This is a genomic window from Mucilaginibacter sp. OK268, from assembly GCF_900103125.1.
Lineage (GTDB): Bacteria > Bacteroidota > Bacteroidia > Sphingobacteriales > Sphingobacteriaceae > Mucilaginibacter.
This window is the reverse complement of the sequence record NZ_FNJV01000005.1, coordinates 1-57,671: the sequence shown is the minus strand read 5'-3', so window position 1 is coordinate 57,671 and position 57,671 is coordinate 1. Positions and strand designations below refer to the sequence as shown.

Below are 57,671 nucleotides of genomic sequence, written 5' to 3'. Positions count from 1 at the left end.
CGTAATATTTTTACCGAGGGATGAAATCCTGAGCTATAAAAACTTTCTGTATCACAACTATCCACGCAATAAACCTGAATATGCCCGTTTTCAATTTTATGACGCAGTGATTCAATCACACGCCAGTTCTCGTAATCATAAAATCGCCCCATTCTTGCCGGAAAAAACAGAACAGAGGCTCCGCTATGGCCAAATATTAGCATCTCCATATTTTTCTGAAGAACCGGGCTATACCATCGCGTGTATTCTCTGTTCATACTATATGCAAGATGCCTCTATGGTGTGATATTTATATTAATTCTGCATGAAAATTCTCTGAAAGCCGGGCATAAATAGTTTGTTTCCACAAAGTATATCCCTTTTTACTTAAATGGAGACCATCTGGTTGAAAATATTCTTTATCGGGATATCCATCTTTATTCAACATCTTGTTATATATATTGATGAATCTCCAATTATCATCCCGCTTAATGATCTCATTTTCAATAATATTATTGGTATACCGGAGTGAGTTTATGAGATCCCAGCGTGCTATACTGGGTTTAATGGACACATAATAGCAAGGAATAGAGCCAAACCTTTGCGATATTTGATTGGCAAGCTGTTCAAAAAAGATAAAGATTTCTTCCGGGTGCCTTCCATCACCCAGATCATTATCACCTGCGTATACAACGATAGATTTAGCATCATAAGGAGCAACAACACGATCAAAAAACCAGGAACAGGCCGCAAGTGTTGAACCACCAAAACCCAAATTAATTGGCTTAAAGGGTTTAAAGTCGTCAAATAGCGCATCCCACAGCCTTATCGATGAACTTCCGTAGAACAGCGTTGACGGTTCATATGTTAGTTTTAATCTTTCTTTCTCAAGTCCTTTAACTTCTTCTTCGTACCAATACATACACTTAGCTATAATAGGGATAAAAGTATAAAATTACAGCTAAATGCCAATATATACCGAAGTATTGCGGCTCAATTATTATTCAACTCCTGGAAAAACCGCCATTGTAAGCCCGTTTTATTTGCCTGTACCATTATTTTGCCGGGTATTATTAAACGTGGGGTTTAACCTAAAATATTTATTTCCCTCTTCAAAGTTTACCACGTAATCCGATTTAAAATGAGTGCTCTTCAAATAATAATCAGTAGTTATGATCTGTGCTCCTGAATTACAGGCGGCTATAAAATCACTTTTATCATTTGCACGGGCCTGCTCGGTATCTGAATCGGCACGGGTACGGATGATATATCCTTTTTTAACCAATTCCTTTATTTCCGGATCTTTAGGGTTATTTCTGATCATCATAGCAGCCTCTGGATTGCCCGGATCGGTGTTAGTAAACAAAACCCTGCCTTTCAAGGATGGATGATCTTTAATGTACAGATCCCGGCAATCCTTAGTATTATCCATTATAAATATAAACTTGCCACGGGCTGCTTTTAATGTTGGCCAATTGCCATGTAATACAGCGCTTTCCAATGTCGCGTATTTACCCCTGATCATGTCGGGAGTTATCAGGCTATTGCCTAAACCATCTCTGATATCCTTGTCCAACTCGTCAAGTGTTTGTTCAGTGAACTTTTCTGGAGCAGTACGGTTTGGATCTTTTGGTTTCTCATCCTTAGGCTCCAGGGTAATAAAAATGGGATTATGATCCGGATGCGCATCAGACCATGTTTTTAACTGTTTTAAACCATCTTTAAAAGTTAAACAATGACTGCGAAAATCAAGATCAATGATATGAAATACCTTAAAGCCCGGTTGCTTCATTTCACCTTCGGGATCAAACGGGGGTTGATCTTTCACCCAATCCAAGCCCTTAGGATGCGCATACTTCCCGCCTTTCGAATCGGCATAAACATCAATCTCTAAATTTAACAATCCCATATTCAACTGATCTGATAAACCAATATGCTCGTAATCGATCTTTTCTGCAGCTTCGGGGTTTTGTTGCTGAAAAGCCTTAAATAAGGTGGGATATATAGCTTCTTTATAACTATTGTGTGATCCTATCACCTGTATTTTATTCATAGGTATATTGTCATCACCATCACTCCACTGGCGCAGAGGTAAAATCAGTATCAAAAGTATACTTAAAAGGGTTTTCATGTTGATTATGGAGTTGTTATTAATTTAGCAAATTACGATGATATACTTTTTATTAAGGTGTTACAACCAAAGTTAAAAATTGTGTCAAAATTGCTTCTCAGATATTTCATTTAGATTAACTGTTCGTTAACAATGATAATAGCTAAAGGTTACGGAATAAAAATCAAACAATAATGTTGATCTCAGTCAATACCACAAAAACCCCTATTAGTTTTATTTGTTTAATTTTATATCAACCCAATAACAAACCACTTGGAAAGAATTTCAGCAACCGATCTTATTTTAAATGACGATGGCAGCATTTATCATTTAAACCTACTTCCTGAAGATATAAGCGACACTATTATTTTGGTTGGCGACCCGGACAGGGTGCCCAGGGTCAGTCGTTTTTTTGACCATATAGAATTAAAAAAAGGCAAACGTGAATTTATTACACATACAGGTAGCATTGGTAGTAAACGGATTTCGGTTATTTCAACAGGTATAGGCACTGATAATATAGACATTGTGCTAAATGAACTGGATGCTCTTGTAAATATCGATTTTAATGCGCGTTCAGTCCACCCCCAACTTCGCAGCATCGACATTATTCGCATTGGCACTTCCGGCGCAGTACAACCCGATATCCCCATTGATAGCCTGCTGATATCATCAGGTGCCTTTGGCTTAGACGCGCTTATGCATTTTTATGAACATCAGCTAAGTGATAACGACGAACAATTTTTACAAGAATTTCATAAAGCCATTACCACCCACTTCGATCTTAAACCCTATTATGCCCCCGCAGGAGAGATACTGCTCAAACAATTAGGAAACATAGCTTCGCACGGTATAACAGTTACTGCTCCAGGGTTTTATTCGCCCCAGGGTCGGCAGGTACGCGCAAAATCATCTACACCTAACCTTCTATCTATACTTTCATCATTTAAGGGTTCTGATGGCTCGCAAATTACCAACCTGGAAATGGAAACCGCTGGAATATATGGCCTTGCCGCCTGTTTGGGTCACCAAGCACTTTCATTTAATGTGATCCTTGCTAACCGTTCAACAAATAAATTCAGTACTGATCCGCTTAACGTAATGGATCATTTTATAGAGTTGATACTAAATACGATCAGCATGTAAAACTAAATTACTGATTATGAGACTAATTAAAACAATTTAAAAGAAGTAACAGCGACACGAAATATTGGGTCATTAATTACATTCATTTTTCTGGATAAGTCACTGAGGATTTAGTAATTAATTACATTGTTTATTATTAGTTAATAAAAAACAAAAAACTGGGTTTACATGTAAACCCAGTTTTTTTACAATATATCACCATAACTATCTTATTTACAATTTATTATAACAATGTAAACCATAAATTATGTAAACCATGTAAACCCACTTTTGGGGATGTACAAATAAACTGGCTTATGAAAACAAGCTCTATGTATCAAAAATTATAACAACTATAATTTCTCTCTTTTAAAAAATTGTTGCAAAGTATCTGGGGCTGTCATTAAAAAAGTTTGTATACCCAATTTTTGAGCAGCCGCCAAATGTTGAGGGCTATCATCAATAAATAGAGTTTCGGAAGGGTTTAGATCGTTTTCGCTTAATACCAACTCAAAAATTTCTGATTCGGGTTTGCGTTTACCTGTTAAATGGGAGTAGTAAGTTTTTTCAAAAATGTGATCATTACTATCAAACCCGAAATCAGTTTTCAGATAGTTCATAATGTATTCGTAATGGATCTCGTTGATATTACTCAACAAAAACGTACGGTACTTATCCTTTAAATGTAGTAATAATTCATGGTTGCCATCCTCGATTCCGAGCAGCATACTATTCCAGGCCGCATTAATTTGATCATTGGTAAGTTCAGGATTGCCTGTTTTTTGCCTGATATAGTCGCGGAATTGATCGGCAGTAACTTCTCCCCTATCAAATTTGTCAAAAATTTCATCCTGTTGTTTATGCCCAAAAAAATCAGCTGCATTATTGATACCCAACTCTTTCCAAGCTGCCTGACCCTTTAAAAAGTCCAGACTAAATATAACGTTACCGTAATCGAAGATGATATTTTTAATATTTTCCATAAAAGCGTTTTGTAATTTGACGGCAAATATGTAAAATTGCACCCGCAAACAAAAACAAAATAACCGCGCCTATAGCTCAGTCGGTTAGAGTAGAAGACTCATAATCTTTTGGTCCCTGGTTCGAGCCCAGGTGGGCGCACAAAGTGGAGGCTTTCCACAACCGAAAACCCCTTAAATCGCTGATTTAAGGGGTTTTTCATTAATTATACCTTGACTAACCCTTCCTAAAGCCAAAGTTCTCGTTACCTATCCGACTACCTGTTTTTAATTTTTAACTAAGGTAACACAAACCCATTCAATTAATTGAATAACAGTTTGTTATAATGTTAAAAGTTGTATTTTTCAAGCAGCTTGTAAATCAACGCAACCTCGGCCACGCTGATCACATAAAATAAACTTTTTACGGCAACATAATAAATCCGGGCGTTTGGCTGCAGGGTTAGCAGCAAACAACCGGAAGACATCGGTAAGGTAATAACACCAGAATACCATATTAATTATAAACAGGGGTATCGCTATGCTCAGGGCGGCAAAGACTAATACCGAATACACCTTTTTACCTGCTTCTTGTAATTCTGTTTTTAACAAGGCTGTGCTTAACAAAAGTAAAACGCCGCCTGCCACCAGGATGGTTTAGCGTGTTTGCTGTTCGGCAGCGGTGTTAACCCAACTGAGAACTCCGGATACTATTTTTGCTTTTCATATGGGTGTTTCACCCGAAGTTTTAAGCGTGCTACAGGAGGAATATATTTCTTAAACCAGCTTAAGTTTTCTGGAGATAGCTATAGCCATCTTTGTGTTGTACAGCTAACTAAAAAACACAGCGATGAAGATCGTAGTTGCACTGAGTAAGCCGGTTAAATCACTGGTATTTAAAATTCTTCCACTGCTATCTCTGAAAGCGATATTAAACGGATCGGCAAGGTGGTGCCGGTTCTTAGATCTCAATTGTTGATTAAAAAAAGCAAAACGAAATGAAAAACTTTTTATTTGGGTCTGTTTTAGACCCCAAAACGCTAGATAACGGCCAGGACGGTAAAGAAACGACAAAAGATTTTGATCCTAATGAGGAAAGCTTAACCGAGGGTGGCGAATATATGGACGATGCCTTGAGAATGGTAGAGCAGCCCTTTCAATCAAATATTTGATATTGTTGAAAAAAATCTAACTATGGTAGCTTATAATATGGAAATCAAAAATGCGGGTCCGATATTAAGAGACCTGTTAACTGCAATTGACAACTTTAATATTAAAGAGCATGTTTATGTAAGTAGCAGGATATCCAAAGGACAATCAGCACTACCCGGATCCGGGGCATCGTTAAGTGAATTTGGCATCACAGAATTACCCCTCCCTGGTATTTTTAACATTTTGGGAATACGCAGCCTTACTTTAAATTCAAGTCAAGGTCTGCAAGCACTTTCCCGGCTGAATGTTATTACGTCCACAGTGGAAATGGAAAAACATACACTGCAACTTTTTAAGGACAGCGAAGTGATCAAAGAACTTCAATTCCTGTTTCGCAATTGCCGTGTAATCGCTTTTGACGACTGGGCCACGCTAAGTGAAGCTTCTGTTGCGTGGGATGGGCTGCTAATCGATGTCATTAAGCCGCTTGGCAAAACCGATCAGGAATATATTTTTTACCTGGGCGATGCTATGCGAAAGCTTTCTTTTGAAGTGGATGAAGCGCTTGATTTAATCAGCGCCTTTTCGCTGCACGGAAAAGTGATGGTTGCACTGGATGAAAATGAAGCTATCAAATTATGGATGATATTAAATGGTGTACAACCGGGTACAGCAATTGCAGAGCAGTCTTTTTCAGATCTGAAAAAGAAGTATTTTTCGATTTTCAGAACTATGAACATCGCCAATCTCCTGATTTATTCAGCAAACGACGCCATATTATATTCCGATGACGAACAATTTGTTCTTTCGCGGAGGAAAGTAGATCACAACATAGAGATTGCTTCAGACGCCCGGCAAAATTTTATTGCCGGCTACAGCCTGGGCTTGCTTATGCGGTTGGACATTGGTCATTGTATTGCACTCGGCCTTATTGTGTTTGGTTCCAGGGGTGAATTACAATCGGGTCCGGAACGAAAGAACCTGTGCGCTTACATTCAAAGCTGGATTCAGGACCTGCAAAGCCCCGAAGGCGTACAGCTCTACCAGGACAATTAATAAGACACGCATCGTTTGTAGTCTTGAAACTGCTGAAGCAAGCCATCCTCCAAGGGAGGCTTTTCGGGCTTCACTTTGGTGCGCGCCGAACCCTTAAAACCTCGGTGGAGCGATTTGCAAAACACATACCTGGTGTCGGCGCCTCAAGGACTATGGAGCGGCACAAGCTATGTAATGAAGAATTTCATTTATTCCGCAATTTTGCGGAGGGAGAATAAAGTACTTATACTCCGCATTTATATAATTTACAAGTCTATTTAAATTAAATCTATTTTCAAGTAACTTACGCCCATGACTACTTTAGCGGAATTTAAAGCATCATTAAATTTAGATGAGCCGGTTAGAACGCTCTCTGTTCAATTGAAAAGTCTTTGGTATGATGCTAAAGGAAATTGGCATAAGGCACATGAACAGGTTGATCAGCTTAAAGATCAGCAATCGGCTTGGGTACACGCTTATCTTCATCGTAAAGAAGGTGATATTTGGAATGCTGACTACTGGTATAGTAAAGCAGCACTTATCCGTCCTAACCTATCTTTGGGAGAGGAATGGGAACAATTAGTACTCCATTTTCTACGATAGCTCAATGTCCGCCGGTCGGATTTTTCCCTGCCGTTTGGTGGTATGGAGAATAAAATAAAATGCGGTACGACCAAGGCCTATATCTCCAAAGTTGAGAACAACCTAAGATGTACGGATTTCGACACTTCAGAATATTGTTGAAAAGGACCTGAATGGCCATTTACAGCTATCATTTCGATTGTAATAGTGAACTGATTTTTGAGTATAGATAAGAAAGGAGTTATAATGTCCATCAAAAAAACAGTCCGTGAATGGCTAATTAGTTAGAAACACCGATGCGAAATTTGGCTACACAAATGGCGATCTTATATTTGCATCTTATCATCATCTAAATGAGCATAGCAGAACGAAAATTGGAAGAGAAGCAGGAAATGCACAAACGCATCCTTGACGGTGCACGTAAGATATTTTTAGAAAAGGGCTATGAAAAAACCACCATGCGCAATATCGCGGCAGAGATCAATTATAGCCAGGGTTCACTTTATTTCTATTTCAAAGATAAGAGCGAGATCTTTCACGAGCTGCACAAGGAAGGGTTCCGGCTCCTGCTTAACCGGTTAAAAATACTGGACAAGGTCAGCGATCCATTTGAGCGATTAAAGGCCGCCGGACGCATTTTTATTCAGTTTGCGCAGGAAAATAAAGACTATTACAACCTGATGTTTATCGTTGAAGAACCCGTCAAAAATTCTCCGTCGGGCGGATTTCAAATCGCCCAGGAAGTGATCAGTTATATGCATAGGATTATCAAAGAATGCCAGCAGAAAGGTAGGTTTAAAGGTATGGATGCAGATTATTTTACTTTCATGATCATTTCTGTAGTTCATGGCATTTGTGCCCTGTTCTGCAGGGACCGTACAACCAGCTTTGAAAACAAGACAAACGAAGAACTGATGGAGCATGGCTATGAGTGCTTTGTTTCACTGCTCGAAACGAGTTAGTTTTTTTGACGCATAATTGAACTTAATTAAATTAATAGCAGCGACTAAAATATATTAAAAATTCGAACCATTTACCGTGTTGCTCTGACTGTGATCTGTAGCATTGCGCGGCATTAAGATCGAAAACTCACAAGCTGATTTCTACTAATACACACTCCAAATATGCTTTTGAGGTATTCAAACCCGAAGGGAAAGCTTATTTATTAAAACGCTTTATGTTTGGCATGGTTACGGCAACCATCAACCGCTTATTCCAAAACGAGCCAGCAATAAGCCGTCAGAAGTAAACCGAGAGCTGATGATACCTGTTTAGTGACCTATTCCCCTTATGATAAAAGTTGAGTGATACAATTACATTTTAATGTAATGTTTTGGAAAATAAAAATTAATATTTGTTTTATTGAACATTGTTCAATAAAATTGCAGCGTTTTATTATCAGAATCAATAGACATGAGACAGGTATCTATCACAGGAAGCGGCCCCGGGCTGGAAACAGCCCGGCGACCGGCAGGTCAGAACAACAGGGCAACGCTGGTCGCCCAAAGTAAAGGTCGTGTTAATAAGGCCCTAACAAGCTTGCCAGGTGGTGTTCACATGTTCTTTGTCGCTGATTGGTGTTGGACAGGTGAACGTCCATCTTGTATTTGTACATTAATTATTAAAATGAGTATAACAGAAAGAAAACAGGAAGAGAAGCAGGAAATGCATAAACGCATCCTTGATGGTGCACGTAAGATATTTCTTGAAAAAGGATATGATTATACCAGTATGCGCAATATTGCCGAAGAGATCAGTTATAGTCCAGGGTCACTGTATAATTATTTCAAAGATAAAAGCGAAATCTTTCATAAGTTACATAGAGAAGGCTTTCTCCTGCTAATTAACCAGTTAAAAGTATTGAATAAGGTAAGTGATCCCTTTGAGCGCCTAAAGGCCTCCGGCCGCGTATTTATCCAGTTCGCACAGGAGAACAAGGACTATTATAACCTCATGTTCATTGTTGACGAACCGGTTAAAAATTCCCCATCTGAGAGATTTCAGATCGCCGAAGAAGCGATCAGTCACATGCAAGGTATTGTAAAGGAATGCCAGCAGAAAGGGAGGTTCAAGGATATGGATACAGAATACTTTACTTTCCTGATCATTTCCGTGGTTCATGGCATTTGTGCGCTTTGCTCCAAACACCGCACCACGAGTTTCGTTGGCAAGAGCGATGAAGAACTAATGTCACATGGATACGAGTGTATTGTAGCGCTGCTTGAGAAAAGCTAACTTTTTTTAAGTTATTATTGAACAACGTTTAAATTTATAACAATGATTAAATATATGTCAAAAATCCCAAACATGTACCGCATGATTCTGGCTATGGTCTGTATCGCACAAATCCATGCCGCCAATGCTCAGGGCAAACTGGATGAGTATATCCGGGAAGGCCTAGCCTCTAATGAGAGTATCAAGCAACAAAACTTTGTACTCGAAAAAAATATCTACGCGCTAAAGGAAGCCAAAAGCATGTTTTTGCCCGAGGTTACCTTTTCAACCACCTACACGAAAGCTGATGGCGGGCGTACGATAGATTTCCCGACCGGCGATCTGTTTAACGGAGTTTACGCCACACTAAACCGGTTGACAGGCAGCAACGCCTTTCCGCAGTTGCAAAACCAAAAGATCCTGCTCAACCCGGACAATTTCTACGATGCTAAATTCCGCACGACACTTCCCATTCTGAATGCGGAACTGATCTATAATAAGCGGATCAAAAAGCAGCAGGTAGATCTGCAAAAAGCCGAGGTATTGCTTTATAAGCGCGAACTGGTCAAAGAGATCAAAACTGCTTATTACAATTACCAGAAAGCCGTGTACGCGACCGGTATTTACGAATCTTCACTCCGGCTGGTTGATGAAGGGCAAAGGATCAATACGAAGTTGTATGAAAACAGCAAAGTAAACCGGACGGTGGTGCTCAGAAGCCAAAACGAAGTGTCGCGGATCAACGCCTCGCTCATCAGTGCCAAAAAAACAGCCGAATCAGCACGTTACTATTTTAACTTCCTGCTTAACCGCCCGCTTACAGACAGTATTGGTTCAGATAATATTACGGCGCTCCCTGTCCGGGAACAATTACTGGGAAACAGCGTTAGCGGCAGGGAAGAATTGTCCAAGCTAAGAATAGCTAAAGATATCAACGGCAACCTGACCGGGCTGGCCAAATCTTACATCGTTCCCAAGTTAGGAACCTTTATCGATCTGGGTTCGCAGGCTTTTGACTGGAAGTTTAACAGTAACAGCCGTTATTACCTGTTCGGGGTTTCCCTGGAATGGAACCTGTTCTCTTCCGGTAAAAACAATTACCGTGTGAAACAGGCGATTGCCGACCGTGAGGCACTGGCCTCACAGACCGATTACGTACAGCAGCAATTGCTTACCGAACTTAAAGTTCGCCAGGCCGATATGCAAAGCGCCATTGCGCAATACGAGGCCGCACAATCCCAATTAAAAACCAGTCAAACCTATTATGGTGATATGCTGAAGTTATACAAACAGGGAATGGCCATTTACATTGAATTACTGGATGCCCAGAACCAGTGGATCGATGCCCAACTTCACGCCAATATTGCCCTTTACGACACCTGGATCGCAGATGCAGCCATTGAACGCGCCAACGCCAGTTTCACCATTCAATAAAAATAAGATCATGAAAAACCCCGAAGGGCTCTTGAATACCTTAAAAAACAAACAATCATGAAAAAAATACAATTATTCAGCATTACCATAGCGGCCTTAGCCTTAATGGCTTCCTGTAAAGAAAAACACCAGGAAGGTAATCCAATAGGAGAACCGGATATCATCCCGGTTAAAATCGCCCCGGTGTCTACCTTAGGCGTACCCGATCAGATCACCGCCACAGGCCTGGTCAGTACGGAGGATGAAGCCAAATATGCCTTTAAGATAGGCGGCGTGATTAGCCGGATCCTGGTACAGGAAGGCCAATTCTTTAAACAGGGCCAATTGCTGGCCACACTCAATTCTACTGAAATTTCAGCAGGCCTGGCGCAATCCACTTTGGGGGTAGAAAAGGCACAGCGTGACTACAGCCGTGCAGTAAATCTTTACAAAGACAGTGTTTACACCTTAGAGCAATTGCAGAATACCAAAACAGCTTTGGATGTTGCCAAAAAAGCCCGTGAAGCAACGGCCTTTAACGAGCGCTACTCTAAAATATATGCAGCATCTGACGGTTTTGTAAGCAAGAAAATAGCAAACGAAGGCGAGGTTATTGCCGAAGGGATGCCGGTACTGCTGACCAACTCTACCGAACAGCGAAACAGTTATTCACTTAAAGTTGGCGTGACCGACCGTGAATGGGCCATCATCAAGCCCGGACAAACAGCCAAAGTAACGCTCGACGGTTATGCCGGTCAGGCCTTTGATGCCACCGTGTTCCGCAAGTCGCAGGCGGCTGATCGTGAATTGGGTTCGTTTCAGATAGAACTGAAACTGCAATTAAACGGCATAAAACCCGCGGTTGGCATGTTTGGTAAAGCGGAGATAGCCACTCATCAGGATAAAAGCGCGATGACCATCCCATACGCCTCTCTCGTGGAAGCTGACGGCAATAAAGGCTTCGTGTTTACTACTATCGGCACAACCAGGGTAAAAAGAGTACCGGTTACCATCCTGAAGTTTGATAACGAAAATGTATACCTCAAGGATAAACTGGAAGGTATAGACCAGATCGTGATCTCCAACAGCGCCTACCTCAACGAACAATCTTTTATTAAAATTATCAAGTAAGGCCATGAAGATCACCAATTTTGCAGTCAAGAACTATCAGTTCACGCTGATCATATTCCTTTTGGTAGCAGTTGTCGGCGTGCTTACGCTGTTTACCATGCCCCGTTCGGAAGACCCGACCACACATGCACCGCAATATATCATTACGGTTATTTACCCGGGTACCAGTCCCAAGGATATGGAAGAACAGGTAGTAAAACCCATCGAAAATAAAATCTATGGACTGGAAAACATTGAAAAGATCCTGACAACCGTAGAGGACGGTGTGGCGGTTATCCAGCCAAAATTTAAATATGGTGTTGACGTGGACAACAAATACCAGGAAATATCCACGGAGATCAATGCGCTAAAAAACAGTGAACTTCCTAAAGATATCTATCTGATCAAAACAGAAAAGGTATCCTCATCAGACGTAAAAGTTTTGCAAGTTGCCCTAGTTTCAGACCAAGCTTCCGGTAAAATGCTGCGAGACGAAGCAGACATCCTTAAAACGCAATTAGAAAAGATCACCAATCTGAAAGAGGTGAAATACTTCGGTATGCCCGAGCAGGAGATCCGCATAGATATGCAGCTGGATAAGCTGGCTCAATTGAAAATACCGCTTAATGTGGTCATCGGCAGTTTGCAAAGCGAAGCCGCGGATATCCCCGGAGGGAGTGTTAACCTGGACAGCAAGGTGTTTAACGTAAAAACCAGCGGCAAATTTAAAAACGTTGAAGATGTGGCCAATACGGTGATCTACAATGCCAATGGCAAGATCATCTATCTGAAAGATGTGGCAGACGTGAGCTACAAAGATGGCATCGTCGACCATATTACCCGTGTGAACGGGCACCGTTGTATCCTGGTTACGGCGGCCATGAAGGACAATGTGAATATAGCCAGCGTTCAGAAAGAATATTTACCAGTATTGGAGGAATTTGGTAAAACCCTGCCGGAGAACATCCGCATGGTCAAAAACTTCGACCAGGCCAATATGGTATCCGAACGTTTAGGCCATCTTGGCTTTGACTTTGGGCTGGCTATTGTGCTGGTGGTAGTAACCCTTCTTCCTTTAGGCTTCAGGGCATCGCTGATCGTGATGATCTCCATCCCGCTTTCCTTAGCCCTGGGACTCATTGCCTTAAACATGTTGGGCTATTCTTTAAACCAGTTGAGTATTGTTGGCCTGGTGGTGGCGTTAGGATTACTGGTGGACGACAGTATTGTGGTGGTGGAGAATATTGAACGCTGGCTCAGGGAAGGGCATTCGCGTTGGGATGCCATATTCAAAGGAACGCAACAGATCGGTGTCGCGGTTGTTGGTTGTACCGCAACGCTGGTTATCGCGTTTTTGCCGCTGGCATTCTTACCCGATATAGCCGGTGAATTTATCCGTAGCCTGCCAATGGCCGTCATGACCAGCGTACTGGCATCCATGATCGTAGCGTTAACACTGGTTCCTTTCCTGGGTAGCCGGATGTTAAAAACCCATACCCACGGCGAGGGTAACTTCTTCCTGAAGCACCTGCAAAGGTTTCTGACCAGATCATACAGCCGCATCATGCCGCTTGCTCTAAAATGGCCCAAAGCCACTATCAGCATATCATTAGCCTTAAGCGGACTTGCCTTTTTTCTGTTCACTTTAACCGGGTTTAAGCTTTTTCCCACTTCTGAAAAACCAATGTTTCTGATCAATATCAAACTGCCCCTACAGGCGGATATCCCGGAAAGTGACCGGGTAACTAAACTGGTAGAAGGTGAATTGAAGAAACACAAGGAGATCGTTTTTTATACCTCTAATGTAGGTAAAGGAAACCCCCAGATCTATTACAACGTGCATCAGCAGGATGTAAAGCCCGATTTTGCCCAGGTATTTGTTCAACTGGATGAGGAGGCAAGTCCCGGTGAAAAAACGGAACTGATAAAACGACTGCGAAAGAAGTTCAGCGACTTCCCTTATGCCAAGATCGAAATCAAAGATTTTGAACAGGGAACACCTATAGAAGCGAATATTGTAGTAAGAGTATTTGGTGAGAACCAGGATACATTACGGTCCCTTTCATTTAAAGTGGAAGAGATCCTGAGGAAACATCCGGGCACTTTCTTCGTCAACAACGAACTCAATACCTATAAGTCGGATGTTAAAATAAAGATCGATAAGGAAAAGGCCCGTACTTTGGGTGTGCTGACCAGTGATGTGGACAAAGTGGTCCGCCTGGCAGTCGCCGGGTTAACCGTAGGGGACTACATTGATGACCGGGGCGATTCACGCAACGTAGTGATCACCATGCCCAGGGACAAGTTTTCCAATTTAAATGCGCTAAAAAAACTTTATGTCAATAATGTACAGGGCACCCCGGTGTTGGTAGACCAGATCGCTACGATCTCCTTTGAAACCTCGCCTACAGCGATCAACCATTTTAATAAATCCCGGTTTGCCAAAGTTACGTCGCTTACGAAAGAGCATGTACTGGCCAATGACATTTTGAAAGATGTTGTTCCGCAATTGAATAAATTAAAGATGCCGCAGGGCTATTATTACAAGCTTTCCGGCGAGGCCGAGTCAGAAGGTGATACACTGGGCGGCAATTTCCTTTCCGTAATTATATTGAGCACCTTTCTTTTTATCGGGGTCCTGCTGCTGCAGTTTAAGACCTTTAAAGGGATCATTATTGTGCTATCGATCATTCCTTTAGGTATCCTTGGCGGGGTGGTATTACTACTGATGACAGGCAACCCGATGTCACTTGTCTCTATTATCGGATTCATCGGCTTATCAGGAATACAGGTTAAAAATTCACTGTTGCTGGTAGATTTTACCAACCAGTTACGGCTCGAAGGCCATAGTATTGATGAGGCCATCAACATGGCAGGCGAAACCCGCTTTCTGCCGGTAGTGCTTACATCCATAACGGCCATCTGTGGCTTGCTGCCTATTGCCCTGAATCCCAATCCACTGATTGCACCTTTAGCTATTGTGCTAATCGGCGGACTGATCAGTTCTACTATCCTTTCGAGGATCGTGACGCCGGTGATGTATAAACTGATCCCGCCAAGCCTCGAAAATGACTTATAGAAATGAAAAACATGCTTTAAGAACTTAATTATATAACACCTTTTAAATATTTTATGATGAAAATTAAAAATGTCACCGTTTTCGGATCTGGTGTACTGGGTGCACAGATCGCTTTTCAAACTGCCTACCACGGTTATCATGTTACCTTGTTCGATATCAAAGAAGAACTGCTGGAGCAGGCAAAATTGAAGTTCGAACAGTTCAAGCAATTTTATCAGCAGGATTTGAATGCCGCTCCCGCTGATCTGGATGCCGCCGTACAAAGGATCAGTTTCACAACAGATCTGGCCGGATCGGTTAAAGACGCCGATCTCACTATCGAAGCCATTCCGGAAAGTATTCAGATCAAGAAGGACTTTTATAAAAAGCTAAGCCCTCTGGCTCCGGCAAAAACAATTTTTTGCACGAACTCATCTACGCTCTTACCAAGCCAGTTCGCTGCTGAAACCGGCAGGCCGGAACGATTTTTAGCGCTGCACTTTGCTACCAATCTCTTGAAGAATAATTTGGCTGAAATTATGAGGCATGACAGCACAGACCCCGAAATTTTTGATCTGGTAGTTCTGTTCGCTAAAACCATCGGCATGGTGTCAATCCCACTTTATAAAGAACAGGCCGGTTACATTACAAACTCACTTTTAATACCTCTTTTAATAGCAGGTGTGGATTTGTTCCGAAATGGGGTTGCAGATGTAGCATCTATTGATAAGACCTGGATGAAAAGTTTAGGCGTTGACATGGGGCCAATGGCAATGATAGACTTTGTGGGTATGAATACTGCTTATAATGTCACGAAATTATATGCAGAATTAACCGGCGGGGAGGTATGGAAAAAAAGACGGGATTTCCTGAAAGAGAACTTCATTGATAAAAACAAGCTCGGTATATCTACAGGAGAAGGTTTCTATACGTACCCAAACCCGGCATATCAAAATGCTGATTTCCTGAAATAGAGATAACCTCAAATGTACCTATAAACAAAATTCAAAAATCACTAACATAAATTTTAATCCACATGAAAGAATACATATTGCTCACCGGCGCATCGTCCGGTATTGGCTATGAAATGGCCAATCAATTAGCAGCCAAAAGCTTGAACCTGATATTGGTTGCCCGCACTGAAACCAAATTACAGCAAATGCAAACTGAACTAACAAACAAGTATGGAATACTGGTTCAGTATTTCGTTGCAGATCTCTCTGATGTAAATGCTGCTAAAGACCTTTACAAAAATGTTCAACAGGAAAATTTATTAGTAGCCCACCTGGTCAATAATGCAGGTGTAGGCAACTATGGCAATTTTACTGAAACATCATTGGAAGAAGAACTGGACATGATTCAATTAAATATTTCCAGTTTGATAGTACTTACCAAGCTCTTTGCAAAAGATATGGTCAGCCGCAAATCCGGTAGAATTATGAACATAGGATCATTGCTTTCATTTTTGCCATTTCCATATTTTGCTGTTTATTCTGCTACTAAAGCTTTTGTATTGGCATTTAGTGAAACGCTCGCTGCCGAATTAGACGGCACCGGCGTTATTGTTAATTCTCTTTACCCCGGCACGGTAGATACGGGTTTTACCACCGAGAAGATGCAATCTACAAATCTTCATAAAACCAAGCCAATGCATCCCAAAGAAGTGGCAGCGCAAGGTGTGAAACATCTTTTATCGGGAAAAGGAAAAAAAGTAGTTGGCTTTCAAAACTGGTTTAACTCCAAGCTGTCAAGTTTTGTCCCTGATAATATTATGATGAAGATCAAAAAGAAATTAGCCAGTCAACAATAAAGAACTAAGTTATAAATGAAATATTTCACACAATCAAAACAACAAATACAATGAAAACAACAAAATTATTTGGTAACAATATCGCAGTTGGGACAACATGGTTATTTGTTAAAAATATCATCATCAATGCCAATCTGAATACCGGGATAATTAGCACTGGTCGAAATAGGCAATTTCAGAACTTTCTTAATTTGAGATGTTCCTGATAATATATCAACATCCAAAAAATAAGGCGAACCTTCAACTGATTTTTTTAATTTTTCAACTTTTTGGGAAAAGCTATCATATCCCATCAATAATTTAACTTCCTCCAATTTGGTTTTAAAATCATCAGTCAATAGGCCGACTTCTTTTAACTCATGAATATCATTGTCTGTATTAATATCTGATAAAAATTCTTTTGCATTTAATCTGTTACTAATATTCTCTATGACTTTCTTCGCAGTAAGTAAATCTATACAATCAATTAAAAATGGCACTTTAATGGTTATTTTTTGACTTCTGTGCATAGCCTTCAAGTCGACTAAAAAAGCTTTGTATTTAAATTTGCGATAATCATCATTTACTGAGTGTATCATTTTCTTTAGATGTTCAAGTGTATAAGGTTCAATTAAGTTAATTCTTGCTATTTTAATAAGCCATAAAGCTAACATTTTAAGTAATTTTTTCATACTTAATAATATAGCTAACAACTACTTAGAAATGTAGCCCATTTTCTCTATTGAGCACTTATATCTACTTTATTGAAATATAGCAGAACATTATTTCCTTCGGTAGTCATGTGTGACACTGCCGCCATATCTGATTCATCCAGATATGTATAGAATGTTAACTTTTGATATTTTGCCTTGTAATGCAGGGCATACCATTCATATATCTGTTTCTCTGTAGAATTTAAAACCTTATAAGTCTTCTCTGTTTTAACTGCATCAGAAGGATTTGGTAATTCATTTAAACTATTTACAACAATATTATCTTGTTGTTCACTTTTCGATGTCGCATCTGATTTACTTTTATCCACAGAGTTATCAGTAGCTGATGATTCACTATTGACATTTGAAGTTGGTTTTAAATTTGATTCACATTCTGTACCTCTTACTGTAAATGGACCGTGTTCACCCCAACTATATGTAATATCTTCAAAATGAATTGTTGCATCAGTACCATTTATTCCTACACCATGCCATTTACATAACCATTCATTATTAGGTCCATAATATTCTTTTTGGTAAGACTCACCCCAATCTTTAACTAAATCTTTATAATGCTCATCTTTTAATGCAGGTGCAATAGATTCGCAAGAGCTATATTGTTTAGAATGGGAACATGACGTGGCAAAAAATACAGTTATAATTAGAAGTTTTTTCATTGAATTACGATATGATTTAGATATACAATAATAGGGATTTAAATCCCTATCGTAAAACAAATCCTTTCTCTTTCATTGTGGATGATTAAGGGGAATAAACAAAGGCGTAATGAAAAGGCTATTTTGACCTTAGCAACCAATATTAGAAAATATCGTCAAGAGCGCAATTTAACGATTGAGGAACTTGCCAATCTTATTGAAGTAGACTATTCACAAATAGGCAGAATGGAGAGAGGCATAGTAAATCCCAATATTTCAATTGTATTTGATATAGCAAAAGCTCTTGGAATAAAGGCATCTCAATTACTTGAAGAATAGTAAATCCCACTTATAGATTATATAATCTATAAACTTATAAATACCTTTAAATCAGCACTTTAACTTGTTAGTATCAGTTATTTTTCGTAACTTTGTTTATGGAAAAACGCTTCAACTCTTTACTTCAGTTAATTGATTTTTTTAAAGATGAATCAATCTGTAAAGAGTATTTAGCTCAACAGCGTTGGGGTAATACCGTTACCTGTCCTCATTGTAAACACAATAAAGTATATGTAACCAATAGGGGTTATAAATGTGCTGATAAGGCATGTTATAAAAAATTCTCAGTTACTACTGGTACTATCTACGAGAATACCAAAATATCATTAAGAACATGGTTTGCTGCCATGTATCTCCTTACTGCTCATAAAAAAGGAATATCCTCCCATCAACTTGCAAGAGATTTAAATATCACTCAACGTACAGCATGGTTTGTTCTTCATCGTATCAGAGAAATGTTAAAAGAAAAAGCTCCTAAAGCTTTAAGTGGTGATATTGAAGTCGATGAAACTTTTGTTGGCGGTAAAAATAAAAACAGGCACAAGGATAAAAAAATTGAGGGTAGTCAAGGTAGAAGTAATAAGGATAAAAAGCCAGTATTGGGTATTGTTCAAAAGAAAACATTCGAAATTATAGAAAGACCACATAAGGTCATTGCAGGTAAAACAGTTAAAGAAAAAATTATAACAGAACCATCAAGAGTTATATGTCAAGTCATTGATGATACAGATGCTGTTACATTGCAAACAATTTTAACATCTAATGTTGAATTTGATTCCACGATAGTATCAGATGCATATAAGTCTTATATAGGCTTAGAGTTGACCTATAACCATATTAGGGTAAAGCATACCGAAGGAGAGGATAAATATAAAACAGTAGGTGAGCACCATACAAACACGATAGAAGGGTTTTGGACTTCGTTAAAGAGAAGTTATATAGGAATATATCATTACATGAGTCCAAAGCATTTACAGAGATATTGTGATGAGATGAGTTTCAGGTATAACACGGTAAATTCAACGGATTGTTTTAGATTTGAGCAAGCGGTAGGTAGAGCGGAGAATGCAAGAATAACTTACAAGCAATTGATTGGAGATGGCAAAAAAGGAAGAAAAGAAGATAGTACACTTGCCGGAAGTAACTTTAGAAGGCAAGAAAATATCAAAGAAGAAATCAATCACGAAAGATTTAGAGGTGAAGCCGAATTTCGGGGAAACATTAGCGGTAAATCTGAGTTTTGAGGAATTGATTAAATTAAGTGTATCTATGCCTGATGGTGATAATACATCTGATATACAGAAAGTAGAAAAGACATTAAAAAACTCAAAAAAAGGTAATTCAAAGTATTTATAATAAACTACTTGATTTAAGTAAGTTATCATTTATATTTATAATAAAACAAAACGAATGGCACTAAAAAAAGTTAATGTAATTGATTTAGGAGTATTTTTATTGTTGTACTGTGAAAAAAATGAAATCAGTATTAATCACTTTAAGCTTCAAAAACTACTTTACTATATACAAGCATGGCATTTAGTTTACTTTAACGGTGTTTCTATTTTTGATGAAGAACCTGAAGCTTGGGTTAATGGACCTGTTTATAGAACAATATATGACTACTTGAATAAAAATCAAGCCCATATAAATTTGAAACTTGACCCAAAACTTAAAGGCGATATGGATAAGTTTATTCAAGATTCTAATGAAAAGCTAAACCTTACCAAAGAACAAAATGAATTTTTAACATCAATTTTAAATCACTATGGTTTAATGAGCCATGAAAAACTGATATTTCTTACGCATAAGGAAGCACCTTGGAATATTGCGAGACAAGGTTTAGGTGATTTTGAATATTCCAATCAGAAAATTTCATTAAAAAGTATGTACCAATATTACACTGGTTTTTATACTAAAAGGACTGCACAATAATGAAATTTGATGTTTTTACAAATTCAGAGGACTACTTTGAAGAAGACAAGAAATATAAATTTGGAATTACTACAGATGGTAAAGAAATATTGGATAATGAAAAGGAAACTGTTCTTATAGCATATGATTACATTGATATAGATATCACTGATTATTGTTTCGACCAATCCTGCTTAGATGGTGACGATGCTTATCACTACTTTTTCACCTTAAAAGAATTTTCGAAATTAACCACAAAAAAACTAACAACAGAATTACATCACGAATATCATTTTCACATATATTCAAAACCAAATTCTAAACTGATATCATTAGTTGAAAAAATATCAGGTACAAGTTTTACACCTGAAACCCAACCGCTAATTGGACAATTTGCATTATATACTGAAGAAAATGCTTCTCGTTCATCAGGTACGAAATCTCCAAGAATATATTTTATCATAGGAAAAAATGCTGTAATGCATATATTATTTTATGACCCTTTTCATGAAATCAATCCGGGAAAACCTGAATGATATATTAGTATCCTCTATATGCATTTTTTATTGATATACACTTGTAATTTTTAAATTGTAGTATATATTTGATTTAAACAATATTAAATTGGGTTTGTCCCAACTGCGATATTGTTACCAATTATTTATATTCGTTAGCTTAACAAGTCTGTCATTGCTACTTTCCTCTTGTTATTCACACAAAAAAGCAGTTCAGTCAAGTTTACCTTATTCCGATAAAATCAACTGGCCAGAAGGCTATAAACCATCTGAATCTGATTTTTTCATACACAACGAAATAGACATTAAAGCTTCGCCTCAAGTGGTTTGGGATATTTTTATCAATGCTGCCAAATGGCCGGAATTGAACAAAAAAGCTGAAGGTATTAAGCTGGTAAATTCACCTGATGGTAAGCTTAATTCATCCAGTGTTTTTATCTGGTCTCCGGCAGGTAAATTCACGTCAACTATAAAGGAATTCAAACCTCCTTATAACGTAGCCTGGCTGGGGGAAACCGATAATAAAAAAATTACCATTTATAATGCATGGATGATTATCCCAACCAAAGAAGGCTGCAAAGTTGTTTCAGACGAATCCCAAAATGGACCTAAAACAAAACTGGAGAAAATCTTTGCACCTAATATGGTTCGTAAAGATCTTAAGAATTGGTTAATAAGGCTGAAAGAACTGTCAGAAAAACAATCAAACAATTAAAACAAAGGAACTATCGCTCCTTGGGTCATGGGCCAGATAAAGCTAAGGTCAACTGTGTATAATATGTTATTACAAACCGATAATCAATCCTCATTGCCGATGAAGTATGGCATCATATAAGCGTTAGCGGTCAACAACTAAAGCAACTCAAATGGAAGACAAAAAAGAACGTCTGATTAATCATACACTTAAGCTTTTTATCAACCGTGGCATCATCGGTGTAACAATGGATGAAGTGGCAAAGACTGGTTGCTTCTTTTTGAAATACCTCGAGTAAGCGACCATAGGCATCGGCTTGTATTTCATACAATAGTTCATCCTTATCCTTAAAATACAAATAAATTGTACCAGGACTGTATTCTATCGCATCTGCTATACCCCGAATAGAGGTTTTAGCGTAACCATCCTCCAGGAACATTTTCATGGCAGCAGCCGTAATCAGCTCCCTCATCTCCGTTTTTTCGCGTTCTTTTCTTTCTGTAACTCCCATGCTTAATAAATGCGTTGCAAACGCAATGAACAATGTTCAGTATGCAAATAACACTCAATTGATGTATTAAAGGCGTTTAATTCCGGCAGATTGCTAACCTTTTAAAAATCGGCTAAGATTTCCTGATTTTTATTACCTTAGCTGACCTGACTTGTTCAATTATAACCAATTTTAACTGTTGCAAACAAAAACAGTTCACTCATTATCAATAGCTTTTCTATTGATTTTTAATTTTAATATATTACCTGAACAAAAACCATTCAGAATATAATTAGAATTGAGGCTGCGCATGTTTATATATTATACGTTTATTTAAAATTAAAATATGGGAAAAACTTTACTTCAAATTTTGGGTGTGGCTTTTTGGAATGATCTGCGTGTAACGCCATCCCGCTACTATTAGTTTTACTGTTGATATTTTCAAGCTTAGGGCCCCTCTCTATATGTCAGATTATAGCCATTATACTGATGAGTTACTTACCTTTCATTTAAAAAAAGGTGAGCAGGCTGCGTTTACTGAAATTTATAACAGGTACTGGAGACAAATGCTGGCCATTGCGTGGAATCACAGTAAAGATAGTGCTGTTGCCAAAGATATTGTTCATGATGTATTTATTTCACTGTGGGAAAAGTGTAACCAGGCTGATATTCGAAATCTACCGGCTTTTCTTGCAGGCTCCATCAAATTAAGTATCTATCATTATTATCAGAAGGAACAACGTCGCGGTGAACTAGCACAACAGCATTTTGATTTTGAAACCGTAGCTGATACTGAAGATAAGCTGGATGCCCGTTTTCTGCAACAATATATCGACAGCATAGTGGAAGAACTTCCGGAAAAATGTCGTTTAGTTTTCCGGTACAGCCGTGAAAATGGCATGAAAAACTCCGAGATCGCAACGGAGATGCAAATTACCGAAAAAGGTGTTGAAGCCAATCTTACACGTGCCCTTAAAATCATTCGGGGTGGTCTTAAGAAATATGGTGGATTAATACTGATATCTTTCCAATTATATCGATCTATCTTTTAAAATCAATCAATTGAGCAGCTTTTGAATAAAAATTAAAATTTATTTTAAAAAGGATATAGGGTAAAACGTTTTTCACGTAACATACCATTATAAAGCGCAATACCAATTGAACCGCCAAACCATTTATAACTTAATACAAAAGCACCAGGAAGGCCGGGCCACTGCTTCAGAGAAGCAAGCTTTGACTAATTGGTACAATAAAGTTTCAAACGAAGCATCTGAATTTCCGGAGGATGAAGATAGTGTTCATGAAGAAATGCTAACACGACTCCTGGGTGAGATCGACTTTCCAAAATCAAGATCTTTCCACTATAAAAAATGGGCAGTTGCCGCATCCATATTAATGATATTATCTGTTGGTGCCTTTTTTTTTGTCGGCAAACACAGGCAAATCACAAATTCAACCATCACACTTAATCAGCAAATTAAACCCGGCAGTAACAAAGCTTTCTTAGTGTTGGCCAACGGAACAAAAATATTCTTAGCCGATGCGAAGAACGGTAAAATAGCACAGCAAAAAGGAAGCCAGATAATCAAAACGACTGATGGTCAATTAATGTATAGCGCCAACCCTGACACTCCTACCGACGGCCCTCTGCAATACAATACGATAGAAACACCCAAAGGGGGCCAATATCAGCTGCTTTTGCCCGACGGAACCCGGGTATGGCTTAATGCGGCCTCATCTTTGAAATACCCTGTAAGTTTTGCTTCATTAAATGAACGAAAGGTTGAACTAAGCGGTGAAGCCTATTTTGAAGTAGCGCACAATAAAAATATGCCTTTCAAAGTGGTGACCAACAAACAGTTGGTCGAAGTTTTGGGCACTCATTTTAACTTGAATGCTTATCCGGATGAGCTTAACACCAAAACCACACTTTTAGAAGGGGCCGTTAAAATTATAGCGGGGAATAAAAATACGACACTAAAGCCGGGGCAGGAAGCCGACCTTACAACCACACTTAAAGTATCAGAAGTTGACCCTCGTGACGCCATAGATTGGAAAAATGGCTTCTTCAGATTTGATTATGATGATCTGGAAATTGCTATGCGGCAAATAGCAAGATGGTATGACGTAAAAGTTGTGTATGAGGACGAAAGCGTTAAAAAAGAATTATTAGTTGTTGTTACTACCCGTTTTTCCAATATATCAACCTTATTGAAAACGATAGAAAAAACCACTGATGCCCGATTTATCATTGAAGGTTCTACTGTCAGAGTTACCAAAAACAAACAAACCCAATTATAACATAACCTATTTTAATTTAAACTGAGAAGAAAATGAAAGATTCCAGCTGACAAAAAGAAAATAGTTTAAAAGCAGGATCAGAGACACTCGCGATGTCTCTGACCTTAAAGCTTCTTAAATTAAAACGCTATTGGAGATAACAATTTTAACATTAACCAGCCTAAACAAATGTACAAAAATTTTACTACAAACATTTGTACGCCTTCGTGCTACACCAAGAAATTCCTTCTTATAATGAAAATAACGAGCCTTATACTCCTGCTTGCATTTATGCAGGTTAGCGCATCGGTCTTTTCGCAAAAAATAACTTACAAACAAAACAACGTTACATTAAAGCAGCTCTTCAGTGAAATCAACCGGCAAACTGGATATAATGTATTCTGGTCGCCCAAAGGGCCTCAAAAGAACTATACGTTGAGTGTCGACTTTAAAAACACCACTCTTGAAGAGGCCCTGAATACTGCTTTGAAAACTTTCCGACTCTCTTACATTATTGATGGCAAATCCATCATTATTAAAGAGGTCACTGTGGCGAAACCCACTGTTACACCGGCTCTAATTATAGCCGATGTAACTATAACAGGGTCAGTTAAGGATAGCAAGGGTGTGCCCCTGCCAGGGGTGAGTGTTTCTGTTGTTGGTAACTCTAAGCAGGGTACGGTAACAGATGTTAACGGTAAGTTTATTTTAGATGTGAAAGATAATGCTGTAATTAAATTAACTTTTGTCGGTTTTAAATCGCAAACGCTCACAGTAACATCCCAAACCAAGACATTTAATATTACGTTGGAAGAAGATGTGCAAACTGCGGATGAAGTGGTTGTAACTGCCTACAACAGAAAACAGTCACGCGAAGCCATAGTGGGATCCGTTACTACGGTAAAACCTGCCAATTTAAAAATACCTGCAAGTAACCTTACCAATGCGTTGGCGGGCCAGGTTGCAGGTATTATAGCCTACACACCAAGCGGGCAACCGGGGCAGGATAACGCGCAATTCTTTATCAGGGGGGTAACTACTTTCGGTTATCGTCAAAGCCCCTTGATCCTGATAGATAACGTAGAGTTAACTGCAAATGATCTGGCCCGCTTAAATGTGGATGATATAGAAAGCTTTTCGATATTAAAAGACGCGAGCGCCACCGCTTTATACGGAGCCCGTGGGGGTAACGGTGTTATCCTGGTTAAAACAAAAGAAGGTAAGGCCGGTAAAGCACAGATCAATGTGAGGGTCGAAAACGCCAGATCGCAATCTGTAAAAAGTATTGAGCTTGCTGATCCTATAACTTACATGAAACTTTATAATGAGGCTACCATTACCCGTAACCCATTGGCCGAACGTCCTTTTTCAGCTAATAAAATAGCCAATACAGAGGCTGCAATGAGGGGCGATCCGGGAAGTAATTCCTATGTATACCCTGCTGTCGACTGGCTTGGTTTGCTATTTAAAAAGCATACCGATACACAGCGTGCAGATATGAGCATACAAGGCGGTGGCGGTGCAGCGCGCTATTACGTTGCCGGCTCATACAGCAATGATAACGGTATATTAAGAACCGACATCAGGAACAATAATAACAATAACGTTAAGTTCACCAATTATCAGTTGCGTTCAAATATAAATATCAATGTAAGTGATAAAACAGAGCTTGTTGTTCGTCTGTCGGGCACATTTAACCAATATAATGGGCCACAAAGTGCTGATGGAGGCTTTTCAACCGATCTTTACAACGAGGCAACACATACCAGTCCGGTTTTATTTCCGGCTTATTTTGAGCCTGATTCTGCCAATCTGAATGTTAAACACATTCTTTTTGGTAATGTACCCGGAACAAGTCCAAACACAACACAAACGCGTAATCCGTATGCCGATCTGTTACGGGGGCATAAAAACTCTAACGAATCAAGGTTGCTTGCCCAATTGGAGCTAAATCAAAATTTAGAGTTTGTAACCCAGGGTTTAAATTTCCATGCCATTTTTAGTACAAACCGTTATGCCTACTTTGAATCAAGCATGGCCTATAACCCCTTTTATTATACTATCGGTAATTATGATAAGGCATCAAACCAGTATACCTTACAATGGATAAATTCCCAGCCCGGACAGGCCCAGGAATACCTTAACTACAACCGGGATACAGGATCTGATAATCTGCAAACCCAGCTTTATCTGCAGGGGGTATTGGAGTACAGCAGAACCTTTGGCACTAACCATTCCATAAGTGGGGCTTTAATTGGCACCCGGCAGCAGCAAGTATATTCCAATAACAAAGACCCTGATATTCAGCAATATACACTACAATATTCATTGCCTTATCGAAACCAAACGCTTGCCGGTCGGGCCACCTACGCATTTAAAAGCAAATATTTTCTGGAGTTTAACTTTGGTTATAACGGTTCTGAGCGTTTTTCTGATAACCACAGGTTGGGGTTTTTCCCAACTATCGGTGCATCATGGGTCCTGTCTGAGGAGAAATTCTGGGGCGATCTGTATAATGTGTTTGATCGCTTTAAGCTGCGTGCCAGTTACGGTTTAGTAGGTAATGACCAGATCAGCAACCGCAGGTTCTTCTACCTGTCTGATGTGAATCTTAACGGTGGCGGAGGTGCTTCATTCGGCACCAATAACGATTACAGTCACGGTGGTGTTAGCATCAATAACTATGAAAATGATGATGTAACCTGGGAAAAATCTAAACAACTTAACCTGGGTCTGGAATTCACCGTTCTTAAAAACTTCAATGTAACTGCCGAGGTTTACAAAAACAATAAATATGATGTATTGCAAAACCGGAATAATATACCTTCAACAATGGGCCTGGAAGCGGCCATAGCTGCAAACATTGGTAAAGTAGAGTCAAAAGGGATTGATATCCAGATTGATGGTAAAACAAGCATAGGTAAGGGCGGTTTTTTATCTGCAAGAGCAAATTTCACCTATACAGCAAACAAATATGTTCAGTATGAAGAGCCGGACTACAATGAAAAATACAGGCTTTTAACCGGACAGCCGCTCAATCGCAATTTTGGTTATGTAGCCGAGCGCTTATTTGTTGATGATGAGGAAGCGAGAAACTCACCAACACAAATTTTTAGTACAAATGGCTTCCCGCCTCAAGGGGGTGATATTAAATACCGTGACCTTAATGGCGACGGCAAAATAGATGGCGCCGATCAAACATTCCTGGGCGATCCAACCATCCCTCAAATAGTATATGGTTTTGGTGTAAGCGGAGGCTGGCATGGCTTTGATCTTTCGGCATTTTTCCAGGGACAGGCAAAGGTTTCTTTCTTTATTGATCCGGCTCGTACCAGTCCTTTTATACAAAGCCCTGATAACTACTATAACGGTAATACACAATTACTGAAGGCCTATGCCGATAACCACTGGTCAGAAGATAACCAGAATTTATATGCCTTATATCCAAGATTAGGTATTAACGGCGCTCAAATAGAAAACAACAGGCAAAACAGTACCTGGTGGATGCGCGACGGTAGTTTCCTGAGGCTTAAATCGGCCGAATTAGGATATACCCTGCCGGATAAAATTGCTAAAAGCTTAGGAGTAAGAAAGACCCGCATATATTTTAACGGTTTAAATCTGCTTACCTGGAGCCCCTTTAAAATGTGGGATCCGGAATTGGGCGGCAGAGGGTTTAACTATCCTATACAAAAGGTATTTAACGTAGGTATAAATGTTAACCTGTAATTATTAACTGACAATTTGTTTAAGAATATGAAATCATATTACAAATATTTATTCATGGTAGCCTTGGCAATTACGGGTGTATCATGTAAAAAGTACCTTGATGTTGTCCCTGACAATGTTGGTACTATTGATTATGCCTTCAGAAATCGTAATGAGGCCGAAAATTATCTTTTTGGATGTTACAATGCACTGCAAAACTTTGCTAACGTACAAACAAATGTAGGTTTTGTAACCTCGGGAGAAACCCTTTTTCCAAATGACCTTACCGATAACAATAGTGTTAACACGCAGGGTTTTAACCTGGTGCGCGGAACGCAGAGCGCTCAAACCCCGGCGCTTAATTATTGGGATGGTGAAGGTAGCGGCCAGGCATTATTTAAAGCTATCAGGAAGTGCAATACCATGCTCGAAAATATTGATAAACCTATTGATCTGAGCGCAGCTGAAAAGGAAAGATGGATAGCTGAAACAAAATTTTTGAAAGCTTACTATAATTACTACCTGTACAGGATGTATGGCCCTATACCTATTATTGATGTAAACCTGCCTATTAATGCCACAACAGACGAAACAAAAGTAAAAAGGGCACCGGCAGATTCTGTAGTAAACTATATAGTCAGACTGCTTGATCAGGCTGTACCCGGTTTGCCTCCGGTTATTCAAAACCAGGCCCAGGAACTGGGACGCATAACAAAAACAATTGCCCTGTGTGTAAAGGCAGAGGTACTGGCCACTGCGGCAAGCCCTTTATTTAATGGCAACCCTGATCTGTCATCATTAAAGAATAAAGATGGTCAGGTGCTTTTTAGTGCGACCTATGATGCTACAAAATGGGACAGGGCAGCCGCCGCATGTCTTGATGCCATTAAAAGCGCCGAAGCAAATGGGGCCAGGTTACATATAACAACCGACCTTACAGCAAACATTCCTGCAAACCTTACCGATTCGTTAAAGAAGGTATTAAACCTGCAAACTACCATTACCGATAAATGGGAAACAAACCCTGAACTGATATGGGCATTAAACGGGCATTTTGGGTTTGGTAACCAGGAATATTTTATGCCCAGGTTAACCGCAGACGCCGCAAGTAGTTTAATTGCTCAGGGAACTATTGCCGCTCCAATAAGCCAGCAGGAATTGTTTTATACCAACAATGGTGTGCCCATTAATGAAGATAAAACCTGGGATTACGCCAACCGCTACACCAAACAAACCAGTGATAATGCCAACAGGTTTTATATCCACAACGGCTATGAAACTGTAAAAGCGCATTTCAACCGTGAGCCAAGGTTTTATGCCGATCTGGCCTTTGATGGCAGCGTATGGTATGGCAATGGCAAGTTGGGTAATGGGGAAGACGCCTATTTTGTTGCAGGCAAAGGCCCTTCATCATACGCGGGCCCAAAAGACTATATCCGTTTAAATGAAACAGGTTACTGGCCAAAAAAATTGGTTAATTATTTAACAGTTTACGATAAAACCATGACCTGGGAAGATTTCCACCTTCCGGTAATAAGACTTGCAGGTATGTATTTACTATATGCCGAAATACTGAATGAGCAAGGAAAAACCTCGGCTGAGGTGATACCTTATATTGATAGAGTTAGAACAAGGGCCGGGTTACCAGGGGTTGTTGATGCCTGGACAAATTATTCAAAAACTCCGGGCAAGTTTACCACGAAAGATGGTTTGCGCCAGATCATACACCAGGAAAGACGGATTGAGCTGGCCTTTGAAGCTCAAGCCGGATGGGATCTGCGCCGATGGAAGGAATTACAAGATGTTATGGCCAAGCCATTACAGGGTTGGAGTGTTTTTGAAGAATCATTTGTGAACTATTACCGTCCGCACACCATTATAACTCCTGTTTTCAATACCCGGAATTATATGTGGCCAATAAAGGCAGATAATCTTATAATTAATAATAACCTCGTACAAAACCCCAACTGGTAATCTGCCAACAAAAGGATTTTAACAGATAATTGAAAAATTATGAAAAGTATATATAAATATTCATTGCAGCTTTTTATGGGTTTGCTAATGATAGGCATAATTTCCTGTAAGCGGAATGATGGTTTTAGTACCAGTCCGATATCTACAGATAAAACTAAACCCGGCGTAGTTACCAATATTAAAGTGGATAATTTTAACGGAGGCGCTTATATAACTTATGATCTGCCCAATTCCGAAAACCTGCTTTATGTATTAGCCAAATACAGTATAAGAGATAAGGTTGGCAGAGAAACCAAATCATCATACTATAAAGATACCGTAGTAGTGAACGGTTTTGCGGAATCAAAAGACTATCAGGTTACCTTGTATGCGGTCAGCAAAGCCGAGATAATGTCTGATCCGGTTACAGTTACTGTACACCCCCAAACACCTGTTTACAGGTTAGTAAGGCCAAGCGCTGCTATATCACCAGATTTTAGCGGGGTTAATATAAAAGCATTAAATCCATTAAAAAAAGATATAGGAGTAATAGTAACCGCCTTTAACGATGTAACAAAGGCTATGGAAGTAGAGGAGCAATACTTTACAAAAAGCGATACCATTGATTTTTCGGTTAGGGGCTTTAAATCAACAGCAAGAGATTTTGGCGTATATATTACCGATGAATGGGGAAATATTTCAGACACCCTTAAAGCAAATCTTACTCCATTATACGAAGAATTATTAGATAAGAGCCAATTTGCCACCTATACCCTACCAAGTGATGCCCCGCTTTATGAAAATGGCAGTAGTGGATGGACAGTTAATAAGTTATGGGATGATAAACTGACTGACCCAGGCTGGCACACCGATTCAAATGTCCAGCCCCCCTTTGTCTGTACTTTTAGCGTAGGCAAAACCTATAAACTAAGTCGCTTTATGATGTGGGGGCGCAGAGGTTTTGAATATGGGCATGGTAACCCCCGCGATTTCAGTATTTGGGGCACTAACAAAACACTGCCGGCCGACGCTCTTTTACCTGTTAACTCCGCTGTAGGTACAGTTGTAGGCGATTGGACAAACATGGGTAATTTCCATTGGCCGCCACCACCGTCTGGTTTGCCATCAACAGCTGTTAATCAAAGTGATAGGGATTTCTTTAACCAAGGTGCGGGCTTTAATGTACCGTTTGATGCGCCTTCAGTAAAATATCTGCGGATCAATGTAGGAAGAACATGGGAAGGTGGAACGCTTGCACATATAATTGAGGTTTCATTTTATGGCAAACCTGAATAGTGTTCAGGTTTATAAAAGCATGAATTAATTACTTATTAAAATAAGAACATGAAAAATCTTCTATATACGCTGTTTGGCTGTATGTTATTAATCATAATGTACGGTTGCAATAAAACACAAACAGACTTTAAAAATTTGCTGGGCGATCACGAAGTCGTTTATACAGGTGCAGTAAACGCAGTAGTTACTCAGCCCGGAAATTTGCGGATAGGCCTTAAATGGAAATCAAGCTCAGATCCAAGTATCGTTAAATATGTAGTATACTGGAATAACAAGGCCGATTCTCAAATAGTCAAAATTTCAACTAAAACAGATAGTGTAAGGACCACTATAACCGGGCTCAAGGAGTTTGTTTACACTTTTACTATATATTCTTTTGATGCAAAAGGCAATAAATCAATTCCTTTTGAGGTAAATAATATAAAAGTTTACGGTCCTGTTTATGCTGGTACCCTGCTCAACAGGGCCTATAACGGAACACGCCCGTTTAAAAATAATGCCGACGGATCTGTAAAACTAATATTTAACACCCCTGATACTATTAACATAAATACAGTAATCAGATATACCAATACATCTGGTACAACAGTTTTAATGAATCTTTCGCCGGATAGTAATTCTGTTACGCTGCCCCATTATAAACAGGGAACCAAGATCCAGTATCAATCTTCATATATTCCCGAAAGAGCCGCCATTGATACCTTCGTGGTCGACAAGTTTGATGATTTTCCGGATATCACACTACTTTATGTTGAATGTGATAAAAAACTGTTTAAGGAAAATCCGCTCCCTAATGATGCGGGAACCTACGAAGCACAAACAAGCGTCAGCAAACTTTGGGACGGAAGCGTTGGCCCGCAGGAGTATCCAAATATTTTCCACAGCGATGGAGACCACCCCTTACCTCACCACATCACATTTGATATGGGTGCTGTGTATACTAATTTAGGCAGAATTGAAGAAACAGGCCGGGGCTCTAATCATAATCCGATCGACTTCGAAGTATGGGGAATTGCAGATATTAAGAATGCTGCCACAACCTTAAAAGGAAATGACCCTGGATGGGAAGCAGAAATGGTAGCAAAGGGCTGGACCAAACTTCAGGATTGCATTAGAACCGACGACGGAGTTCAACCCAAGAAATTTGATTTTAAGAGCAACCCTCCTCCGGTGCGTTATATTAGGATAAGGATTAAAAAAGTTGCAAGCGGTAGTACCAACTCAAGTAATATGAGTGAACTTACCTTTTGGAATATAGAATAAGTATTTCATGATCTGAAGAAAAGGTTCCCGGGAATAATTTTCCGGGAACCTTTTTTGTTTACAAAACTGTGGTATTTGGTTTTTGAATGACACTTACCAATACAATAAGTCCAATTAAGATTGGTCTGTTGTTGCAAGCGAGGCAAAGTTCAAAGAAAACAGGTCTTGATTTCAAGTAAAAAATTTGAAATTTTCTTTTCAGAATTTTTACCCCCATATTAGCCACTGCAATCGATAACAAACCAGATATCATAACGTTTTGGATATATGGTTTTCAGATCGTAATTGCATACCATATTAATTGAAATTTTATGATCCTAATTATCCTAAACATTATTTTTTGTTTATCATTTTTGGTATTTGCCTACCTCAATTTAAATGATGTTGATCCCTGGCTTTGGGTGCCCATCTATCTGAGTGCTTCTATTAGCTGTGGTTTGGTTGTCTTTGGTAAATATTACCATACCATATGGCTTTTATTGGTGGCTTTTTATCTAGTTTATGCTATAATCCTGTTTTTTGCTAAGGATGGTGTACGTGACTGGATTACGAAATATAAGAAGCCAAGCCTGGTTGAAAGTATGCAGGCTACCAAACCTTACATTGAGCAAACGCGTGAATTTTTTGGATTATTAATTATTTCAGCCGCATTGCTGATCAATTATTTTGCTACGTGAGTATTTCATGCATATTCGTAATATTTCATTACTCACCTCATGATTTGATTTTTTATGCCTATTTATGATATAGCAAAAATAGAGGCCGCTATGGCAGGTATTATCAAGGCTAATGTTTCACCTGATACCTGGATATGGCTTCAACAGTTTAATAAGCTGCCAAATGATTATTCTGCCCTGAATACAGCGTTTATGATCATTCCCCGAAAAACAGGAAAATCAGCTGTAACGATCAATGATTCGTTTAAAAACTGGACTATTGACAGGCTATGCCGGGTATGGTTGCTTTTGCAATGGGATACTACGGATCAGGACAAATATTATCAAACTATTGAAAATCTGTTTTTATCAGCAGAAATGAATGAATCGGTGGCATTATATTCCGCATTGCCCTTTCTCGCTTACCCTGAGATATGGATAAAGCGATGCGCCGAAGGTATCCGTAGTAATATCGGCTCCGTTTTAGAGGCTATTATGTATAACAATCCGTATCCACTTGTGTATCTGGATCAAGCCGCCTGGAATCAATTGATATTAAAAGCTTTTTTTACCGAAAAAAGTGTGCCGTCAATACTTGGTTTGGATAAGCGGGCCAATAAAGAGCTGGCATCAATACTTAGCGATTATGCCCGTGAACGATGGGCGGCCGGTCGTAAGGTAAATCCAACATTATGGCGATTAGTAGCGGGGTTTATTGACGAGAAAATTTTTGAAGACATCAAAATTGGTCTTGCCCGTGATGATATGGCCGAAAAAGAAGCAATAGCCCTGGCCATTTCAGAATCCAGCTTTGAGCCTGCAAAGCAATGGTTAAGTAATATTCCTGAATTAAAGTCGGTGGTAACCGATAAAGCATTAAATTGGGATAAGGTATCTATAAATTAAAAATATAATTATGTGTTGTAGTCATTCGATAGAAAAAGATAAGGAGGAGAGAAAAGCTCTTGAGGCATTTGATTTAAGTTCTGTAAAGGGCATGAAGTTTTTTGACCCTCATGTTCACATGACCTCCCGCACCACAGATGATTATCAGGCTATGGCCGACGCGGGTGTTGCGGCCCTTATTGAACCTGCATTTTGGCTGGGTCAGCCGCGTACCGGCCTGGACAGTTTTAGAGATTATTATAGCAGCCTGATCGGATGGGAGAGATTTCGCTCATCCCAATTTGGAATAAAACATTACTGTACAATCGGGCTGAATTCAAGAGAAGCTAATAATGAACCTTTAGCCGAGCAGGTGATGGAGCTTTTACCTTTGTTTGTTTACAAGGATGGCGTTGTTGGTATCGGCGAAATAGGTTTTGATGACCAGACTGCTGCTGAAGAGAAATACTACCGACTACAATTAGAGCTGGCCAAAGAAGCCGGTTTGCCCGTACAAATCCATACTCCTCACCGCGATAAAAAGAGAGGCACCCAACGTAGCATGGATATTGCTTTGGAACATGGCCTGGACCCGTATAAAGTAATTGTTGATCATAATAATGAGGAAACTGTTAAAGAAGTACTCGACCGTGGCTTTTGGGCTGCTTTTACCATTTATCCATTCACAAAGATGGGTAATGAACGTATGGTTGACATTGCTGCACAATATGGACCTGAGCGTATCATGATCAATTCAGCTGCTGATTGGGGGATCAGCGACCCGCTGGCTGTCCCTAAAACTGCTGCATTGATGAAAATCCGTGGCTTAAGTGATGCGGATATCGAACTAATAACCTATCGCAACGCCATAACCGCCTTTGCACAAAGTGGCCAGATTGACGAAGCCGATTTCGCGACTCCGAAAAACATCGATCAAACCGAAAAATTTGAAGGGAACACGATTCTGCGTGGAGGGCAGCAACCGCGTATAGATAAATCTTCCATTATTATCAGCTAAAGTCATAGTGAAAAAAATATTCATTTATTTACGGATGATGCGGCCCGCCAATATCGTTACCTCGGTGGCCGATGTATTGGCTGGCATTGCCATTGCCGGTGTGTTTACAGCTACCGTTGCAGGTCACTGGCTTTCCATAATATTACTATGTTGTTCCACAGCTTGTTTATACGGTGGCGGGATAGTTTTTAACGATGTTTTTGATGCCAATTTAGATCGTATAGAGCGCCCTGAACGAGCCATCCCAAGTGGTTTGGTCACCTTAACAGAAGCAACGCTACTGGGTGCAATATTGCTTTTAACAGGCATAATCCTGGCAGCTCTGCATAGCTTAACATCGGGGTTATTTGCTTTAGCAATCGCGTTTTTTGCTTTATTGTATAATAAAGCGGGTAAGCATCACTCCTTTTTTGGCCCTTTAAACATGGGTGTTTGCCGGGGTTTGAATCTGCTATTGGGCGTTAGTATAATTCCAGCCATGCTCTACACTCATTACTGGCTTGCCTGTATCCCGGTTATTTACATATTTTCTATCACCATGACAAGTCGGGGTGAGGTACATGGCGGTAATCAAAAGAACCTGTATATAGCTGCCTGCCTTTACGCGATAGTTATAGGTTCCATTCTGTATTTTTCCTTTATCAACCAGCAATGGTTATGGTCGCTTATTTTTCTATTGCCGTTTGCGTGGATGATATTTAAGCCATTGACCAAGGCTATCCAACAACCCATTGGTAAAAATATCGGCGCAGCGGTTAAAGCGGGCGTTATATCATTAATATTGATGGACGCAGCCTGGGCAGTCACCTTCAGCTCCATTTACCCGGCTTTATGTATCGCTGCCTTATTACCGATATCCATGTGGTTGTCCAAACTTTTTGCTGTTACCTGATCTCATTATGCTCATTAATAAATCGTCTCAATACCCATATCATATGGATACGCTACATCAATCATTTACTGTAAAATTTAGTTATGATGTTTTTTTCACATCTGCACTTTTTGACACTACCAATAAACTCATCAATGATTTTTTAACCGGCAGCAACCCTTCCGTTTCGGTAAAAAAAATTCTTTTTGTGATTGACAATGGCGTAGCAAATACTCATTCTGCTCTGGTCAGTCAAATAAAAGATTATTTTATCCGACATAACCAAACGCAGTTGGTACAGGATATATTGATTATTCCAGGTGGTGAAACGGTAAAAAATGATACCCGGTATCTGGACCAGGTTTTAGAGGCCATCAACATTCACGGGATAGACCGGCATTCTTTTGTGGCGGTCATAGGTGGAGGAGCCGTATTGGACATGGTTGGCTATGCAGCTACCATTAGTCACCGAGGCGTTAAACACATTCGCATACCAACTACTGTTCTATCACAAAATGATTCTGGCATAGGCGTTAAAAACGGTATCAATTACTTTAGTAAAAAAAACTTCCTGGGCACATTCTCCCCTCCTGTGGCGGTTTTTAATGATGAATTGTTTTTGAGCACCTTATCAGACCGCGACTGGCGATCAGGCATAGCAGAAGCTATAAAAGTTGCCCTGATTAAGGATAAAGACTTTTTTATCTGGCTGGAAGAAAACGCCACCTTATTAGCACAGCGCGACAAGGTTGCTATGAACTATCAGATATGGAAATGCGCTCAATTACACCTGGAACATATCCGCGGTACTGATCCTTTTGAAAGTGGCTCGTCGCGTCCTCTTGATTTTGGGCACTGGAGCGCGCACAAATTGGAATATCTCACCAATTTTGAGGTCAGGCATGGTGAGGCGGTAGCTATGGGGATCGCTTTAGATACCGTATACTCCAATTTATCAGGCCGTTTATCAACCGATGAGTCACAAAGGGTATTGAACCTGATCCAAAAATTGGGATTTGAACTTACGCATCCCTTACTTCAGGTTGAACAGGATGATAGCCCTATATTATTGGGTTTACAAGAGTTCCGCGAACACCTGGGCGGGCAACTAACCATTACGATGTTAACCGCAATAGGCAAAGGCGAAGAAGTTCATGAAATTGATGCTGGGATCGTTAAAAAAGCAGGTGAAATTTTACATGAGCTCAACCAGCAGGCAACGCACAACCTTTCATCTTCGATCTTATGAAATTAGATTCAGGACATTTAACCTTCTGTACAAATATTTATGCCGGTGAAAGCTGGGCTGCTCATTTTGCCGTTTTAAAAGAAAGCTTCCCGGTAATTAAAAAAGACCTATCGCCTCATGAACCTATGGGAATAGGCCTCCGCCTTTCAAACCAGGCCAGTATAGAGATATTGAAGGATAATCATCTGGAGGAATTTAAACAATGGTTAAAAGCTGTTGGTGGGTATGTTTTTACAATGAATGGCTTTCCTTATGGTGGCTTTCATCATACCAGGGTTAAAGACCAGGTACACGCCCCCGACTGGACTACCCATGAACGCGTAGCTTATACTATCCGATTATTCAATATACTGGCAGTACTACTACCCGAGGGAATGGATGGGGGGATTTCAACATCTCCCTTAAGTTATAAGCCTTGGTTTACAACGGCTGAAGAAAGCGAGCATGCTAAAAACGTCGCTACACAAAATATCCTGGCTGTGGTCGAAGCATTACATCACATACAGGAGTCCACCGGCACTTTATTACACCTCGATATTGAACCTGAACCGGATGGTTTTCTGGAATCGGGACCGGAATTTATCAACTGGTTTGAAAACGATCTGCTCGTAATAGGTAAAGCCTATTGTTCTGAAAAATTAGGTATAAACCAGGATGAAGCAGAGGCACTGTTGAAAAAGCACGTTTGTTTATGTTATGATGTCTGTCACTTTGCTATTGGTTATGAACCACATACAGCCAGCATTGAACAGCTCAGGGCAAAAGGCATTCAAATTGGTAAAATTCAAATTAGTGCCGCGTTAAAAGCCCAGCTTCCGGTATCACCGGCCGAAAGATCAAAAGTACTTGACGAACTTTCAAAATTTGATGAACCTACCTACCTTCATCAGGTTATTGCCAAACGTAATGATGGTTCGCTGATACGTTATCCTGATCTTTCAGAAGCATTGGCAGACGGACAAAATCCGGACGTTACGGAGTGGCGGGCACACTTTCATGTCCCGATCTTTGAGGAAGACATGGGCGTAGTTAAATCTACCCAAACAGATATTACAGAAGTACTTTCACTCCAAAAAAACAATCCATTCACGCATCACTTGGAAGTAGAGACCTATACCTGGGAGGTTTTGCCTTCGTCGTTAAAAATCCCCTTGAATGAATCAATTATCAGGGAATTGGCCTGGGTTAAAACAAAATTATTATCATGAATAAAACAGTAGTAATTGATATTGTAGGATTATCATCTTCGGTAATAGGACAACATACGCCCTTTCTTCAACAATATATCGCCCAAAAACATATAAGCACCATTGAGCCTTTGTTGCCTGCTGTTACAACCGCGGTACAATCAACCTATTTAACAGGCAAATTCCCATCGGACACAGGTATTGTTGGTAATGGCTGGTATGATCATGCCGATAGCGAGGTAAAATTCTGGAAACAATCAAACAAACTCGTTCAGGGTGAAAATATATGGGATAAAGCCAAAAAAGAAGACCCATCTTTTACCTGTGCCAATATGTTTTGGTGGTACAATATGTATTCATCAGCAGATTATTCGGTAACACCCCGCCCAAATTACCTGGCCGACGGACGTAAATTACCCGATTGCTACTCCCATCCGGCTGAATTACGTGATCATTTACAAAACAAACTGGGCCAATTCCCCCTATTTCAGTTTTGGGGACCTGGTGCCAACATTAAATCAACAAAATGGATTGCTGATGCCGCCATGGAGAATGAAGAATTGCATAATCCTACGCTTACCCTGATCTATCTCCCCCACCTTGATTATTGCCTTCAGAAATTCGGGCCCGATCTGGCTAAAATTGGTAAAGAACTGCAAGAGATTGACGAGGTGGTTGAACAGCTGATAACCTTTTATCAAAGCAAAGGGGCCCGTATTATATTACTTTCTGAATATGGTATTGCTCCGGTAGATAACCCCATTCACCTTAATCGCATATTAAGGGAACATGGCCTTTTACAAATCAGAACAGAGCGTGGATTGGAGCTGTTGGATGCTGGTGCATCTAAAGCATTTGCAGTGGCCGATCACCAGATAGCCCATATCTATATCAATGATAAAACGATAACCGAACAGGTAAAAACCTTACTGCAGGGTATACCTGGTGTAGAATTGGTACTTGACAAAGCAGAACAGTTTAAACATCATATCAACCATGAACGCTCGGGCGATCTGGTACTGATGGCGGCTGAGAAAAGCTGGTTCACCTACTATTTCTGGCTTGATGATGCCAAAGCACCTGACTATGCACGGTCAGTTGACATTCATAAAAAACCGGGCTATGATCCGGTGGAAATGTTTATGACATCAAAATTAAGGGCGGGATACAAACTTTTAAGAAAAAAAGCAGGCTTAAGGTATGTGATGGACGTTATACCACTTGATGCTACTTTAATAAAAGGATCACATGGCCGAATTGGTATTTCTGAAGCTTATAAACCTATTATCATTACCAATGAAAGTAATGATATCAAAAACATCAACGCGACTGATGTTTTTGATATCATATGGCAGCATCTGCATTAATCAGGATATTGCACTTGCTTAAATTAACGTGAGTTCGATATAGGGAATGAGGGCTCAATACCAATAAAAAATGTCATTTCGAACGAGGTACGAGGAGAAATCTTTTACGATATGCTAATTTGAACAGCATTGCGTAAAAGATTTCTCCGCACCCCACCATTTTGTCCGTCGCTGTTTGTCGAAATGACACGGGGGTTCTTATACCTAACTCAGGTTAAATTAGATGATTAGTTAGCCGTACCGGCATCTCGCTTTGTTTCCAGCGCGGTGCGTACACTGGCTGGTAAATTGGAGAATAAGGTATATCCCGTAGCATTTTCAATATCTTTTACCGTAGTAATATATTGAGTCCAGTCTGTGCTGAGGGTGTTGATATTAGGTGTATTTACAGCTATCACCCGTGTGTCAGTGGTAATACGACTCAGGTCGTTATTTCCATTGGGGATAACCACGATCACCTTCCAGATGTTGGAAGGTACAACCACATGTCCTCCATCTACGGTGGTAGCCGAGCCTGCAGAACCCGTGCCGCCTGAGCCATAACTCCCCATAACTACATAGATTTCATTACCCGCGGTTACTAAAGTTCGCCCATAAGCTTCCAGATTGGCCCAGGTATGCTCATTATTATTCGGGGCTTGCGGGATCATATTATCCATTAAAAAAGTAGCTTGGTTAGCCGCTGTGGTAGAAGTCCGGTCGGCGCTTGGGCAGTTATGTCCCCGGTCAAAGCCCGAGCCTGAATAACTGGTATTGGAAACTTCATACCAGCCGGCAGGTAAATTGGTATCTGCCCGGAAATCATTAGAACGATTAATAGAACCTAATGACGTACTACCTACATACCAGCTTACCCAGTTGGGTACGCCTTTATCACGATTATAGCTCTCGATGAAATAAGTTTGATCGATCAGGTAATTATCCGCATTAGCAGTACTGCTCGTGGCAGCGCTTGGATTACCTAACAACAGGTTGGTATTATCAGCAGTTGAACTTCCTGATCCCCCTCCCGTTCCACCGCCAGAACCCGAGTCAAAGCTATTGATGGTAAAATCATCAATATTAATCCGGTTAGTACCACCAGAAGTCTTTCTCAGTTGAAAACGTAAAGAACCGGATTGGTTAACGTTAAAAGTAGCCGCGTTTAAAGTGGTGCTTGATGCGGTTATCTCAATAGATCCCACTTGTGTATAACTGCTTCCTCCGTTTGAGGAAACCCATAACTGAAATGCCGAAGATCCGTCGGTACCATAAACCGCGTAATTCATAGTAACGGTCGAAGCACCTGTACTGACATCAAAGTTCATACTTAATGTCCCGGTATTACGGATACGAGCAGAGCGGCTGCCGTTTTTCCGATCAGAGGTACTGGTTCCGATCAAAGCATCATCAAGATTCCAGGAGCCACTATTCAGCGTAACATCAGCCGCCGCATACCCGGTCTTTGATCCGGACTCAAAATCTTCATCAAAAGTTTGTACCACAGTCTGAGTTTTTGCTTTGGTACTGATCGTTGCAGGATCTGTTGGAATTGGGCTTACTAATGATTTCTGGCAGGATATCAATAGCAGTGATGAGATAAGGAGAACAAATGAGGACCGTTTTAATTGCATAATATTTATTTTAGTTTATAATGCAATAAAATTAAGTCAGGCAATATTAGCCCTTGATTAAATGATTGTTTTTTAATTATTAAGAAAATTGGAGACCATTCCAATAAATCACCTTCAATTCGATAAGCGCTCATCGTGCCATGTCAATATGAATTGACGTTTAGCAAATAATATTTATACAAAAAACATGGTTTACACTTTTTTCCGGAAATAAAACACAACTAATTGACTAACAATTATCTACATACATGTTAACCATAAAAAGTGTAAACCATGTAAACCCACTTTTTTGTTGATTGAGTCAACCGGATAATAAAAAAAGCCATTCTCTTTTAAAGAAATGGCTTTTTTGATATTGCTATAAATAATTTACTGCTTCCGTCTTTTCCGCTCTTTCACTATTAAACTCAGCTCACGGCTCATTTGGCCGGCTATAGCTGTGTTTTCCTGTGCCCGTCTGAATAAATAGGGCAATACCGCCTTTATTGGGCCGTAGGGAACGTATTTAGCTACATTGTACTGGGCATCTGCCAGGTTAAAGCTCAGGTTATCGCTCATCCCTAATAGTTGCGAAAAATACACGTGAGGGTGTTTATGATCAATTCCTTTGGTATCTAAAAGCTCGGCCAGTAAACGGCAGCTTTCTTCATTGTGGGTACCTGCAATAAAAGCAATTTTGTCAATGTGAGTTGTACAGTAATCCAATGCAGAATCATAATCCAGATCGGTAGCTTTTTTATCCAGTTGTATTGGTGACGGGTAACCATTTTCTGCTGCACGTCTACGTTCTTTTTCCATATAGGCGCCGCGAACAATTTTGGCTCCCAAAATAAATCCTTCACTAAGTGCAATTTCATGGTCGTTTAATATAGACGCCAGCTTATCATGCCTGTACATTTGATAGGTATTATAAACTATTGCCTTTTTAGTATTAAAACGGCTCATCATGGTTAGCGCCAAAAGATCAATGGTTTCTTGTATCCAGCTTTCTTCGGCATCAATCATCACGGGTACGTTATTGGCATGGGCCTTATCACATATAGCTAATACCCTATTTTGAACTCTTTGCCATTCCTTTTCTTCTTCTGAATTAAGCTGTAGTTTGGCATCCAGTTTCTCCAGCAACGCAAACCGGCCAACACCGGTTACCTTAAAAACAGTAAGCGGTACAGCTTTGTCTGAAGTTGCACGTTCTATGGTACGGATAATCTCATCACGGGTACTGTCAAAAACAGCTTCGTCATCCTCCCCTTCTATGGAGTAATCTAATATGGTACCAACTCCACCGCTATTCAAATTCTTAATGGTATTATTACACTCAGTAATGGTTTCGCCACCACAAAAGTGTTTAAATATGGTTGCCTTGATCAGGCTTTTGATAGGTAATCCTATTTTAATAGCAAAGTTGGTTACCGGAGGCCCTATCTTTACTAAAAAGTTAACATTGATTATCCTGAATAACCAGTAAGCCCGGTTAAGATCAGCATTGGATGAGTGACGGAAAGCGATTTCTGTATTTTCAAAAGAGGGCTTAACCTGTTGAGTTTTATTGTTCGTTTGGTTAGAAAGCATCTGCAAAATTATAAAATGATATCTCAATATTCCATGAATAGTTTATTTTTGCCGCTCCATGATAGAATTTAAATTAATAGGCGACCATATTCCAATGATACAGCTGCTAAAAGCTGCCCAACTCGTATCAACAGGCGGAGAGGCGCAAATAGTTGTAAGTGAAGGAGAAGTAAAATATAACGGAGAGGTTGACTATCGAAAACGCCTTAAAGTTAAACGTGGAGACATCGTTGAATTTAGGGGGAATAAAATCTTGGTAATATGATAATGGATACCATTCAAAGCGACAACTACCCTATATATTTTAATAACAGCATTGACGAACTGGTTAACTTTGTAAAAAAAGGAGCCTATTCTAAATTCTTTATTTTAACTGACGAAAACACGGGCGTTCATTGTTTACCACTTGTAAAAGGTAAATTAGATGAGCTTGGTAATTACGACCTTATTGAGATAAATGCCGGCGAGGAGAGCAAGGACATCGATTTTTGCATCGGCGTATGGAAAATGCTGATAGATTTTGGTGCCGACCGCAAAAGCTTAATGATAAACCTGGGTGGTGGCGTTGTAACCGATCTGGGGGGCTTTGCAGCCTCAACCTTCAAAAGAGGAATTGATTTTGTGCATGTACCCACTACCCTGCTGTCACAGGTAGATGCCTCTGTAGGTGGTAAAACTGGTATTGATATTGATAGTATTAAAAACATCATAGGCACCTTTACCCAGCCCAAAGCTGTATTTATTGAATACGATTTTTTAAAAAGCCTCCCTCCACGACAAATACTTTCAGGTCTTGCAGAAATGCTTAAACATGGCCTTATAGCCGATGCCGCTTATTGGAATGAACTTAAAACAAGCGATCTAAAAAACCCTGCAATTCAACTGGTTTATCGTTCTGTTGAGATAAAAAATGTGATCACCATTGAAGATCCTACAGAAAAAGGCATCAGGAAAGCTTTAAATTTTGGTCATACCATTGGTCATGCAGTTGAAACCAATTCTTTGATCAACGATAAAGACCCACTATCACATGGCGAAGCTATAGCTATCGGCATGATCTGCGAATCATACCTTGCGCACAAAAAAACTGGGTTGAGCGCGGAAGAATTAAACGAGATCACCCGCGTATTCAGCGACCTTTATCCAAGATATACTATCAAAGAGAATAGCTTTGAAACCCTGTTTGCTATCATGCAAAAGGATAAAAAGAACCAGGATAATAAAATAAATTGCACTTTGCTTACCAAAATTGGGCAATGTAATATTGATAATATCTGTACAGAAGCCGAACTTCGTGAAAGTTTAATGTATTACATTAATTTGTAAGATGTCTGAGTTAGATCCCCGAAATAGGGCCGCATTGGTACTGATGGCTTTGCTGGTTATATTAACCCTGGTTGAAATGGGTTTAAGCTACTGGGAAAACCGTAAATACTATGAAAAACGCGATACTTTTGTCAATATCTACCTTACTTCAATCGCGGTAGTTACCAACCTTTTAGTTAAGACCAGTACTTTTTTCATGCTGAGTTTTGCTTATCAGTTCAGGCTTTTTCAAATACACAACGTTTTTCTGTATTGGTTTGTACTGGTTGTTGTGCAAGACTTTTTGTACTGGGTGCTGCATTACACCGGGCATTATTGCAGGTTTTTTTGGGCCATGCATGTAACACACCACTCATCAGAGCATTTTAATTTAACCACAGGTTTCCGGTCAACGGTTTTTGAGCCATTTTATCGTACTTTTTTTTATTTACCCCTCGCGTTGATGGGATTTAATGCGATTGATATTTTATATGCCTATCTCATTACTCAGCTGTACGGAAATATAGTACATACACAATATAAGGTTGCACTCCCTAAATGGTACGGTTGGCTGTTTGTAACGCCGGCGCATCACCGGGTACATCACGCTTCAAATATTCCTTACCTGGATAAAAACATGGGTATGATGCTTATCTTGTGGGACAGACTATTCGGAACTTTCAGAGACGAGGACCTATCTGAACCGGTTAAATACGGGCTTACCAAACAACCAGAAGATATGGGTCCGGTGAATATTATTTTTCACGAATGGAAAGCGCTGTTGCATGACGTTAAACAGGCTCCTGGTTTCCGGAACAAATTAGGATACCTGTTAAACCCACCAGGATGGAGCCACGACGGTAGTACACAAACGGCTCGTGCACTGCAAAGGGAATACGAAAAACAAGCTTTAGGCAAATAAAATTCTGTTCAGCTTGTTTATTTTACAAAAAATAAAATTTCCTATTGACAAAAACATTTTTTACCGTACATTTACAACGTAATAAAAAACAAATGAAATTTACAAGCGCATACTATTTCGGTTACTACTTTTACTTTAACAGTGAGAGCCGGGACTAATATGTACTTAACACACACATAAAGAACTTAAAAAGTCCCGGCACAAAATGCCGGGACTTTTTGCTTTAACAGGGTTTATGAAGATAGAAAGACCAAGAGTTGCAATCCAGGGAATACGTGCTTCTTTTCATGAGGAAGCTGCTTTACGTTATTTTGGAGAGAACACGCAAACCATTGAATGTAACACATTCAAACAAACTTTTGAGACCCTAAAAAACAGGGAAGCTGATTATGTGGTGATGGCTATAGAAAACAGCATTGCCGGAAGTATATTACCTAACTATACTTTATTGCTTGATTATGGTTTCCCGGTAGTGGGCGAAATTTATCTGCCTATTCAGTTACACTTAATGGCATTGCCTGGTGTAAAATTCGAGGATATTAAATATGTAACCTCCCATCCTATCGCCTTACGCCAGTGTGTTGATTTTTTTGATGAATATCCACATCTTAAAATTGTGGAAAGTAATGATACAGCGGCTTGCGCCAAACGCATCAGAGAAGAGCAGTTGACCGATACTGTTGCCATTGCAAATTCACTTGCCGCCAAACTTTACGGATTGGATGTACTGGAACGCCGCATAGAATCAAACAAGAAGAATTTTACCCGTTTCCTGATCCTTACCCACCATGATAATGTGGAAAAGAAGAATTCTAATAAAGCTTCGCTTTGTTTTCAGGTAAGTAACAAAGTGGGCGCATTGGCCAAAGTGCTTAATATTTTTGCCGAAGAAGGTGTGAATATGAGTAAGATACAATCTATGCCTATTTTAGGTAAGCGTAATGAATATAATTTTTACGTGGACATTGAATGGGACGAGCAAAAACAATACGATACATCAATAAGACAGATACTTAAATACACTCATAACTTTAACATACTTGGTGAATATGAAAGACATGACGATGAATTAACTCCCAAACCTCAAAAAAACGACCGGATACGGAAGTATATCAATATCCGCAGAAATATCTAAGACCCGTAATTAATAATTGAAGATTTAAACAAAATATAAAAACACACCGGTAAATACCGGACAAATAACAAAACAATGAAACTGAATTTAAACATACAGCCGCTTCATACCTGGATCAAAACCGGAAAAGAACCATTGGTAATAGCAGGCCCCTGCAGTGCAGAAACTGAAGATCAATTAGTAGCTACGGCTCACTTATTAGCGCAAACCGGCCGCATCTCTGCATTACGTGCAGGTATTTGGAAACCACGTACCCGTCCGGGCGAATTTGAAGGCATTGGCAGCATAGGCCTGGAATGGCTTAAACGCGCAAAAGAAGAAACCGGATTACCTACAGCTGTGGAAGTAGCAACTGCTAAACACGTAGAAGAAGCGTTAAAAGCAGGTGTTGATATTTTATGGGTAGGCGCGCGTTCAACCGTTAACCCTTTTACTGTACAGGAAATTGCTGATGCCTTACGTGGTGTTGATGTACCGGTAATGGTTAAAAACCCGGTAAACCCTGATCTTTCTTTATGGATAGGTGCTTTAGAGCGTATCAACAATGCCGGTATCACTAAACTGGCAGCTATACATCGTGGATTTTCATCTTACGAAAAATCGGCTTTCCGTAATGAACCAATGTGGGATATCGCTATCAATTTAAAAACACTGGCTCCTGAATTGCCGATCATTAACGACCCAAGCCACATTTCGGGTAATCGCGACCTGATTGGTTACATCTCGCAAAAGGCATTAGACCTTGACATGCAAGGCTTAATGATCGAATCACATATCGACCCAAGCGTAGCCTGGACAGATGCTAAACAACAAGTTACTCCTGCTGCCTTAGCTGATATTATTGATCACCTGGCTTTACGTAAACCAGAGATCCGTAACGCAGAATTAAGCGACAAGCTTGCTGAGCTACGTAACCAGATCGATAAAATTGACGACCTGGTTATCCAAAAAATTGCTGAGCGTATGCAAATTGCCGAGAAGATCGGAAACTACAAAAAAGACAACAACATTACCATTTTACAAGTAGGTCGTTGGGATGAGATCGTTCAGAAACGCACCAACTATGCAAAAGCGTTAAAGTTAGGTTCTGAATTTACTGAGAAATTATTAGAGCTTTTACACAGTGAGTCGATCCGCAGGCAAACCGAGATCATGAACACCAATGAGGCCGGACAAGCAGCAGAGAAACTTACCCACGTATAATATCATATACTGATGCAAAACGTCATCCTGAAAAAAAGCAATAAGCAAATAAACGGCACGGTACATCTTACCGGATCAAAAAGCGAGTGCAACCGTGCATTGGTTATAGAGGCTCTGAGCAATGGTAAAGTGAAGGTAGAGAACGTATCAGACGCCGCCGACGCAGTATTGCTGGCCGGTATATTACGGTCGGCAGTGGGCAGTGAGCAGTTAGCTACTGCCCATGATCCATCGACTATAGACCATGGACCACAAACTGTTGACATCGGCCCTGCCGGTACGGCCATGCGTTTTTTAACCGCCTATTTTGCTATACAGGATAATGAAGTAATATTAACCGGCAGCCAAAGGATGAAGGAAAGACCGATAGGCATATTGGTCGACGCGCTGATAGAGTTAGGTGCCCATATTGATTATGAAGAAAAAGAGGGTTATCCCCCTATAAAACTAAAAGGCAGTTTCGGGCAGCTAACTAGTAAGATCAGTATTAAAGGTAACATCAGCAGTCAATACATTACTGCCTTGTTACTCATCGCTGCACGGCTGCCTTTTGGTTTGGAGCTCCATATTGAAGGTGAGTTAACCTCTCGCCCTTATGTAGAAATGACGCTTGCCATGCTGGAAACAGCAGGTATTCAACATCAATGGAAAGATAACGTTATTGCCATAACCAATCAGGAGTTTACTACCACTTCATTACATGTTGAACCAGATTGGAGCGCGGCATCATACTGGTACGCCATTGCAGCGCTTGCTGATCAGGCGGAGCTTTTCTTAACCGGCCTAACACCGTATAGCTTACAGGGCGACAGTGTGATCACCGAGATCATGGCTAATTTTGGTATCACTTCGCAATTCAAAGATGGCGGTGTTCAGCTAACCAAGGAGCATAAACCGTTTAGTCATAAAGTATTCGATCTGAAGGAATGCCCTGACCTGGCACAAACTATTATTGTGGTGTGTGCCGCCTTAGGTCATGAAGCAGCATTTACAGGCCTGGAAACTTTAAAAATAAAAGAAACCGACCGTATTTTAGCTTTGCAAACCGAACTGGCAAAAATGGGTGTAAAACTAATTGAGAACAACGAAGTATATCAATTGGATTGCAGCGAAAAGTTTATTCCTGAGCGCATGTTTATCAATACCTATCATGATCATCGTATGGCTATGGCATTTGCACCGCTTGCCCTGATCATTCCTCAATTGGAGTTTGAGAACGGACCAGTAGTTGATAAATCATACCCCGCATTCTGGACCGACCTGGCCAAACTTGGCTTTGAGGTTCAGGAAGTAGAAGGATAAGGTTAAGGTTAAATTAACTACTAAATGTCATTGCGAGCGATAGCGTGGCAATCCCCGACACACAGAGCAGCTTTGCTAATTGGAGATTGCTTCGTACCTCGCAATGACGATTTTAATAAATAGATTTGCGATGAACCGTCTCAAATCTCATATCTAACATCACATATCTAATACCATGGCAGGCAATTCATTCGGGCAAATATTCAGGATAACAACCTTTGGCGAATCGCATGGCGAAGCCATTGGGGTAATTATTGATGGATGCCCCGCGCAATTACCGGTCGATCTGGATTACATTCAGGGCGAACTGGATAAACGCAAACCCGGTCAGTCAAAAATAACCACGCAGCGTAAAGAAAGTGACACTGTAAAGATCCTTTCAGGCGTATTTGAAGGTAAAACCACAGGGACACCTATAGCAATGCTGATCCCAAATGAAGATCAGCGCTCCAAAGATTATAGTCATAATGTGGACGTATTCCGCCCCTCCCATGCCGACTATACTTACCAAACCAAATATGGTATTCGAGATCATCGTGGTGGTGGTCGCTCATCCGCCCGCGAAACCGCCGCACGCGTTGCTGCAGGGGCCTTAGCCAAGCTTTTACTAAAAAGCCAGGGTATTGAGATAGCGGCCCACGTAAGCAGCGTGGGAACCATCAACGCGCCTAATGTAAGTATCGACAGTGTACAGGAGTTTATTGACGAACGCGAAAAAAACATCGTACGCTGTGCCGATCCGGCCACCGCCGAGGAAATGATCGCTTTTATTGACAGTGTACGTAAAGATGGAGATACCGTTGGCGGCAAGATCAGCTGCCATATAAAAAACTGCCCTGTAGGCCTTGGCGACCCGGTTTTTGATAAGCTTCATGCCGATCTGGGTAAAGCCATGCTGAGCATTAACGCCGTTCATGGCTTTGAATATGGCTCGGGCTTTGCCGGTAGTGAAATGCGCGGATCAGAACATAACGACATTTTTGTAAAATCACATTTAGGCGATATCAGCACCATTACCAACTTCTCTGGTGGTATACAAGGCGGTATCAGCAACGGAATGCCTATCGAGTTTAAAGTAGCCTTTAAACCGGTAGCCACCATTATGAAAAGCCAGGCGACCATTGACAGTGAAGGCAATGCTGCCGAAATATCAGGCAAGGGCCGTCATGATCCTTGTGTGGTACCACGCGCCGTCCCTATTGTTGAAGCCATGGCCGCACTGGTCTTGGCCGATCATTGGCTCAGGAATCGAAACTCTATTTTAAGCTGAAAGCTCAAGGCATAAAGCCTAAAGCCACTTAAATAGTTCGAAAAGCCCGAAGCCCATAAAAAGCTTTGGGCTTTTCGCTTTAAGCTTTCTGCTTATAATTATCTTTGTAAACCTATGCTAACCTCTGTCATCCAATTATACAAACAAGCTTATAGCGGACTATCTAAAAACAGCTGGTACCTGAGCATAGTGATGTTCATCAACCGGAGCGGAACTATGGTGGTGCCGTTTATGAGCATTTATACTATCCAGCAGTTGCATTTTACCATCGTACAATCGGGTTGGGTAATGGCATTTTTTGGTATCGGGGCCATATCAGGCGCGTTTATTGGTGGCAGGCTAACCGATAAGATCGGCTTTTACGACATTCAGGTGGGCGCGTTGCTTATTGGTGGCATATTATTCCTTGTATTGGGTTATCAGCGTACTTTTTTGAGTGTAAGCATTGGTACTTTCATACTCAGTATCTGTAACGAGTCGTTTCGCCCGGCAAACTCTACAGCCATAGCGCATTACAGCAACGACGAGAACAAAACCCGCTCCTACTCCTTAAACCGGCTGGCAACCAATTTGGGCTGGGCCTTTGGCGGCGGATTGGGCGGTTTCCTGGCCTCATTCAACTATCATTTACTTTTTTGGGTGGATGGCTGTACCAATATTTTTGCCGCGCTTTTACTATTGAAACTGATGCCTCACGCAACGATCAGGAAAACCGTTAAAGACCTGGCAGATAAAGCCATAGCGTCCACGTCAGCTTATAAAGATGGCGTTTATCTTATGTTTATCTTATTATGTACTTTGTTTGCTACCTGCTTTTTTCAGTTCTTTATTATGCAGCCGGTGTTTTATAAGATCCAATGGCATTTTAATGAGCGTTTTATAGGCTTTCTGCTGGCTTTAAATGGTATACTCATCGTACTGATCGAGATGGTATTGATCCATAAACTCGAGGGTAAAAGAAACCCGCTTACTTATATCAGCGCGGGTATTATTATAGCCGGTACCAGCTTTGCGCTATTAAATTTATTGCCGCATGCTGCATGGGTAGCTATATTAGTCGTAGTGATGATCACCCTGGGCGAGATCATGAGTATGCCCTTCATGAATGCCTACTGGATAAACCGTACTACCAACAACAACCGTGGCGAATATGCCGCATTGTACAGTATGTCGTGGTCAGCGGCGCAGATCATTGCTCCCGCAGTTGGCAGCCAGATCATCGCTCATGGCGGTTTTACGATGCTTTGGTGGGTATTAGGTTCGGTATGCCTGCTCTCCTCAACCGGCTTTTTTGTGCTAAAAAGGCTAACTCCTCATAATAAACCGACAATAATCATAGTTGATTAATTTATAAATGAAAAAAGCCATTATACTAGATTTGGATAATACTATATATCCGGTAAGTTCCATCGCCGAATACTTATTTGCCAAAGTGTACGATTTTTTAGATAGCCTGGCTAATGAATTAACTGTTGATCAAATAGATCTGGCTAAAGAAGAAATGAAAAGAAAGCCATATCAACAGGTGGCGAATAAGTATAACTTCAGTGAAACAGCCAAATTAAGGGGACTTGAATTACTCAGAAACCTGGAACATGATTTGCCTATGCAGCCATATGTCGATTACAAATTTATTAGCGATACAAAAACGGACAAATTTCTGGTTACTACAGGATTTACTAAACTACAATGGAGTAAGATCCGGCTTTTGGGCATAGAAAATGATTTTAAAGCTATATACATAGTTGATCCGGAAATTTCATCTGAAACAAAAAAAGAAGTTTTCCTCCTGATCATGGATACTCATGGGTACAAACCCGAAGACTTGTTGATTGTCGGCGATGATCCCGAATCAGAAATAAAAGCTGCTACAACCTTAGGTATTGATACATTTTTATTTGATCCGGAAAACAGACACCCCAATGCAACTGTAACCCATGTTTCAAACAGCCTTAAAGATGCAGTGGCTATATTTTCTTAAACCTCGTTGTTTTTCAACACTTTAACAGTAACCAAAAGCTGTCCTAAATGTCGCATGGTATGCTCTGCGGTATGTACATACAGCCCAATTACGGTTGATGGCAGTTGCGCCCGGCCCACCCCGCGAAACTCTTTCAAGGTTTGCTCATCAATTGTAATCAATTGACTAATAGCTTTATCAACCCCATGATCAAACTGTTCTACCAGATCAATTACAGTTATATTTTCGGACACCTTTCCTTCAGCCGACAGGTAATCCAACTGCTCTGCTGTAAGCGCTTCACCCCTGGCATAGGTAAAAAGCCTGTTTAGTACCCCTGTTAAGTGCTGCATGTGAAAACCAGGGGATGCCATACCCGCCACCTTTTGCCACAATAAACTATCCGGGAAACCGGCCATCAGTTCATGCAGTTCTTCCCGGGTCTGGAGCAGGGCCTGGGCCACGGGTTGGAGAAGCTCCGGCACATCCTCCAAAGGTCCCCGGAGCCAAACTTCAGTTTTGTTTTTTGCTGTCATCGTTTTCAGAAAATTGGTTCGGTTTTAAGCCCCCAAAAACTTTTTAAACCTTTAATTTTAACAATTTTTTAGTCAAAACAGGATAAAAAAGCGTGATTATTGCCCATTTTAACAAAGTTTTAACGCCATTTTAACACTTTTTAACAAATTTTTGATGGGTTTTGAAAGGTTTAAAAAGTATTAAATAACTGACATTCAAACAACTATGTAAAAAATGGTCGATTTTTGCTCCCTTTTTCCCTTAACTAAACAGCCCGGTTTTCTCTTGAAAAAGAAAACCGGGCTGTTGATATATACAAATATACACATTTAGGTTGGGAGTCTCAAGTTCTGAGTCACGGATTTTAAGGAGGTCAACCCAAGACTTAGAGGTGTTTGGAGGGAATAAAAAGGTTGTCATTTCGAACGAGGTACGAGGAGAAACTATCTCTTGAGCGCAGCGAAAAATCTTCTGCGATTTGCAACCGAAACCTTGCATCAAGCAGAAGATTTCTCCTCACCCCACCACTTTGTCCATCGCTGTTTGTCGAAATGACAAGCTTTTTTTGATAGATGGGTATTTTTTCTCCCGGCAGTCAATTATTTCGCATCCCCATAACGCAGTTCCATCGGTATGATGCCGCCGTTGCCGTTTTCGGGGGCGTAGAGGATATCCAGCGATGGTTTGCCTTGCTTCTCCAGGTATTCAACCCTGATGGTGTAAAACCCTTTTTGTAAGGGCAGCAGGTACGATTTAATACCTGCCGTTTGCTGGGTAAGTATCAATTGGTTATTGATGTATATTCTGGACTCACAGTCTCCGCGTAGCCCAAAAATGTAATAGCCGGTTTGCGTTATTTCCAATTGCCCGTTAAACACACATGCAAAGTTTTGCTGTTTGGGCAGTTTGCTGAGGTCGAAGTCTTTACCCGCCCAGTCTTTTTTAAGAGGTTTTAGGTTTTTAAAGTTGGGCAGGGTGTTCCAGTTGCCCTCATAGTAAGCATAGTTCCAACCGCCGGGGCTGAAATTTTTGATTTGCGGGCCGGCGGGCAGGGTATTACCTATACTGAAATTAGCGCTCGCCTGCTGCTCGTATCCCGGGCGATAGGTCAATTCTTTCAAATTCAATTGCGTAGTATTATGGAGCATCAACTCATTACCCGCCATTTTGGGCGATGCCATGGTAGGCACGCTGCCATCGGTAGTATAATGAAGTTCTTTCACAAAATCGCCCTGAAAACGCATCTTAAAAGGTTTATCCTTCAGTAATACACCGCCCGCGGGGTAAAAATTTAAATCCTGTTTGCTATACCCGTGGTAGGTTAACTTTAAGCCATCATACACCGTACGGAAGATCATACTGTTATGTGTTTCGTCATTATACAACATCAGCTTATAATGGAAACCGGCGGGAGCCGCCTTTTTTATTATCGAATCCATGGTGTTTACCCGCTGTTCTTGGGCCGGCTCTCCCTCGCGCCCGGTAATTAATAAAGTGGTATTGTTTAAGTCGATCTTACCTATGCTATCCCGTACCAGTTTGGGCAGATAATCCTTGTCCCACCAAAAGCTTGGGTCGGCCAGCAGATATGATTGAAAAAGCCGGGGTTCCTTCATCAGCGTATACATCCCAAACAGTCCACCTAAGGAGCCGCCATGATAAGTATTCATACCGGTAGTCCGGTATTTTTTGTTAATGTAAGGCATCAGCTCGGTTTTTATAAAGGCAATGTAACGGGCAGCCCCGCCAGTTTGCGGATCACCGTTTGTCCGGGTGGGCGTAAGATCGCGTCCGCGCATGTTTTGGCCTTGCAGCATGGTATTGGGCAGGCTCACCATAATATTAGCCGGCATAAACTGGATCTCTAAAAACCGCTCGATATTGCCTACTATCTGGGTATTCCATTCTCCGTCGGTAATATAGATCACATCGTATTTGGTAGCAGCGGTATCACTGTAACCTTCCGGCAGTACAATCTCAATCGCCCGCTTTTCTTTGAGTATATTGGAGTAAATAGTATCGCGGATAATATTTAGCGATTTCAATTGCGCCAAAGCGCTGCTTGTTAAACAAACCAACAGGACAGAGAACAGGATAACAGTTTTTTTCATATAGATATATTAAGGGACTAGCTATGAAGGTAGCCATAATTGAGACTACGCCCGACCTCAAAACGTTACAACCAAAAGATCATTTAGCTTACTCCGTATCGCAGGAACTTTCCCTCTTTACAGTATCTTTGTGTGGAAATATAGAAATGGCGGTTCCAAATGGTACACCTTATAGTTTATACACCAATAAGCTTGGGCCAGGGTTCTGCCGTTTTGATATAAAACAGCGGTTTTTTAAATTAATCGTTGTCATTTTGCTTTGTGGTATGGCTATTGCTTACACAAGAATAATTAACTACACTTTTATCATGATTTTTGCCTTCTCAAAAAAGACCTCTGTTTACCTGCTGATATTGGGTCTTTTTGTATCCCTGTTTGCTTTTCAAAGCTGCAAGAAAAAGCATTCAGCCATAGCCGATCAACTTTTTAAAACAACCCAGAATAAAGTATACGAGGACGTTGACCCTGATACGCTGGCTGCGGCGTTGAAAAAAGAGATCGAAGGTCAAAAATCAAAGATCGCGAACGAGCCTGTGATCGAGGCCTTTATAAAGGGGAATGATTACCAGCCCGTTTTAGTGATGAACCATTTTTTTAATGGCGATCTGGATATACTGCCCGATTATTTTGACAAGATCACCGAACACGGATTGAGTAAAAAGCCTTACCATATTACAGCCATTAGAACCCTCGTGGCCAAATTTCATGACAAAAATGGCATCCTGACAACTGATGAAGCTTACCACGAACTTGCCCGGCTTGAATTGCTTACCGCAAGTTCGCTGATCAAATATTCCAATGCCATGCAATATGGGGTGGTGAATCCCCGGAAAATATTTTCCCGATATTTTACCGCTACCAAGCGACCGGATAGCATCAGCATGAAAAATGTACTGTTGGTAAAAGATTTAAAAGCTTACCTCGACAGTATACAACCTGCCGATCCTCAGTATAAGATCCTGCAAAAGGCTTTCCTGAACGGCACTGTGATAGATGGCCTCTCTGCAGAGGAATCCAAACGGTATTTTCTGGTGAACATGGAACGCCTGCGCTGGAAAAATAAACCTACCGAACCAAAATATGTGATCGTGAACATCCCCGATTTTAAACTGGATGTGATGGAAGGCGGCAAATCTGTTTTAAATATGAAAGTTTGTGTGGGCCAGGGTCGTAACATGGATGCCCACGCCAGCCTGATTTCCTATGTGGACAGTGACCGGTATGACAAACCTTTCCCGCGTGAAACACCGCAGCTGAGCAGCGTGATCCATAGCGTTGAGGTAAACCCAACCTGGAACATCCCGCGAAGCATAGCCACCAAAGAGATCATTATTGAGGCTGCCGAAGACCCCTACTACTTATCAAACAAGAACATAGATGTTTATAAGGACGGGATTAAAATTGAAGATCCGGAGTCGATAGACTGGTCGACCGTGACCGCGGATAACCTGCAATACGATTTTAAGCAACGCCCGGGTGAGGATAATTCGTTAGGGAAAATAAAATTCCTGTTCAAAAACAGGAGCAGTGTATATCTGCATGATACCCCTGCCAAATCGGCCTTCAGAAAAGCCATGCGTGCGGTGAGCCATGGTTGTGTGCGCCTGGGAGACCCTCAGGGGCTTGCTAAGAACCTTTTTGGTGAAGGCGAGGACTATGATACCATTGCCAAAGATATGAGCGAGGATAACCCCGAACCCACCAATATCGGCCTGCCTAAAAAAACACCTATATACATTACCTACGTTACCTGCTGGACAGATGATGCCGGTGTATTACAACACCGCCAGGATGTGTACGGACTGGATATTGTACTGTATGATCATTTAAAACCGTTGATGAATTAAGAAGGCAGAAGCAAGAATCGAGAGTCAAGAATCAAGATAAAAATTAAAAGTTGATTTGGCTGTTTTTCTTGACTCTTGACTCTAATCTCTTGGTTCTCTTCCCCTATAGTCTGGCTAAATCAAAAGCGGTTGAATCTGCCGATATAAAATTCAGCGGACCGTTTTCGTCAAGATATTTGGAGCTATAGTTATCATCGTTGCCATTGATAAACAATACCGTTTTACCTTTGATGGTATTGATCACCTTATCAATAACCCTTGGCGATACTGCCGGGCAGCCAAAACTGCGACCTACGTACCCTTTACGGTTAATAGCAGCCTGGCTTACATAGTTGGCTCCGTGAATCACAATATCGCGCATACGGGCGTTGCTGTTAAACCCTTCATCAAGGCCATCTAAATGTAAAGAACGGCCATGTTTGCCCATGTAAACATTATCGGTAAGGTAAAAACCTAAACTGCTTTGATGCGAGTCGTTCCTGTCAGAAAAACTGGTCGCCATTTCATCGCCACTCCCCTGTCCGTGAGCCACCCAGGTATTGAGTAACAATTGCTTGCTAAACAGATCAATGATCCACATACGTTTTTCACGGCTCGATTTGGTAAAATCGACCACCGTTAATACAGAACTGCTTTGTGGTAATAGATGATTGAGCTTTAAATTGGTATAACCTGTAACCGCTTTTTCAAATACATCAAATGCCAAACCGGTTTGCTGTAAGCTGGCCGTTTGGTATAAACTATTTACATACTGACTAAATAGTTCCTTTGCATTTAGAGTTGAATTTACTTTTCTGTCTGATTTGTTCGCACCTTCGGATCTCCAGCTGATAATTGTTGTAGCTAAAAATAGAACCGAGAATGTGACACACCATAAGTGTTTCCTCATACTTGTGTTGAGTTTAATTTTAAACAATAATTTAAATTAGCAACAGGTTAAGTCGGTAACTGACCGGATTAGGAACCGGCCAATTACAAATGTATAATTTTTTACTTAAGTCAAAATCATTTTAGGATATTTTTTTACTAAAATGAAAATAAATTTAAGATAAAGCAATTAAGCCTCAATTTATACGGAGAAAAACGGTAAAAGGTTAGAGATATTGTTGCGAAGGGGAAAATTGGAGTAAAAAATATGTCATTGCGAGGAGGAACGACGAAGCAATCTCCTCGCTCGCGTATAAACAAGCGAGGAGATTGCCACGCTACGCTCCTTTAGATTAGCATAATTATTATATTGGACTATTTGATTGAGCAAGAAGCAGGGTAAACTAAGCTTCGCTCCGAGTTAGTGACTCACATTGCGATTAAGACCCTGCTTCCTTTTCATCAACCTTA

51 protein-coding genes, 1 tRNA gene and 1 pseudogene (1 of these 53 running past the window's edge) are annotated in these 57,671 nt (G+C 40.4%); 40 read left to right on the top strand and 13 right to left on the bottom strand.

From position 1 onward, the window contains the following. The 3 genes from BLR84_RS16890 to BLR84_RS16880 form a co-directional block, all read right to left on the bottom strand. Window positions 1-257: the 5' end (the start) of an esterase family protein gene (locus tag BLR84_RS16890; RefSeq protein WP_090470478.1), read on the bottom strand. It extends 472 nt beyond the left edge of the window; 257 of the gene's 729 nt are visible here — the first part of the coding sequence; the start codon lies at window positions 255-257; the stop codon falls past the left edge of the window. Between the two features lie 32 nt (window positions 258-289). Then, window positions 290-901, bottom strand: a complete 612-nt coding sequence (locus BLR84_RS16885; RefSeq protein ID WP_090470476.1) for a GDSL-type esterase/lipase family protein — start codon at window positions 899-901, stop codon at window positions 290-292. A gap of 117 nt (window positions 902-1,018) precedes the next feature. Continuing rightward, window positions 1,019-2,110, bottom strand: a complete 1,092-nt coding sequence (locus tag BLR84_RS16880; protein WP_090470474.1) for a phosphatidylinositol-specific phospholipase C1-like protein — start codon at window positions 2,108-2,110, stop codon at window positions 1,019-1,021. A 252-nt stretch (window positions 2,111-2,362) separates the two neighbouring features. On the opposite strand from BLR84_RS16880, the gene BLR84_RS16875 reads away from it, so the two are divergent. Beyond that, on the top strand, window positions 2,363-3,235 hold the full coding sequence (locus BLR84_RS16875) for a nucleoside phosphorylase (RefSeq protein ID WP_090470472.1): 873 nt from the start codon (window positions 2,363-2,365) through the stop codon (window positions 3,233-3,235). A 332-nt stretch (window positions 3,236-3,567) separates the two neighbouring features. Here the strand turns inward: BLR84_RS16875 and BLR84_RS16870 are convergent, their stop codons facing one another. Beyond that, window positions 3,568-4,197: an HAD family hydrolase gene (locus BLR84_RS16870; protein WP_090471038.1), complete on the bottom strand. Its 630-nt coding sequence runs from the start codon at window positions 4,195-4,197 to the stop codon at window positions 3,568-3,570. Window positions 4,198-4,262: 65 nt separating this feature from the next. On the opposite strand from BLR84_RS16870, the gene BLR84_RS16865 reads away from it, so the two are divergent. Continuing rightward, window positions 4,263-4,336: transfer RNA gene (locus BLR84_RS16865), tRNA-Ile, on the top strand. Between the two features lie 203 nt (window positions 4,337-4,539). Here the strand turns inward: BLR84_RS16865 and BLR84_RS29730 are convergent. After that, window positions 4,540-4,785, bottom strand: a complete 246-nt coding sequence (locus BLR84_RS29730) for a hypothetical protein (protein ID WP_143013926.1) — start codon at window positions 4,783-4,785, stop codon at window positions 4,540-4,542. Window positions 4,786-5,171: 386 nt separating this feature from the next. Here BLR84_RS29730 and BLR84_RS30085 point away from each other — a divergent pair, with 386 nt between their 5' ends. The 10 genes from BLR84_RS30085 (at window position 5,172) to BLR84_RS16815 (ending at window position 16,547) form a co-directional block, all read left to right on the top strand. Then, window positions 5,172-5,345: a hypothetical protein gene (locus BLR84_RS30085; protein WP_176852090.1), complete on the top strand. Its 174-nt coding sequence runs from the start codon at window positions 5,172-5,174 to the stop codon at window positions 5,343-5,345. A 22-nt stretch (window positions 5,346-5,367) separates the two neighbouring features. After that, the gene (locus tag BLR84_RS16860) at window positions 5,368-6,381 is read left to right on the top strand and encodes a hypothetical protein (RefSeq protein WP_090470470.1); all 1,014 of its coding nucleotides are present in this window, start codon (window positions 5,368-5,370) and stop codon (window positions 6,379-6,381) included. A gap of 291 nt (window positions 6,382-6,672) precedes the next feature. Continuing rightward, window positions 6,673-6,963, top strand: coding sequence for a hypothetical protein (locus tag BLR84_RS16850; RefSeq protein WP_090470466.1), 291 nt, complete (start codon window positions 6,673-6,675; stop codon window positions 6,961-6,963). A gap of 332 nt (window positions 6,964-7,295) precedes the next feature. After that, a complete protein-coding gene (locus BLR84_RS16845) occupies window positions 7,296-7,904 on the top strand; it encodes a TetR/AcrR family transcriptional regulator (RefSeq protein ID WP_090470465.1) in 609 nt (202 codons plus the stop codon). Window positions 7,905-8,355: 451 nt separating this feature from the next. Beyond that, window positions 8,356-9,177: a TetR/AcrR family transcriptional regulator gene (locus tag BLR84_RS16840; protein WP_090470462.1), complete on the top strand. Its 822-nt coding sequence runs from the start codon at window positions 8,356-8,358 to the stop codon at window positions 9,175-9,177. Between the two features lie 54 nt (window positions 9,178-9,231). Next, entirely contained in the window at window positions 9,232-10,590 is a 1,359-nt protein-coding gene (locus BLR84_RS16835; RefSeq protein WP_218128371.1) for a TolC family protein, read from the top strand. A 57-nt stretch (window positions 10,591-10,647) separates the two neighbouring features. After that, window positions 10,648-11,700 carry an efflux RND transporter periplasmic adaptor subunit gene (locus BLR84_RS16830; protein ID WP_090470460.1) on the top strand — a complete coding sequence of 351 codons (1,053 nt, stop codon included), beginning with the start codon at window positions 10,648-10,650 and terminating at the stop codon, window positions 11,698-11,700. A gap of 4 nt (window positions 11,701-11,704) precedes the next feature. Then, window positions 11,705-14,758 carry an efflux RND transporter permease subunit gene (locus BLR84_RS16825; RefSeq protein ID WP_090470458.1) on the top strand — a complete coding sequence of 1,018 codons (3,054 nt, stop codon included), beginning with the start codon at window positions 11,705-11,707 and terminating at the stop codon, window positions 14,756-14,758. 53 nt (window positions 14,759-14,811) lie between these two features. Beyond that, complete coding sequence (locus BLR84_RS16820) at window positions 14,812-15,711, top strand: 3-hydroxyacyl-CoA dehydrogenase (RefSeq protein WP_218128369.1); 900 nt, start codon at window positions 14,812-14,814, stop codon at window positions 15,709-15,711. Between the two features lie 62 nt (window positions 15,712-15,773). Beyond that, complete coding sequence (locus BLR84_RS16815) at window positions 15,774-16,547, top strand: SDR family NAD(P)-dependent oxidoreductase (protein ID WP_090470454.1); 774 nt, start codon at window positions 15,774-15,776, stop codon at window positions 16,545-16,547. A 101-nt stretch (window positions 16,548-16,648) separates the two neighbouring features. On the opposite strand, the gene BLR84_RS16810 is transcribed toward BLR84_RS16815, so the two are convergent. Both BLR84_RS16810 and BLR84_RS16805 read right to left on the bottom strand, forming a co-directional pair. Next, on the bottom strand, window positions 16,649-17,218 hold the full coding sequence (locus BLR84_RS16810) for a hypothetical protein (RefSeq protein WP_090470452.1): 570 nt from the start codon (window positions 17,216-17,218) through the stop codon (window positions 16,649-16,651). A 47-nt stretch (window positions 17,219-17,265) separates the two neighbouring features. Further along, the gene (locus BLR84_RS16805) at window positions 17,266-17,916 is read right to left on the bottom strand and encodes a hypothetical protein (RefSeq protein ID WP_090470450.1); all 651 of its coding nucleotides are present in this window, start codon (window positions 17,914-17,916) and stop codon (window positions 17,266-17,268) included. Between the two features lie 81 nt (window positions 17,917-17,997). Here BLR84_RS16805 and BLR84_RS16800 point away from each other — a divergent pair, with 81 nt between their 5' ends. The 5 genes and pseudogenes from BLR84_RS16800 (at window position 17,998) to BLR84_RS16780 (ending at window position 21,375) form a co-directional block, all read left to right on the top strand. Next, on the top strand, window positions 17,998-18,234 hold the full coding sequence (locus BLR84_RS16800) for a helix-turn-helix domain-containing protein (RefSeq protein ID WP_090470448.1): 237 nt from the start codon (window positions 17,998-18,000) through the stop codon (window positions 18,232-18,234). 98 nt (window positions 18,235-18,332) lie between these two features. Continuing rightward, window positions 18,333-19,274, top strand: a pseudogene (locus BLR84_RS16795) (IS1595 family transposase); the annotation flags it as partial. A gap of 370 nt (window positions 19,275-19,644) precedes the next feature. Beyond that, window positions 19,645-20,166, top strand: a complete 522-nt coding sequence (locus BLR84_RS16790) for a Panacea domain-containing protein (protein ID WP_090470446.1) — start codon at window positions 19,645-19,647, stop codon at window positions 20,164-20,166. Beyond that, entirely contained in the window at window positions 20,166-20,681 is a 516-nt protein-coding gene (locus BLR84_RS16785; RefSeq protein WP_090470444.1) for a hypothetical protein, read from the top strand. Before BLR84_RS16790 ends, BLR84_RS16785 begins: the two co-directional genes overlap by 1 nt. Window positions 20,682-20,835: 154 nt before the next feature. Beyond that, window positions 20,836-21,375, top strand: a complete 540-nt coding sequence (locus BLR84_RS16780; RefSeq protein ID WP_176852089.1) for an SRPBCC family protein — start codon at window positions 20,836-20,838, stop codon at window positions 21,373-21,375. Between the two features lie 130 nt (window positions 21,376-21,505). Here BLR84_RS16780 and BLR84_RS16775 read toward each other — a convergent pair whose 3' ends face one another. Continuing rightward, complete coding sequence (locus tag BLR84_RS16775; protein WP_090470440.1) at window positions 21,506-21,865, bottom strand: TetR/AcrR family transcriptional regulator; 360 nt, start codon at window positions 21,863-21,865, stop codon at window positions 21,506-21,508. 443 nt (window positions 21,866-22,308) lie between these two features. Here BLR84_RS16775 and BLR84_RS16770 point away from each other — a divergent pair, with 443 nt between their 5' ends. From BLR84_RS16770 to BLR84_RS16710, 13 genes are all read left to right on the top strand, one after another. Continuing rightward, window positions 22,309-22,896 carry an RNA polymerase sigma-70 factor gene (locus tag BLR84_RS16770; RefSeq protein WP_090470438.1) on the top strand — a complete coding sequence of 196 codons (588 nt, stop codon included), beginning with the start codon at window positions 22,309-22,311 and terminating at the stop codon, window positions 22,894-22,896. A gap of 106 nt (window positions 22,897-23,002) precedes the next feature. Further along, complete coding sequence (locus BLR84_RS16765) at window positions 23,003-24,145, top strand: FecR family protein (RefSeq protein ID WP_090470436.1); 1,143 nt, start codon at window positions 23,003-23,005, stop codon at window positions 24,143-24,145. A gap of 234 nt (window positions 24,146-24,379) precedes the next feature. Beyond that, a complete protein-coding gene (locus BLR84_RS16760) occupies window positions 24,380-27,853 on the top strand; it encodes a TonB-dependent receptor (protein ID WP_090470434.1) in 3,474 nt (1,157 codons plus the stop codon). Between the two features lie 27 nt (window positions 27,854-27,880). After that, window positions 27,881-29,806: a RagB/SusD family nutrient uptake outer membrane protein gene (locus tag BLR84_RS16755; protein ID WP_090470432.1), complete on the top strand. Its 1,926-nt coding sequence runs from the start codon at window positions 27,881-27,883 to the stop codon at window positions 29,804-29,806. 39 nt (window positions 29,807-29,845) lie between these two features. Then, window positions 29,846-31,081 (top strand): DUF4959 domain-containing protein, encoded by a 1,236-nt coding sequence (locus BLR84_RS16750; RefSeq protein ID WP_090470430.1) that lies wholly within the window; start codon window positions 29,846-29,848, stop codon window positions 31,079-31,081. A gap of 48 nt (window positions 31,082-31,129) precedes the next feature. Further along, window positions 31,130-32,344 carry a DUF4998 domain-containing protein gene (locus BLR84_RS16745; RefSeq protein WP_255366969.1) on the top strand — a complete coding sequence of 405 codons (1,215 nt, stop codon included), beginning with the start codon at window positions 31,130-31,132 and terminating at the stop codon, window positions 32,342-32,344. 311 nt (window positions 32,345-32,655) lie between these two features. Then, window positions 32,656-33,021 (top strand): transmembrane 220 family protein, encoded by a 366-nt coding sequence (locus BLR84_RS16740; RefSeq protein WP_090470428.1) that lies wholly within the window; start codon window positions 32,656-32,658, stop codon window positions 33,019-33,021. Window positions 33,022-33,075: 54 nt separating this feature from the next. Continuing rightward, on the top strand, window positions 33,076-33,906 hold the full coding sequence (locus BLR84_RS16735; RefSeq protein ID WP_176852088.1) for an EboA domain-containing protein: 831 nt from the start codon (window positions 33,076-33,078) through the stop codon (window positions 33,904-33,906). Window positions 33,907-33,997: 91 nt separating this feature from the next. After that, complete coding sequence (locus BLR84_RS16730) at window positions 33,998-34,903, top strand: TatD family hydrolase (RefSeq protein WP_255366968.1); 906 nt, start codon at window positions 33,998-34,000, stop codon at window positions 34,901-34,903. A 7-nt stretch (window positions 34,904-34,910) separates the two neighbouring features. After that, on the top strand, window positions 34,911-35,795 hold the full coding sequence (eboC, locus tag BLR84_RS16725; RefSeq protein ID WP_255366967.1) for a UbiA-like protein EboC: 885 nt from the start codon (window positions 34,911-34,913) through the stop codon (window positions 35,793-35,795). Between the two features lie 43 nt (window positions 35,796-35,838). Then, window positions 35,839-37,023, top strand: coding sequence for a 3-dehydroquinate synthase (locus BLR84_RS16720; protein WP_369829184.1), 1,185 nt, complete (start codon window positions 35,839-35,841; stop codon window positions 37,021-37,023). Continuing rightward, window positions 37,020-38,231, top strand: a complete 1,212-nt coding sequence (gene eboE, locus BLR84_RS16715) for a metabolite traffic protein EboE (protein ID WP_090470422.1) — start codon at window positions 37,020-37,022, stop codon at window positions 38,229-38,231. The genes BLR84_RS16720 and eboE overlap by 4 nt, the downstream gene beginning before the upstream one ends. Then, the gene (locus tag BLR84_RS16710) at window positions 38,228-39,577 is read left to right on the top strand and encodes an alkaline phosphatase family protein (RefSeq protein ID WP_090470420.1); all 1,350 of its coding nucleotides are present in this window, start codon (window positions 38,228-38,230) and stop codon (window positions 39,575-39,577) included. The genes eboE and BLR84_RS16710 overlap by 4 nt, the downstream gene beginning before the upstream one ends. A gap of 227 nt (window positions 39,578-39,804) precedes the next feature. Here the strand turns inward: BLR84_RS16710 and BLR84_RS16705 are convergent, their stop codons facing one another. Next, the gene (locus tag BLR84_RS16705) at window positions 39,805-41,190 is read right to left on the bottom strand and encodes a DNA/RNA non-specific endonuclease (RefSeq protein ID WP_090470418.1); all 1,386 of its coding nucleotides are present in this window, start codon (window positions 41,188-41,190) and stop codon (window positions 39,805-39,807) included. A 369-nt stretch (window positions 41,191-41,559) separates the two neighbouring features. Then, window positions 41,560-42,762 (bottom strand): proline dehydrogenase family protein, encoded by a 1,203-nt coding sequence (locus tag BLR84_RS16700; RefSeq protein WP_090470416.1) that lies wholly within the window; start codon window positions 42,760-42,762, stop codon window positions 41,560-41,562. 58 nt (window positions 42,763-42,820) lie between these two features. On the opposite strand from BLR84_RS16700, the gene BLR84_RS16695 reads away from it, so the two are divergent. From BLR84_RS16695 to BLR84_RS16655, 9 genes are all read left to right on the top strand, one after another. Next, window positions 42,821-43,027 (top strand): RNA-binding S4 domain-containing protein, encoded by a 207-nt coding sequence (locus BLR84_RS16695; RefSeq protein ID WP_090470414.1) that lies wholly within the window; start codon window positions 42,821-42,823, stop codon window positions 43,025-43,027. 2 nt (window positions 43,028-43,029) lie between these two features. Beyond that, window positions 43,030-44,088, top strand: coding sequence for a 3-dehydroquinate synthase (aroB, locus tag BLR84_RS16690; RefSeq protein ID WP_090470412.1), 1,059 nt, complete (start codon window positions 43,030-43,032; stop codon window positions 44,086-44,088). A gap of 1 nt (window position 44,089) precedes the next feature. Beyond that, on the top strand, window positions 44,090-44,989 hold the full coding sequence (locus tag BLR84_RS16685) for a sterol desaturase family protein (protein ID WP_090470410.1): 900 nt from the start codon (window positions 44,090-44,092) through the stop codon (window positions 44,987-44,989). A 235-nt stretch (window positions 44,990-45,224) separates the two neighbouring features. Next, on the top strand, window positions 45,225-46,124 hold the full coding sequence (locus BLR84_RS16680; RefSeq protein ID WP_090470408.1) for a prephenate dehydratase: 900 nt from the start codon (window positions 45,225-45,227) through the stop codon (window positions 46,122-46,124). A gap of 75 nt (window positions 46,125-46,199) precedes the next feature. Beyond that, window positions 46,200-47,327 (top strand): chorismate mutase, encoded by a 1,128-nt coding sequence (locus BLR84_RS16675; protein ID WP_090470406.1) that lies wholly within the window; start codon window positions 46,200-46,202, stop codon window positions 47,325-47,327. A 9-nt stretch (window positions 47,328-47,336) separates the two neighbouring features. Next, window positions 47,337-48,629 (top strand): 3-phosphoshikimate 1-carboxyvinyltransferase, encoded by a 1,293-nt coding sequence (gene aroA / locus BLR84_RS16670; protein WP_369829186.1) that lies wholly within the window; start codon window positions 47,337-47,339, stop codon window positions 48,627-48,629. A gap of 175 nt (window positions 48,630-48,804) precedes the next feature. Continuing rightward, window positions 48,805-49,899, top strand: coding sequence for a chorismate synthase (gene aroC / locus BLR84_RS16665; RefSeq protein WP_090470403.1), 1,095 nt, complete (start codon window positions 48,805-48,807; stop codon window positions 49,897-49,899). A gap of 114 nt (window positions 49,900-50,013) precedes the next feature. Continuing rightward, window positions 50,014-51,246 (top strand): MFS transporter, encoded by a 1,233-nt coding sequence (locus BLR84_RS16660; protein WP_090470400.1) that lies wholly within the window; start codon window positions 50,014-50,016, stop codon window positions 51,244-51,246. Window positions 51,247-51,253: 7 nt separating this feature from the next. Beyond that, a complete protein-coding gene (locus BLR84_RS16655; protein WP_090470398.1) occupies window positions 51,254-51,880 on the top strand; it encodes an HAD family hydrolase in 627 nt (208 codons plus the stop codon). Here the strand turns inward: BLR84_RS16655 and BLR84_RS16650 are convergent. Then, a complete protein-coding gene (locus BLR84_RS16650) occupies window positions 51,877-52,395 on the bottom strand; it encodes a DinB family protein (RefSeq protein ID WP_090470395.1) in 519 nt (172 codons plus the stop codon). The two genes, BLR84_RS16655 and BLR84_RS16650, sit on opposite strands and share 4 nt — an antisense overlap. A gap of 579 nt (window positions 52,396-52,974) precedes the next feature. Beyond that, window positions 52,975-54,486 carry an alpha/beta hydrolase-fold protein gene (locus tag BLR84_RS16645; protein WP_090470393.1) on the bottom strand — a complete coding sequence of 504 codons (1,512 nt, stop codon included), beginning with the start codon at window positions 54,484-54,486 and terminating at the stop codon, window positions 52,975-52,977. A 23-nt stretch (window positions 54,487-54,509) separates the two neighbouring features. Between BLR84_RS16645 and BLR84_RS16640 the strand changes: the two genes are divergently transcribed. Next, on the top strand, window positions 54,510-56,333 hold the full coding sequence (locus BLR84_RS16640; RefSeq protein WP_255366966.1) for a L,D-transpeptidase family protein: 1,824 nt from the start codon (window positions 54,510-54,512) through the stop codon (window positions 56,331-56,333). A 103-nt stretch (window positions 56,334-56,436) separates the two neighbouring features. Here the strand turns inward: BLR84_RS16640 and BLR84_RS16635 are convergent, their stop codons facing one another. After that, window positions 56,437-57,222, bottom strand: coding sequence for a murein L,D-transpeptidase catalytic domain family protein (locus BLR84_RS16635; protein WP_090470390.1), 786 nt, complete (start codon window positions 57,220-57,222; stop codon window positions 56,437-56,439). Window positions 57,223-57,671: the final 449 nt, after the last annotated feature.

Coding starts and splice junctions, on each gene's coding strand:
- BLR84_RS16885 (WP_090470476.1), bottom strand. CDS start 901: ATGTATTGGTACGAAGAAGAAGTTAAAGGACTTGAGAAAGAAAGATTA.
- BLR84_RS16880 (WP_090470474.1), bottom strand. CDS start 2,110: ATGAAAACCCTTTTAAGTATACTTTTGATACTGATTTTACCTCTGCGC.
- BLR84_RS16870 (WP_090471038.1), bottom strand. CDS start 4,197: ATGGAAAATATTAAAAATATCATCTTCGATTACGGTAACGTTATATTT.
- BLR84_RS30085 (WP_176852090.1), top strand. CDS start 5,172: ATGAAAAACTTTTTATTTGGGTCTGTTTTAGACCCCAAAACGCTAGAT.
- BLR84_RS16860 (WP_090470470.1), top strand. CDS start 5,368: ATGGTAGCTTATAATATGGAAATCAAAAATGCGGGTCCGATATTAAGA.
- BLR84_RS16850 (WP_090470466.1), top strand. CDS start 6,673: ATGACTACTTTAGCGGAATTTAAAGCATCATTAAATTTAGATGAGCCG.
- BLR84_RS16845 (WP_090470465.1), top strand. CDS start 7,296: ATGAGCATAGCAGAACGAAAATTGGAAGAGAAGCAGGAAATGCACAAA.
- BLR84_RS16840 (WP_090470462.1), top strand. CDS start 8,356: ATGAGACAGGTATCTATCACAGGAAGCGGCCCCGGGCTGGAAACAGCC.
- BLR84_RS16835 (WP_218128371.1), top strand. CDS start 9,232: ATGTCAAAAATCCCAAACATGTACCGCATGATTCTGGCTATGGTCTGT.
- BLR84_RS16830 (WP_090470460.1), top strand. CDS start 10,648: ATGAAAAAAATACAATTATTCAGCATTACCATAGCGGCCTTAGCCTTA.
- BLR84_RS16825 (WP_090470458.1), top strand. CDS start 11,705: ATGAAGATCACCAATTTTGCAGTCAAGAACTATCAGTTCACGCTGATC.
- BLR84_RS16820 (WP_218128369.1), top strand. CDS start 14,812: ATGATGAAAATTAAAAATGTCACCGTTTTCGGATCTGGTGTACTGGGT.
- BLR84_RS16815 (WP_090470454.1), top strand. CDS start 15,774: ATGAAAGAATACATATTGCTCACCGGCGCATCGTCCGGTATTGGCTAT.
- BLR84_RS16810 (WP_090470452.1), bottom strand. CDS start 17,218: ATGAAAAAATTACTTAAAATGTTAGCTTTATGGCTTATTAAAATAGCA.
- BLR84_RS16805 (WP_090470450.1), bottom strand. CDS start 17,916: ATGAAAAAACTTCTAATTATAACTGTATTTTTTGCCACGTCATGTTCC.
- BLR84_RS16800 (WP_090470448.1), top strand. CDS start 17,998: ATGATTAAGGGGAATAAACAAAGGCGTAATGAAAAGGCTATTTTGACC.
- BLR84_RS16790 (WP_090470446.1), top strand. CDS start 19,645: ATGGCACTAAAAAAAGTTAATGTAATTGATTTAGGAGTATTTTTATTG.
- BLR84_RS16785 (WP_090470444.1), top strand. CDS start 20,166: ATGAAATTTGATGTTTTTACAAATTCAGAGGACTACTTTGAAGAAGAC.
- BLR84_RS16775 (WP_090470440.1), bottom strand. CDS start 21,865: ATGGGAGTTACAGAAAGAAAAGAACGCGAAAAAACGGAGATGAGGGAG.
- BLR84_RS16770 (WP_090470438.1), top strand. CDS start 22,309: ATGTCAGATTATAGCCATTATACTGATGAGTTACTTACCTTTCATTTA.
- BLR84_RS16760 (WP_090470434.1), top strand. CDS start 24,380: ATGAAAATAACGAGCCTTATACTCCTGCTTGCATTTATGCAGGTTAGC.
- BLR84_RS16755 (WP_090470432.1), top strand. CDS start 27,881: ATGAAATCATATTACAAATATTTATTCATGGTAGCCTTGGCAATTACG.
- BLR84_RS16750 (WP_090470430.1), top strand. CDS start 29,846: ATGAAAAGTATATATAAATATTCATTGCAGCTTTTTATGGGTTTGCTA.
- BLR84_RS16745 (WP_255366969.1), top strand. CDS start 31,130: ATGAAAAATCTTCTATATACGCTGTTTGGCTGTATGTTATTAATCATA.
- BLR84_RS16740 (WP_090470428.1), top strand. CDS start 32,656: ATGATCCTAATTATCCTAAACATTATTTTTTGTTTATCATTTTTGGTA.
- BLR84_RS16735 (WP_176852088.1), top strand. CDS start 33,076: ATGCCTATTTATGATATAGCAAAAATAGAGGCCGCTATGGCAGGTATT.
- BLR84_RS16730 (WP_255366968.1), top strand. CDS start 33,998: ATGAAGTTTTTTGACCCTCATGTTCACATGACCTCCCGCACCACAGAT.
- BLR84_RS16720 (WP_369829184.1), top strand. CDS start 35,839: ATGGATACGCTACATCAATCATTTACTGTAAAATTTAGTTATGATGTT.
- eboE (WP_090470422.1), top strand. CDS start 37,020: ATGAAATTAGATTCAGGACATTTAACCTTCTGTACAAATATTTATGCC.
- BLR84_RS16710 (WP_090470420.1), top strand. CDS start 38,228: ATGAATAAAACAGTAGTAATTGATATTGTAGGATTATCATCTTCGGTA.
- BLR84_RS16705 (WP_090470418.1), bottom strand. CDS start 41,190: ATGCAATTAAAACGGTCCTCATTTGTTCTCCTTATCTCATCACTGCTA.
- BLR84_RS16700 (WP_090470416.1), bottom strand. CDS start 42,762: ATGCTTTCTAACCAAACGAACAATAAAACTCAACAGGTTAAGCCCTCT.
- BLR84_RS16695 (WP_090470414.1), top strand. CDS start 42,821: ATGATAGAATTTAAATTAATAGGCGACCATATTCCAATGATACAGCTG.
- aroB (WP_090470412.1), top strand. CDS start 43,030: ATGGATACCATTCAAAGCGACAACTACCCTATATATTTTAATAACAGC.
- BLR84_RS16685 (WP_090470410.1), top strand. CDS start 44,090: ATGTCTGAGTTAGATCCCCGAAATAGGGCCGCATTGGTACTGATGGCT.
- BLR84_RS16680 (WP_090470408.1), top strand. CDS start 45,225: ATGAAGATAGAAAGACCAAGAGTTGCAATCCAGGGAATACGTGCTTCT.
- BLR84_RS16675 (WP_090470406.1), top strand. CDS start 46,200: ATGAAACTGAATTTAAACATACAGCCGCTTCATACCTGGATCAAAACC.
- aroC (WP_090470403.1), top strand. CDS start 48,805: ATGGCAGGCAATTCATTCGGGCAAATATTCAGGATAACAACCTTTGGC.
- BLR84_RS16660 (WP_090470400.1), top strand. CDS start 50,014: ATGCTAACCTCTGTCATCCAATTATACAAACAAGCTTATAGCGGACTA.
- BLR84_RS16655 (WP_090470398.1), top strand. CDS start 51,254: ATGAAAAAAGCCATTATACTAGATTTGGATAATACTATATATCCGGTA.
- BLR84_RS16650 (WP_090470395.1), bottom strand. CDS start 52,395: ATGACAGCAAAAAACAAAACTGAAGTTTGGCTCCGGGGACCTTTGGAG.
- BLR84_RS16645 (WP_090470393.1), bottom strand. CDS start 54,486: ATGAAAAAAACTGTTATCCTGTTCTCTGTCCTGTTGGTTTGTTTAACA.
- BLR84_RS16640 (WP_255366966.1), top strand. CDS start 54,510: ATGAAGGTAGCCATAATTGAGACTACGCCCGACCTCAAAACGTTACAA.
- BLR84_RS16635 (WP_090470390.1), bottom strand. CDS start 57,222: ATGAGGAAACACTTATGGTGTGTCACATTCTCGGTTCTATTTTTAGCT.